Source organism: Collinsella aerofaciens (assembly GCF_039752955.1).
GTDB classification, from domain to species: Bacteria; Actinomycetota; Coriobacteriia; order Coriobacteriales; family Coriobacteriaceae; genus Collinsella; species Collinsella aerofaciens_BI.
The window spans coordinates 1-44,071 of the sequence record NZ_JBDMHB010000014.1; the positions used below are offsets into that span (position 1 = coordinate 1).

The 44,071-nt window shown below is 60.4% G+C and carries 42 protein-coding genes; 10 read left to right on the forward strand and 32 right to left on the reverse strand.

The genetic code is table 11. The features are described 5' to 3' along the window. Positions 1-301: 301 nt before the first annotated feature. From ABHR75_RS04725 to ABHR75_RS04735, 3 genes are all read right to left on the reverse strand, one after another. The gene (locus ABHR75_RS04725) at positions 302-1,702 is read right to left on the reverse strand and encodes a phosphoglucomutase/phosphomannomutase family protein (RefSeq protein WP_346963772.1); all 1,401 of its coding nucleotides are present in this window, start codon (positions 1,700-1,702) and stop codon (positions 302-304) included. Positions 1,703-1,860: 158 nt separating this feature from the next. Continuing rightward, entirely contained in the window at positions 1,861-2,754 is an 894-nt protein-coding gene (locus ABHR75_RS04730; RefSeq protein ID WP_006235725.1) for a homocysteine S-methyltransferase family protein, read from the reverse strand. A gap of 10 nt (positions 2,755-2,764) precedes the next feature. Beyond that, a complete protein-coding gene (locus ABHR75_RS04735; protein ID WP_346963773.1) occupies positions 2,765-3,187 on the reverse strand; it encodes a metal-dependent transcriptional regulator in 423 nt (140 codons plus the stop codon). 120 nt (positions 3,188-3,307) lie between these two features. On the opposite strand from ABHR75_RS04735, the gene pepT reads away from it, so the two are divergent. After that, a complete protein-coding gene (gene pepT / locus ABHR75_RS04740) occupies positions 3,308-4,555 on the forward strand; it encodes a peptidase T (protein WP_346963774.1) in 1,248 nt (415 codons plus the stop codon). Positions 4,556-4,932: 377 nt separating this feature from the next. Here pepT and ABHR75_RS04745 read toward each other — a convergent pair whose 3' ends face one another. The 17 genes from ABHR75_RS04745 to ABHR75_RS04825 all read right to left on the reverse strand — a co-directional run bounded on the left by ABHR75_RS04745 (position 4,933) and on the right by ABHR75_RS04825 (position 19,947). Then, positions 4,933-6,168, reverse strand: coding sequence for an LCP family protein (locus tag ABHR75_RS04745; protein WP_006235722.1), 1,236 nt, complete (start codon positions 6,166-6,168; stop codon positions 4,933-4,935). 12 nt (positions 6,169-6,180) lie between these two features. Then, entirely contained in the window at positions 6,181-7,464 is a 1,284-nt protein-coding gene (gene murA, locus ABHR75_RS04750; RefSeq protein WP_346963775.1) for a UDP-N-acetylglucosamine 1-carboxyvinyltransferase, read from the reverse strand. A gap of 88 nt (positions 7,465-7,552) precedes the next feature. After that, positions 7,553-7,945 carry an ATP synthase F1 subunit epsilon gene (gene atpC / locus ABHR75_RS04755; RefSeq protein ID WP_006235718.1) on the reverse strand — a complete coding sequence of 131 codons (393 nt, stop codon included), beginning with the start codon at positions 7,943-7,945 and terminating at the stop codon, positions 7,553-7,555. A gap of 3 nt (positions 7,946-7,948) precedes the next feature. Continuing rightward, positions 7,949-9,403: a F0F1 ATP synthase subunit beta gene (gene atpD, locus ABHR75_RS04760; protein ID WP_006235717.1), complete on the reverse strand. Its 1,455-nt coding sequence runs from the start codon at positions 9,401-9,403 to the stop codon at positions 7,949-7,951. Continuing rightward, positions 9,403-10,311 (reverse strand): ATP synthase F1 subunit gamma, encoded by a 909-nt coding sequence (atpG, locus tag ABHR75_RS04765; protein ID WP_055310126.1) that lies wholly within the window; start codon positions 10,309-10,311, stop codon positions 9,403-9,405. Before atpG ends, atpD begins: the two co-directional genes overlap by 1 nt. A 5-nt stretch (positions 10,312-10,316) precedes the next feature. Further along, positions 10,317-11,915 (reverse strand): F0F1 ATP synthase subunit alpha, encoded by a 1,599-nt coding sequence (gene atpA / locus ABHR75_RS04770; protein WP_006235714.1) that lies wholly within the window; start codon positions 11,913-11,915, stop codon positions 10,317-10,319. Next, positions 11,915-12,391, reverse strand: coding sequence for a F0F1 ATP synthase subunit delta (locus ABHR75_RS04775; RefSeq protein ID WP_006235713.1), 477 nt, complete (start codon positions 12,389-12,391; stop codon positions 11,915-11,917). Before ABHR75_RS04775 ends, atpA begins: the two co-directional genes overlap by 1 nt. Further along, on the reverse strand, positions 12,381-12,983 hold the full coding sequence (gene atpF / locus ABHR75_RS04780) for a F0F1 ATP synthase subunit B (protein WP_006235712.1): 603 nt from the start codon (positions 12,981-12,983) through the stop codon (positions 12,381-12,383). Before atpF ends, ABHR75_RS04775 begins: the two co-directional genes overlap by 11 nt. A 15-nt stretch (positions 12,984-12,998) precedes the next feature. Beyond that, positions 12,999-13,193, reverse strand: a complete 195-nt coding sequence (locus ABHR75_RS04785; RefSeq protein WP_022094262.1) for an ATP synthase subunit c family protein — start codon at positions 13,191-13,193, stop codon at positions 12,999-13,001. 124 nt (positions 13,194-13,317) lie between these two features. Beyond that, a complete protein-coding gene (atpB, locus tag ABHR75_RS04790) occupies positions 13,318-14,121 on the reverse strand; it encodes a F0F1 ATP synthase subunit A (RefSeq protein ID WP_022094263.1) in 804 nt (267 codons plus the stop codon). Positions 14,122-14,124: 3 nt separating this feature from the next. Then, a complete protein-coding gene (locus tag ABHR75_RS04795; RefSeq protein ID WP_035138788.1) occupies positions 14,125-14,436 on the reverse strand; it encodes a hypothetical protein in 312 nt (103 codons plus the stop codon). A gap of 282 nt (positions 14,437-14,718) precedes the next feature. Continuing rightward, on the reverse strand, positions 14,719-15,366 hold the full coding sequence (upp, locus tag ABHR75_RS04800; protein WP_346963776.1) for a uracil phosphoribosyltransferase: 648 nt from the start codon (positions 15,364-15,366) through the stop codon (positions 14,719-14,721). A 123-nt stretch (positions 15,367-15,489) separates the two neighbouring features. Further along, positions 15,490-17,031, reverse strand: a complete 1,542-nt coding sequence (gene glpK, locus ABHR75_RS04805) for a glycerol kinase GlpK (RefSeq protein WP_346963777.1) — start codon at positions 17,029-17,031, stop codon at positions 15,490-15,492. A 13-nt stretch (positions 17,032-17,044) separates the two neighbouring features. Beyond that, a complete protein-coding gene (locus ABHR75_RS04810) occupies positions 17,045-17,788 on the reverse strand; it encodes an L-threonylcarbamoyladenylate synthase (protein ID WP_346963778.1) in 744 nt (247 codons plus the stop codon). Between the two features lie 148 nt (positions 17,789-17,936). Beyond that, on the reverse strand, positions 17,937-18,239 hold the full coding sequence (locus tag ABHR75_RS04815) for a helix-turn-helix domain-containing protein (RefSeq protein WP_006235701.1): 303 nt from the start codon (positions 18,237-18,239) through the stop codon (positions 17,937-17,939). Next, positions 18,226-18,621 (reverse strand): type II toxin-antitoxin system RelE/ParE family toxin, encoded by a 396-nt coding sequence (locus tag ABHR75_RS04820; protein ID WP_022094268.1) that lies wholly within the window; start codon positions 18,619-18,621, stop codon positions 18,226-18,228. Before ABHR75_RS04820 ends, ABHR75_RS04815 begins: the two co-directional genes overlap by 14 nt. A gap of 75 nt (positions 18,622-18,696) precedes the next feature. Further along, positions 18,697-19,947 (reverse strand): N5-glutamine methyltransferase family protein, encoded by a 1,251-nt coding sequence (locus ABHR75_RS04825; protein WP_055310131.1) that lies wholly within the window; start codon positions 19,945-19,947, stop codon positions 18,697-18,699. Positions 19,948-19,983: 36 nt separating this feature from the next. Here ABHR75_RS04825 and ABHR75_RS04830 point away from each other — a divergent pair, with 36 nt between their 5' ends. Next, entirely contained in the window at positions 19,984-20,310 is a 327-nt protein-coding gene (locus ABHR75_RS04830; protein WP_346963779.1) for a hypothetical protein, read from the forward strand. Positions 20,311-20,581: 271 nt separating this feature from the next. On the opposite strand, the gene prfA is transcribed toward ABHR75_RS04830, so the two are convergent. The 7 genes from prfA to ABHR75_RS04865 form a co-directional block, all read right to left on the reverse strand. Continuing rightward, a complete protein-coding gene (gene prfA / locus ABHR75_RS04835; protein WP_055252487.1) occupies positions 20,582-21,649 on the reverse strand; it encodes a peptide chain release factor 1 in 1,068 nt (355 codons plus the stop codon). A gap of 248 nt (positions 21,650-21,897) precedes the next feature. Beyond that, entirely contained in the window at positions 21,898-23,325 is a 1,428-nt protein-coding gene (locus tag ABHR75_RS04840) for a M20/M25/M40 family metallo-hydrolase (protein ID WP_346963780.1), read from the reverse strand. Positions 23,326-23,397: 72 nt separating this feature from the next. Beyond that, positions 23,398-24,183 carry an amino acid ABC transporter ATP-binding protein gene (locus ABHR75_RS04845; protein WP_196033597.1) on the reverse strand — a complete coding sequence of 262 codons (786 nt, stop codon included), beginning with the start codon at positions 24,181-24,183 and terminating at the stop codon, positions 23,398-23,400. 22 nt (positions 24,184-24,205) lie between these two features. Continuing rightward, a complete protein-coding gene (locus tag ABHR75_RS04850) occupies positions 24,206-25,354 on the reverse strand; it encodes an amino acid ABC transporter permease (RefSeq protein WP_346963781.1) in 1,149 nt (382 codons plus the stop codon). A 9-nt stretch (positions 25,355-25,363) separates the two neighbouring features. Then, on the reverse strand, positions 25,364-26,290 hold the full coding sequence (locus ABHR75_RS04855) for a transporter substrate-binding domain-containing protein (protein WP_346963782.1): 927 nt from the start codon (positions 26,288-26,290) through the stop codon (positions 25,364-25,366). 263 nt (positions 26,291-26,553) lie between these two features. Further along, on the reverse strand, positions 26,554-27,447 hold the full coding sequence (locus ABHR75_RS04860) for an aldose 1-epimerase family protein (RefSeq protein WP_346963783.1): 894 nt from the start codon (positions 27,445-27,447) through the stop codon (positions 26,554-26,556). Between the two features lie 79 nt (positions 27,448-27,526). After that, complete coding sequence (locus ABHR75_RS04865; protein ID WP_195919330.1) at positions 27,527-28,396, reverse strand: hypothetical protein; 870 nt, start codon at positions 28,394-28,396, stop codon at positions 27,527-27,529. A 251-nt stretch (positions 28,397-28,647) separates the two neighbouring features. On the opposite strand from ABHR75_RS04865, the gene ABHR75_RS04870 reads away from it, so the two are divergent. Both ABHR75_RS04870 and ABHR75_RS04875 read left to right on the forward strand, forming a co-directional pair. Beyond that, positions 28,648-29,898 (forward strand): MFS transporter, encoded by a 1,251-nt coding sequence (locus ABHR75_RS04870; protein ID WP_346963784.1) that lies wholly within the window; start codon positions 28,648-28,650, stop codon positions 29,896-29,898. 45 nt (positions 29,899-29,943) lie between these two features. Then, on the forward strand, positions 29,944-30,390 hold the full coding sequence (locus ABHR75_RS04875; protein WP_346963785.1) for a low molecular weight protein-tyrosine-phosphatase: 447 nt from the start codon (positions 29,944-29,946) through the stop codon (positions 30,388-30,390). A gap of 186 nt (positions 30,391-30,576) precedes the next feature. Here the strand turns inward: ABHR75_RS04875 and ABHR75_RS04880 are convergent, their stop codons facing one another. The 3 genes from ABHR75_RS04880 to ABHR75_RS04890 form a co-directional block, all read right to left on the reverse strand. Next, positions 30,577-31,938 (reverse strand): ATP-binding protein, encoded by a 1,362-nt coding sequence (locus tag ABHR75_RS04880; protein ID WP_346963786.1) that lies wholly within the window; start codon positions 31,936-31,938, stop codon positions 30,577-30,579. A 184-nt stretch (positions 31,939-32,122) separates the two neighbouring features. Beyond that, on the reverse strand, positions 32,123-32,452 hold the full coding sequence (locus ABHR75_RS04885) for a TIGR04076 family protein (RefSeq protein ID WP_346963787.1): 330 nt from the start codon (positions 32,450-32,452) through the stop codon (positions 32,123-32,125). Next, entirely contained in the window at positions 32,445-33,269 is an 825-nt protein-coding gene (locus tag ABHR75_RS04890; protein WP_195445317.1) for a PfkB family carbohydrate kinase, read from the reverse strand. Before ABHR75_RS04890 ends, ABHR75_RS04885 begins: the two co-directional genes overlap by 8 nt. Positions 33,270-33,720: 451 nt before the next feature. Here ABHR75_RS04890 and ABHR75_RS04895 point away from each other — a divergent pair, with 451 nt between their 5' ends. The 3 genes from ABHR75_RS04895 to ABHR75_RS04905 are packed head-to-tail and all read left to right on the forward strand — an operon-like array spanning position 33,721 to position 37,943. Then, positions 33,721-34,224, forward strand: coding sequence for a MarR family winged helix-turn-helix transcriptional regulator (locus ABHR75_RS04895; RefSeq protein ID WP_346963788.1), 504 nt, complete (start codon positions 33,721-33,723; stop codon positions 34,222-34,224). Next, positions 34,217-36,031, forward strand: coding sequence for an ABC transporter ATP-binding protein (locus tag ABHR75_RS04900; protein WP_346963789.1), 1,815 nt, complete (start codon positions 34,217-34,219; stop codon positions 36,029-36,031). The genes ABHR75_RS04895 and ABHR75_RS04900 overlap by 8 nt, the downstream gene beginning before the upstream one ends. After that, positions 36,024-37,943, forward strand: coding sequence for an ABC transporter ATP-binding protein (locus ABHR75_RS04905; RefSeq protein ID WP_346963790.1), 1,920 nt, complete (start codon positions 36,024-36,026; stop codon positions 37,941-37,943). The genes ABHR75_RS04900 and ABHR75_RS04905 overlap by 8 nt, the downstream gene beginning before the upstream one ends. A gap of 181 nt (positions 37,944-38,124) precedes the next feature. Here ABHR75_RS04905 and ABHR75_RS04910 read toward each other — a convergent pair whose 3' ends face one another. Both ABHR75_RS04910 and ABHR75_RS04915 read right to left on the reverse strand, forming a co-directional pair. Continuing rightward, a complete protein-coding gene (locus ABHR75_RS04910; protein WP_346963791.1) occupies positions 38,125-39,216 on the reverse strand; it encodes a GGDEF domain-containing protein in 1,092 nt (363 codons plus the stop codon). 119 nt (positions 39,217-39,335) lie between these two features. After that, positions 39,336-40,214, reverse strand: coding sequence for a LysR family transcriptional regulator (locus ABHR75_RS04915; protein ID WP_346963792.1), 879 nt, complete (start codon positions 40,212-40,214; stop codon positions 39,336-39,338). Positions 40,215-40,447: 233 nt separating this feature from the next. On the opposite strand from ABHR75_RS04915, the gene ABHR75_RS04920 reads away from it, so the two are divergent. From ABHR75_RS04920 to ABHR75_RS04930, 3 genes are all read left to right on the forward strand, one after another. Next, positions 40,448-41,329: an SDR family NAD(P)-dependent oxidoreductase gene (locus ABHR75_RS04920; protein WP_346963793.1), complete on the forward strand. Its 882-nt coding sequence runs from the start codon at positions 40,448-40,450 to the stop codon at positions 41,327-41,329. 65 nt (positions 41,330-41,394) lie between these two features. After that, positions 41,395-42,651, forward strand: coding sequence for an MFS transporter (locus ABHR75_RS04925; protein ID WP_117637692.1), 1,257 nt, complete (start codon positions 41,395-41,397; stop codon positions 42,649-42,651). 68 nt (positions 42,652-42,719) lie between these two features. Continuing rightward, entirely contained in the window at positions 42,720-43,760 is a 1,041-nt protein-coding gene (locus ABHR75_RS04930; protein WP_117655361.1) for a Gfo/Idh/MocA family oxidoreductase, read from the forward strand. Positions 43,761-44,071 lie beyond the last annotated feature (311 nt).

The following is a 44,071-nucleotide window of genomic DNA, read 5'->3' on the forward strand; positions in this document are numbered from 1 at the left end:
CCTCTCGGCGGCCTTGCGAAAAACAAATCCAAGTTAGACCATTTCAAATGGTTCGATGTCTGCCCGGATGCGACACTCGGAAGTGTCCATCCTCGCAGTATCCGGTTCTCAAGGTGCACGCCTGGCGGCTCATCCGGTCCGACCGGGCCGCGCGGCAAGGAGATATATTGCCAGACCGGAGGGCCCCCGGGGGCGGGAATCTGGGCGTACACATTTCCTACACATCTTGGAATCCGACTAACGTTTGCCAGCCGTTACCTACCGCTCGCCGAGCATCTCTTTATATAAGGCAGTCTCATGGTTAAAGCGGATACGTCCCCCTAGCTAAAGCACAGCCAGCATCGAGCAACTCATCACGTTCTTCCACCGAGAACCCCTCGGCGTAGACGCGCACCACTGGTTCGGTCCCGCTAGGACGGACCAGCAGCCACGTGTCATCCTCGAATGCCAAACGCAAGCCATCCATATGACTAACGTTTTGCGGCACCTTGCCACAAATCGACTTCGGGTTTACGCCCGGCAGCAGGGTTCGTAACGTTTCGGCATCTTCGGCCTCAAGGCGCAAATCGCGTCGACCGTAACTCGTCTTACCAAAACTGTCCTCGAGTTGGTCGACCAGAACGCCCAAAGGCGCGTCCGTCTTTGCCATAAGCTCACACAGAATCAGACAGGCGAGGATTCCATCGCGCTCGGGCATATGCGCGGCGATGCCGATACCACCGGCTTCTTCGCCGCCCATGAGGACGCCGCCCTTCTTCATCTCTGCCGCTATATATTTGAAACCGACTGGCTTGACGGTCACGCGGCAGCCAAGCGCCTCGGCAATGCGACGCACGAGCGTCGAGCACGAAAGATTGACGACGACGCGCCCCTCCAAATTACGAAATTGAACCAAGTCGCCCAAAACGAGCGCCATGATCTGATGCGGATGTATATATCTGCCGCGCTCGTCAACCGCGCCGATACGATCGGCGTCGCCGTCGGTCACCAGGCCAGCGCAAGCTCCGTCCTCGATAACCGTGCGCTCGCAAGCGTCCACCCAAGGCTCAACGGGGTCGGGGCAGATATCTTCTTGGTCAGACGCCTGCCCGGCGTGAATCTCGTGCACCTCAACGCCAAGCTCGCGCAGCAAGTCGGCTAGATAGCCCTGGGCTGCGCCGCCCATGGGATCGACAACCACGCGCAGGTGCGCGTCGCGGATGGCTTCGGCATCGACAAACGATGCCACCGCCTGCATATAGTCAGGAATGATATCCGCGGTGCGATATTGCCCCTCGATCCCCATTGGCTCGGGAGCCATGGTCTCTTCGAGCTCTTCGATGACATCCTGGTTGGCGGTCGAGCCGTCACCCATGCGAATCTTGAGGCACAGATAACCCTGCGGATGATGGGACCCCGTCACCATGAGCGCGCCGCACGCCCCACCGTCATAAGCCGCCGCCCACGTAAGGGCAGGGGTCGGAACAGGTCGCGAAGCGAGCACGGCGTCCAGCCCGTGCGCTGCTAGCACGCCCGCCGCAAGCTCAGCGAACTCGCTCGCCAGGGGCCGGGTGTCGAACCCTATATATACCGTTTTGCCCGGATTGGTCTTTTGCCACAACTCGCCGACGGCATCGGCGATACGGGCAACGTTATCGGCAGTAAAGTCCTCATCGACGCGAGCGCGCCAACCGTCAGTTCCAAAATGAATTATCGCGCACACGCGCAGACACCTCACAGTGTTTGGATCATGGTACGCGTGAGGTATACCCGCAACACGCACTCAGCAACCTGCCGGCACCAGCATTCACCATTTGGGCAAATGCTGCCGAGGACATGCAAGCAATAAAAAAACCGCCCCGTATGGAGCGGTTTTGCCCTTTATATATCGAGCGCCTCGGCCATCGCTGCCGTAGTGATTGCCGTGGTTCCACAGCAACTGCCCACCATTGCGGCGCCGGCATGTCTCCATTCGATGCATGCGCGCGCGAAAGCTTCGGGATTCTCGTGCCATACGGGGCCATCCTGAGTCTGGACCGGATCGCCTACGTTGGGACGCACCGTAACGGGAGTAGTCGCCGATGCAACCATCCTGGGCACCGCCGCATTCGCGGCCGCAAGCGAACAGCAATTAACACCAACCGAGTTTGCGCCGTGTTTTTCGGCGTACAAAACGGCTGCCTCGATGTTGAGGCCATCGCCCAGCAGGTCGCCTTTATCGTCAACGACAAAACTCACCAGAACAGGCATGCCGTCGGCGGCATCTCGGGCGCCGGCAAGCATGGGCTGCAGATTACGGATAGACGTCACCGTCTCGATCAGCAGACCGTCAACACCAGCATTGAGCAAGGCGTGCGCCTGTTCGCGCGCAATGCCGCGGATTTCACGATACTCGACAGAGTCCTCGGCAAACCACTCAATACCGATCGGGCCCATCGAGCCCAGCAGTAGCTGAGGGTGCGCCTGGCGGGCATCGTCGACGGCCCCGCGATTGACCTCCGCCACGGACGGCGCAATCTGGTCGTGCTTGAGGGCATAGCTCGATGCCTGAAAGGTATTGGTAATGAGCACCTGCGCGCCGGCGGCGACATACAAGCGATGGATACGAGAAACGGTCTGCGGCTCTGCCAGATTCCAAAACGCCGGTGGAATGTCGGCGGCATCGTACTCACTCAACAAAACACTGCCCATGGGGCCCTGCGCCAACAAGGTCTCGCTCGACAAGCGGCGCGTAAGTTCCTCGGCACCAAAGCGGTTGTAATAACTCGTATCCATATATATCCCGCTATTCCTCGACGCTGATTCCCTGCTTTTCGAGATAGGCGAGCCAGCGGCTCATCGTGTCCTCGGATAGCGCATGCTCCATCATGCAGGCCTCGGAATCGGCTCGCTCAAATTCGACACCGAGCTCCTGAACCAAAAACGTGCGGATGAGGCGATGACGGTACCAGATAGCCGCGCCAACCTCGCGGCCGCGATCGGTCAGGATCACCTTGCCGTAGTGCGATTGCTCGACAAGCTCGGATGCCTTGAGAGCCGAAACCGCTTTATTGACCGATGCCTTGGAGACGCCAAGGCGCTGCGCGATGTCGACCGATCGAACGCCGTTGGTTTCCCCCTCTTCGCTTTCAATGCGAACCATGCACTCCAAGTAGTCTTCGTTCGCCACCGTCAGATGTAGTTCGCGCGAGCTATTTGTCGTATCCATGATCTTCCGTCCCTTCTGCATTCAATGGCTGATTCTACCCCATCCAAGCGTCGCGGTATGCCGTGGCATACCGTGCTAGAGTTCTTGTTGCACACGACGACCAAGATTGGAGCGGTCTTTATGGAAAACACCACCACGAACCCCGATGTCCTCGAGCGCTTTTTGCGCTACGTCCAGATCAACACGCAGTCCGAGGATGCAAACTGCGACCAGGTACCCTCGAGCGCCGTTCAGTTTGACCTTGCCAACGTGCTGGCTGAAGAGCTGCGCGAGCTTGGTGCGGAAGATGCCCACGTGACCGAGCACGCCTATGTCTGCGCGCATATCCCCGCAAGTGCGGGCGCTGAGGACAAGCCCGCCCTGGGCCTGATCGCCCATCTCGACACCACCGAAGTTGCACCGGGTGCCGGCGTGAAACCGCACATCGTACACTACGAAGGCGGCGACCTGGTCTGCGGCACGGTTGACGGTAAGCCCGTTGCCATGAGTACCGCCAAGCTTCCCGCCCTGAACGACCTCGCAGGTGAGGACCTGGTCTGCAGCGATGGCACCACGCTGCTGGGCGCGGACGACAAGGCAGGCGTCGCCGAGATCATGTCGCTTGTCGCGCGTATCGCTCAGGACCCTTCTCTGCCCCATCCCGCACTCGGCATTTGCTTCTGCCCTGACGAGGAGATCGGCCACGGAGCCGAGCTGTTGGATATCGATACCTTTGGCTGCAAGTACGCCTACACGGTCGACGGCGGCCCCATCGGCGAGCTGGAGTGGGAGTGCTTTAACGCCGCCGAGGCGACCGTCCGCTTTGAGGGCCAGTCCATCCACCCGGGCGACGCCAAGGGCCGTATGGTCAACGCAGGCAATCTGTTCTGCGACTTCAACGCGTTGCTCCCCTACGCGCAGCGCCCGGAGTATACGGAAGGCTACGAGGGCTTTTATCACCTTGAGGGTGTATCTGCGACCGTCGATCACGCCACAGCGCGCTATATCGTCCGCGACCATGACGCCGCCAAGTTCCAGCAAAAACTCGACCTTATTGATGCCGCTGCCTCGATGCTCAACCAGCGTCTGGGTGAGGAGCGCGTGACGGTCGAGATTAAGCAGCAGTATCGAAATATGGCCGAGATCGTTCGTGACTATCCCGAGCTTATTGATGTTGCCAAGGAAGCCTACCTTGCCTGCGGCGTTGAGCCCCAAGTGCTGTCAATTCGTGGCGGCACCGACGGCGCCCAGCTGTCGTTCCGCGGTCTGCCCTGCCCCAACCTTTCCACCGGCGGCTATTGCTACCACGGCGTCAACGAGTTCGTCCCGGTCAGTTCGCTCGTCAAGATGACCGACGTCCTGCAGGAGCTCGTCGCCCGCTTTGCATAAGCCTGGCTGCATAAGCCCAAAAGACGAATCGCCCCGTCCTCAACCGAGAACGGGACGATTTTTTTGCTGCAACGAGAACAGGTTGACGCACGCCAGCCTCTTAACGCAAGGAGTGTCCCAAACTGCCGGCACATAAGAAACGTCCCCAAGTGCCAAGTGCATCAAGAGTGTCCCCTTTGACCAGTCGTTTAAGAACGCCCCCAATGACTAACGTCGCAGGTTGAGGACGGGAAGCGAGCGGGTCGCATTTGAGACAAGGTGACGTGAAACGAAAGGGCGCTGACCTTCTGGTCGCGCCCTTGAAGTTGAACGTCAGATTGTCCAAATGCGGCCCGCGCAGCGTCAAGCGGTTACGCGGTTTGGTAAAACCGCGTAACTTAGTAGTTGGCTTCGTAGCCGTTGCCGTCGCCGGTGGGCTCTTCGTAGTAGTCCGAATCGCTCGAATCGCTTGAGTCATCGGAATCGTCAGAGCTGACCGATGAGGTTGCGGTACCGTTTGCGTAGTCGTCAGACGTGTTGTTGTTCAGGTCGCCGATCGTAGAGCTGGAACCGTCGGAAAGACCCATGGTGTTGGGACCCTTGGGATCCTTGCCGGCATCGACGCGCTCCATCATTTCCTTGAGCTCGTCCTCGTAGACAAAGACGTAGCTCACACCGTCGATCATGGTGCTGTCGTCGGCGTACGAGGGCAGGTTGGCCGAGTAGATACCGTCGACATCCATACCGCGCATGGCGTTGACCGTAGCCACGATATCCTGAACGCTCATATCGGTTACAAGCATATCGGACAGCGAATTAACCAGGCCAAAGATCTTCGTGGCATCGAAGTTATTGAGAATCTGGTTGGCAAGGGCGCCAAGCACCTGACGCTGGTGGCGCATGCGCGTGTAATCGCCGTCGGCATAGGTGTAGCGGCAGCGGGCATAGGTAAGGGCGGTGGCACCGTCCATATGCTGCTGGCCAGCGGTAATCTTAATATCCAGGTGCTCGGGGTCGTCAACATCATCGGTTGCGTTAATGTCGATACCGCCAACCGAATCAATCAGCGCCTGCATACCGTCGAAGCTGACCTCGGCATAGTGGGAAATCTGAACACCGCACAGCTCGTTGACCGCCTCGACCATGGCCTCGGCGCCGCCAACGGTATGGCAGGCGTTGATCTTCATGGTCTCGCCCTTGTACTCGACCTTGGTGTCGCGCGGAACGGAAATGAGCGTCGCCTGCTTTTGCGTGGGGTCGATGCGTGCCAGGATAATCGAGTCGGCACGATACGTATCCTCGCCCGGACGGCCGTCGGTGCCAAGAAGCAGCACGTAGAACGGATCCTTTGCCTCATCGGTGTCAACCAGAACCCGACGCAGATTATCGGTAATGACATTAGAATCGCCGAGCTTGCCCATAATGGTGGCAAACCACAGGCCGGCAGCGGTAGTGGCACTCAGCAGCACACCAAGCACGACAATGAGCGCGACGTGACGAATCGTGTGGCTACGACGACGTTGACGAGCGCGCTCGGAATAGCGAGCCACGTTATCGCGACTGTAGATCTTGGCCTGCGCACCAGTTGAGGGTCTTCGGGCGGTGGTATCCGCGAGGGGCTTTTTATTAAACATAGGCAACCTGTATTAGTAGATGACGGGATCGGGGACGGAAGCATGCTCGACATGCGCGCCGAGCGCCTGCAGCTTTTCGACAAACTGCTCGTAGCCGCGCTTGATGTGATGGATGGCCGAAACCTCGGTCGTCCCGTCGGCGATCAAGCCCGCTACGACGAGGGCCGCTCCGCCACGCAGATCAGGCGAGGTAACCTGTGCACCCGAGAAGCCCTTAACGCCATGAATCATGGCATGATGGCTCTCGATACGAATGTCGGCACCCATGCGCACCAGCTCAGAGGCAAACATAAAGCGATTCTCGAAGATGTTCTCGGTAATAACGGAACTGCCGTCGGCAAGGGCGGAGAGCACCATAATCTGCGCCTGCATGTCCGTCGGGAAGCCGGGGAACGGAAGCGTCTGGATGTCGACCGGCTTGATACGCTCGGCACGGTTTACATGGACGCCATCCTCGACGCGCTCGCAGTCGATACCCATGAGCTCCATCTTCTTGAGCACCATGCCCAAGTGAATGGGGCAAAAGCCCATGACATCGACACCGCGATCGTCGGCCATCAACGCACCGGCAACGATAAAGGTACCGGCCTCGATGCGGTCGCCCACTACGCGATGGGTAACAGGATGCAGCTCTTCCACGCCCTCGATGGTCACGACGGGCGTACCCGCGCCGACAATCTTGGCGCCCATCTCGTTGAGCATGTTGGCGAGATCGACGATCTCGGGCTCGCGGGCGGCATTGTCGATAACCGTGGTGCCCTGCGCGCGCACGGATGCCATGATGAGGTTCTCGGTCGCACCGACGCTGGCGAACTCGAGCGTGACGGTGGTACCGCGCAGACCTTGGGGCGCATTAGCGTTGATGTAGCCGTGGGCGGTATCGAACTCAACGCCCAGGGCCTCAAGACCAAGAATGTGCATATCGATCTTGCGAGCACCCAGGTTGCAGCCGCCCGGCATGGCGATCTTGGCGCGATGGAAGCGACCCAGCAGGGGTCCCATCACGGCTGTGGAAGCACGCATCTTGGCAACGAGCTCGTAGGGGGCCTCCCAAGAATCGACCTGAGAGGTATCAATCTCGAGCGTGTGCTCGTCAAGGACATCGATTGTGGCGCCCATACCCTTGAGCACCTTGCCCATCACGTGGACATCGGAAATATCGGGCACGTTCTGCAGCGTCGTCTTGCCCGGCGCCAGAAGCGTTGCCGCCATGAGTTTGAGCGCGGAGTTCTTGGCGCCCGAAACGGGCACGGAGCCTCCGATGGCGTGGCCACCCTCAACGCGGATAATATCCAAGGTCTACCCTTTCAAAAAGCATGCCCGGGATGGCTGGGCCATCCCGGGCATGATGTGTTCGCAAATGGTCGAACGCTAAATCGTTTGACTATTGGGCAAGCTTGAGCTTACACCATGCGATTTCATTATAGAGGTAGGCGCGGCGTGCATCATCCTCCGACAAATTACCCAGCTTCTCTTCAAAACCTTGAATATCAGCTTTAAGCTTGTCGGCATCGACGGTCGCCAAATCGCAAGCGCGCTCGGCGAGAACGGTCACGACATCGTCCGCAACCTGGGCATAGCCGCCGGCCACGGCAAACGTGTGGTCGACAGTGCCCATGGCCTTATCGGAAACGCGAACGTAACCGCGGTCGATCGTGCAGATCTCGCTGGAGTGAGCAGGCAGAACGCCAAACTCGCCATCCGTGGACGGAATCGACACAAACGCAGCGTCGCCCTCATAGGCGCAGCTCACGGGGCACACGATGCGGATACGCATAACCTACTTCTCCCCCATCTTGCGGGCGCGCTCGCGCACGTCCTCAATCGTGGAAGCATAGCGGAAAGCCTGCTCGGGCAGGTCATCGGCCTTGCCGTCGACAATCTCGGCGAAAGAGCGGACGGTATCCTCGACGCGGACGTAGACACCGGGGTTGCCGGTGAACTTCTCGGCGACGTGGAAGGACTGCGAGAGGAACTGCTGAATCTTACGGGCACGGTTGACCGTAAGGCGCTGCTCCTCGGACAGCTCGTCCATACCCAGAATGGCGATGATGTCCTGAAGGTCGGAGTACTCCTGCAGGAGCTCCTGGACCTTGACGGCGACACGGTAGTGCTCCTCGCCGACGATCGAGGGATCGAGAGCGTCGGAGGAAGATGCGAGCGGGTCGATAGCCGGGAACAGGCCGAGCGACGAAATGCTACGCGAAAGAACCGTGGTGGCGTCGAGGTGCGTAAACGTTGTGGCAGGCGCCGGGTCGGTCAGGTCGTCTGCGGGGACGTAGACAGCCTGGACGGAGGTAATGGAGCCCGTCTTGGTCGAGGTAATGCGCTCCTGGAGGTCGCCCATCTCGGTTGCCAGCGTGGGCTGGTAACCAACGGCGGACGGCATACGGCCCAGCAGTGCGGAAACCTCGGAACCTGCCTGGGAGAAGCGGAAGATGTTGTCGATGAACAGCAGAACGTCCTGGCCACGATCACGGAAATACTCAGCGGTAGTAAGGCCGGCCAGACCGATGCGCAGACGCGCTCCGGGCGGCTCGTTCATCTGACCATAGACCAAGCAGGTCTTGTCGATAACGCCAGACTCGCTCATCTCGAGGAACAGGTCGGTGCCCTCGCGGGTACGCTCGCCGACGCCGGTGAACACCGAGGTGCCGCCGTGCTCCTGGGCGAGGTTGTTGATGAGCTCCTGAATCAGAACGGTCTTGCCGACGCCGGCGCCGCCGAACAGGCCCGTCTTGCCGCCACGGATGTAGGGCTCGAGCAGGTCGACAGCCTTGATGCCGGTCTCGAAGATCTCGGTCTTGGTGGTGAGCTCGTCGAAACGGGGCGCTGCATGGTGGATGGGGTAGAACTCCTCCACCTCGGGCATGGGCTTGCCGTCGACGGGCTTGCCCATGACGTTCCAAATGCGGCCGAGCGTCTTGGGACCAACGGGCATCTTCATGGGCTCACCGGTATCGGTGGCGATGAGGCCGCGCTGCAGGCCGTCGGTCGAGGACATGGCGACCGTGCGGACGACGCCGCCCGGAAGCTGGCTCTCGACCTCGAGGATCGTGCTCAGATGACCGATCGGGGTCTCGGCCTCGACCGTGAGCGCGTTGTAGATCGGGGGCACCGCGCCGTCAAACTTGACGTCGACGACAGGGCCGATGATTCGCACGATGCGACCATCACCGGCAGTCGTCTTCTTGGTGGCTTCCTCGACCGCAAGCTTTACGGTGTTATTAGCCATTACTGTTCCTCCAATGCTGAGGCTCCGCCGACGATCTCGTTAATCTCGGTCGTGATCGAAGCCTGGCGCACGCGACTATACGTGCGGGTAAGGGTCGAGATGATCGCGGTGGCGTTTTCCGTCGCGGAGTGCATGGCCTTGCGGCGTGCACCCTGCTCGGCAGCCGCCGAATCGATCAGGGCCTGGTAGATGACCGTCAGGATATAAGACGGCACAAGCTTGCCGAGAACATGCTCGGGAGAGGGCACGAACTCGAACGTGGACGAGATGCGCTTAGGGGCGTCGGTCTCGTTCTTACGCGGACCGTGGGCCATAGCGATCATCTCGGGGTCGAGCGGCAACAGATGCTCGACGCGAAGCTCCTGATCCACGCGGTTCTTGGCGTGGTGGTAGACAAGCTCGACACGGTCAAGCTCACCGGCACGATACGCATCGCAGATATGAGAGGAGATCATGCGGGCCTGATTGAAATCGGGCTCAGAGGAGTTGCCCTCAAAGTGCATGACGACGTTTTCGCGGTCACGGAAATACGTGGCCGGTTTGCGCCCACACGCGATGATCTCGCACTCGATGCCGTCGTTCGCCCAAGAAGCGGCGAGCTTTTCGGCCGTGCGCTCCACCGTCGTATTGAAACCGCCGGCAAGGCCGCGGTCCGAGGCAATAACGACAATCAGGCCATGCTTGACGCTCTCATGCTTCTGCAGCATGGGATCGGTGCCCGAACAGGAGGCGTCGCCGGCGACCGTCAACATGACGTCGGTCAGCGCCTCCTTATAGGGCTCGGCCTGCTTGGAGCGATCGAGAGCACGACGGATCTTGGCCGTAGAGACCATCTCCATCGTGCGCGTGATCTGCTTGGTCGTGGTAACCGAGGAGATTCGCTTCTTAATGTCGCGAAGGTTGGCCATGGGGCTTAGTTCTCCTCTGATCCAGAAACATCCGAATGGTGCTTGGCCATGAACTGCTGCTTGAAGTCGCCGATGACGCGCAAGAGCTCAGCCTTGGTGTCATCATCGATCTTCTTGGCGCGAACCTTGTCGAGCAGCGAGCCAAAGCCATTGTCCATGTACTCGATGAGCTCGGCACGGAAAGGCAGCACGTCGGCAATCTCCAGGTCATCCAGGAAGCCCTCGTTGCCAGCGAACAGCGTAACGATCTGCTCGCCAACCTCAAACGGCTTGTAGCGCGGCTGCTTCAGGAGCTCGGTCATGCGGGCACCATGGGTCAGCTGCTTCTGAGTAGCCTCGTCAAGGTCGGAGCCAAACTGCGTAAAGCCAGCGAGCTCCTGATAGGAAGCGAGGTCCAGACGGAGGTTGCCGGCGACCTGCTTCATGGCCTTGGTCTGCGCATCGCCACCGACGCGGGACACGGAGATACCCACGTCGACTGCCGGGCGCTGACCCTGGAAGAAGAGCTCGGACTGCAGGTAGATCTGACCATCGGTAATGGAAATGACGTTGGTCGGAATGTAGGCCGAGACGTCGCCGTCCTGGGTCTCGATGATCGGCAGTGCCGTCATGGAGCCGTAACCGTTCTTCTTGGACATCTTGACGGCACGCTCGAGCAGACGAGAGTGCAGGTAGAAGATGTCGCCAGGATAGGCCTCGCGTCCGGGCGGACGATGCAGCGTCAGCGACATCTGACGGTAGGCCACAGCCTGCTTGGACAGGTCATCGTAGATGACGAGCACGTGGCCGCCGGGGTTGGTCTCGCTGGCGGGCTTGCCGTCCTCGCCGTTGTACATAAAGAACTCGCCAATAGCGGCACCGGCCATAGGCGCGATGTACTGCATAGGGGCGGAATCGGCAGCGGTGGCCGAAACGATGATGGTGTAGTCGAGCGCACCGTGCTGAGCGAGGGTCTCGCGGATGTTGGCAACCGTGGAGGCCTTCTGGCCGATGGCGACATAGATGCAGACCATGCCCTTGCCGCGCTGGTTGAGGATAGCGTCGATGGCGATGGCGGTCTTACCGGTCTTACGGTCACCGATGATGAGCTCACGCTGACCGCGGCCAATAGGCACCATGGAGTCGATAGCGAGCAGACCGGTCTGAACCGGCTCGCACACCGGGGTACGATCGATGACGCCGGGAGCCTTGAACTCGATGGGGCGACGGTGCGTAGCGACGATGTCGCCCAGGCCGTCGATGGGCTGGCCGAGCGGATTGACGACGCGGCCGAGCATGGCACGGCTCACGGGGATATCCATAACGCGGCCAGTGGTGCGGCACTCGTCGCCTTCCTTGATGGAGTCGACGGCACCGAACAGAACGGCGCCGACCTCGTCACGGTCAAGGTTCTGGGCAAGGCCGAAGACGGTCTCACCGGTATCGGAGCTCTTGAACTCCAGAAGCTCGCCTGCCATGGCGCTCTTGAGGCCGGAGACGCGCGCGATGCCGTCGCCTACCTCGTCGACCGTTGAAACCTCATGCGTATCGACCGTCGCGGAGAGGCTCGTGAGCTGCTCCTGCAGTTTCTTGGCGATATCCTGGGCATTGAGGGTTTCGGACATTAGGCTTCACCTCCGTACGAATTAGCAGAGTTTGCGAGGGTCTCCTGCGCGATGCGCAGCTGCGTCTTGACGGAAATGTCACGACGCTCGCCGCGGGCCTCGAGCACCAGGCCGCCCACGATAGACGGGTCGACCTGCTCGATAAGGAATACCTTGCGGCCGAAGTCCTGCTCGCATTTCTTAGTGATGGTTTGACGCAGCTCGTCGTCGAGCGGGATCGCCGTGGTGACGGTCACGCCCACTACATCCTCGTCTTCCTCGGCAACATACTTAAAGGCAGCTGCCACCTTGGGAAGAAGGTCGAGCTGGTCGCGCTTGGACATGGTGTCGAGCACGGCGATGATCTCGGGGCTGGCAGAAGCCAAGCGCTCGATCATCTCGAGGTCCTCGAACACATGGTTCTCGGCCTTGGCGGCTTCCAAAAGGGAACGCGCGTAGGTCTCGAGCACCTTGTCCTGATAGCGGCTAGTCGGCATTCAGGCTACCTGCTTCCTGGATGTAGCGCTCGATGAGCTTCTTCTGCTCAGCATCGTCCTCGAGTGCCTCGCCCACGATCTTGGTGGCGACGGCAACGGACAGGTCGGCGATGGAGCTCGCGGCACCGGCGTAGATGGACTTGCGCTCGTCCTCGACGGTCGTATGGGCCTTGGCGATGATCTCCTCGGCCTCCTTGTGAGCAGCCTCGATGATACGGGCACGCTCGGACTCGGCGTCCTTACGGGCCTCGAGAACGATGTCGGCAGCCTGACGACGGGCGTCGGTGACGATCGAGTCGGACTCAGCGCGCTTGGCGATAGCCTCCTGCTTGGTCTTCTCGGCCTCGTCGAGGCTCTCCTCGATCTTCTTGCCGCGCTCCTCCATGGTTTTCATGATGCCCGGCAGGGCGACCTTGGCCAGCACGATCCAGATAATCAGGAAGGCGATAAGCGCCGGGATGAACTCCGCCATCTTAGGGATGAGGATGTCCGCACCGGCGGCGCCGTCCTCGGCGAACGCGGAAACCGGCATGAGCAGCGCGGCCGCGGACGCGGAGAGTGCGATCGCGCTCTTCTGGGATGAAAGATTCATACTTGACGCTCCGTGCTATTTAACGATCAGCGCGACAACGAAGCCGATCAGAGCCAGAGCCTCGCCGAAAGCGGAGCCCATGATGAAGACGGTGAACACGCGGCCCTGGACCTCAGGCTGACGGGCCATAGCACCCGTAGCACCCAGAGCAGACAGGCCGATAGCAAGACCAGCGCCGATAACACCGAGACCGTAACCGATAACTCCCACGATTCCTCCTTTGTCGTGCGTGTCTTATTTCACGCAGGATAACCTTTTTATAACTGCCGGGCTCCATGGGTACGGGCACCGGCGGTTTAACGAATTGCCTTACCTTTAAGGCGCGAACGGAAGACTACTCCTCCTCCGCGACCTCCTCTGCCTCGGAGACATACACGGCGGTAAGGACCGTGAAGACGTAAGCCTGGATGGCGCCGACCACAAGCTCGATCGCATAGATCAGGATGAGAATGGCAAGCCAGGCCAGCGAAGGCAGGGCGCCGACGGCGTGGGCCGCGGAAACCTGCTGAAGCAGCGGCTGCATGAACATGCTCGCCATGATGGCGAACGAGCCCATGACCACGTGTCCTGCGAACATGTTGCAGAACAGACGGACGGCGAGCGTGATGAGGCGCAGGAAGGTCGAGAAAAGCTCGACGACCCACACGAGCACGTTCATCGGGAAGCTCACGCCCTGCGGAGCGAGGCTCTTAATGTAGCCGATCACGCCGTGAGCCTTGCATCCGTAGTAGATGAAGTACACGAAGGCGAAGATGGCGAGCGCGGCGGTGGAGCCGATTGCGCCGGTGCCGGGCTTCATTCCCGGAATCAGGCCGATCATGTTGTTGATCAGGATGAACAGGAAAAGCGAGCACAGGAACGGGAAGTGCTTCTTCCAGTTCTCACCCACGACACCCTTGCCGATATCGTTCTCGACGTACTCGATGATGTACTCGAAACCGTTGACGAAGAAGCCCTTGGGAACCAAAGTCTGCTTCTTCTTGAACACGGCCAGGACGATCAGGAGCACGATCGTGGAGACGATCAGCCAAAACGAGTACTGCGTGATGCCGCAGCTCAGATCGCCCACGACAGGGGTGGAGCTGAACTCGCTGACCAGATGATTAATCTCATCAGGCAGCTTTTCAAAAATTTCCACGACTTACCTTTCGACCTCATGAGGATCTCGCAGCGCCTTGGCGACGCGAACCGCGCAGGCGGCCATAAAGGCCACGAAGCCGATCGCCTCGCCCAGGAGGAACATGCGAAATGCCTCTCCGAACAACACAAACACAACCAAGGTAAAGACAAGCAACGCGATTGCCGAGACCGCGAGACTCACCATACCCTTGAGCATGTCCGCATTCTGCTTATCGTCAAGAACCGGCTTGAGCGTAAAGACAAAGGGAAGGAAGGCAATCGCGCCCGCGATGGCACCTGCAACGATAGCGAGCAGATCGGCTATCTGAAACACTGGCGTCCTCACTTTCCTTTTTTATCGCCTCACAGGACAGTTCCCGCCAAACATTGGTGACTATTGTACGAGCCAATCGCTAAAGTACAACCGAAAAAGCATCGGTTAATACGCACCTGTTCGTTTTCTTAAGACCTTCTTTATGCCGCAGGTACGGTAATACGTTTTTCTCGAACCCTGCAGGGCAAAACGTCCGTTAACAGGAGTGCGCGCGGTCGCCTTTTGTTCGACCGCGCGCACCGTTTCTTCGTATTTGCAGCCGCGGCCGTCTTAGCCCAGCGACTAGAGCGTGCCGTAGATGCGGTCGCCGGCGTCGCCGAGACCGGGAACGATGTAGGCAGCCTCGTTGAGATGGTCGTCGATGGCGCAGGTATAGATATGCACATCGGGATCCTTCTCAGTCAGCGACTTGAGGCCCTCGGGGGCCGCGACGATGCACAGCATGCGGATGTCCTTGACACCGCGCCCGCGCAGGTAGCTGATGGCCATCTCGGCCGAACCGCCCGTGGCGAGCATGGGGTCGACGACCAGGCAGATGCGCTGGTCGATATCCTTGGGCATCTTGCAGTAATACTCGTGCGGCTCGTGGGTGACCTCGTCGCGCTCCATGCCGATGTGGCCCACGCGAGCGGAGGGCACCAGGTCGAGGATACCGTCGACCATGCCAAGGCCCGCACGCAGGATGGGCACGATGGCGAGTTTCTTGCCGGCAAGCTGTTTGAACGTGGCGGTAGTGATGGGGGTCTCGACCTCGACGTCTTCCATAGGCAGGTCGCGCATGGCCTCGTAGCCGTCAAAAAGCGCGAGTTCGCGCACGAGCTGACGGAACTGGTTGGTGCCGGTGTCTTTGTCGCGCAGGATCGACAGCTTGTGCTGGACGAGCGGATGATCGACAAGCGTCACACGGGACGCATCGTAGGTGACGGTCATGGGTTGATTGCCCCTTTCGTTGCAGCCGCAAAACGGCCTTGCTGACAAGGCGCGCAGCAATGTTGCCGCCGCACGCCATGCATAAGTTTAGCGGTTTGTTGTATCGAGCAGCCCATCGCAGCCCTACTGTGCGGTACTGAGCGAGCGCTTGACTGCATCACGCCAGCCCGCAAGGTTTTGCTCGCGACGCTCGGCGGACATATGGGGAAGGAAGGTCCTAACGATCTGGGCATTTTGCTCCAGCTCTTCAAGGTCTTCCCAATAGCCGACGGCAAGACCCGCCAAGTACGCGGCACCGATTGCCGTGGTCTCCACCGTCTCGCATTGCAGCACGGGGATATCCAGCAGGTCGGCCTGGAATTGCATGATGAACTCGTTGCGCGAGGCACCGCCATCGACAGACAGGCGCTCAATCGAAAGCCCCACGTCCTGCTCCATGGCGCGCAGCACGTCGTAGCTCTGATATGCCATGGATTCGCAGGCGGCACGTACGATGGTCGCACGGCTCGAGGCGCCGGTCAGACCGCACACGATACCGCGGGCATGCGGGTCCCACCAGGGAGCACCCAAACCTGCAAAGGCGGGGACGAAGTAGCAGCCCTCGTTGTCGTTGATCGAAGCGGCGAGTTGCGCGGACTCGCTCACACTCGAGATGATGCCCATGTTGTTGCGCAGCCAGTTCATGGTTGAGCCGGCGGCAAAGATAGAACCCTCGAGCGCATAGCTGATCTTGCCGTCCGCGGCGATACCGATCGTGGAGACCAGACCGTTCTTGGATTCGACGACCTCGTCGCCGGTGTTCATGAGCATAAAGCAACCCGTGCCATAGGTGTTTTTGGTCTGGCCGGGATGGAAGCAGCAGTGGCCGAACAGCGACGCCTGCTGATCGCCCGCCACGCCCATGATGGGCGGCATGTTGGTCATGATGTCGCTCGCGACGCGGCCGTAGTCGCCCGAGCTCCAACGAACCTCGGGCATCATGGAACGTGGAACGTCAAAGAGCGCCAGCAGGTCGTCGTCCCAATCGAGCGTATGGATATTAAAGAGCGCCGTGCGGCTGGCATTGGTGTAGTCGGTGGCAAAGACCTGACTGCCGGTGAGGTTGTAGATGAGCCAGGTGTCGATGGTGCCGAACATGAGGTCGCCCGCTGCCGCGCTCTCACGCGCACCGTCGACGTTGTCGAGGATCCACTGCACCTTGGAAGCCGAGAAATACGGATCGAGCGTGAGTCCCGTGCGGGAGCGCACCAGCTCCTCGCAACCCTGTTCAACCAACGCGTCGATCGCCGGCGCGGTACGGCGGCACTGCCATACGATGGCGTTATAGATCGGCTGACCGCTCACGCGGTCCCAGACCACCGTGGTCTCGCGCTGGTTGGAGATGCCGATGGCGGCAATGCGGTCGGAGTGGATACCGCTCTTAAACTGGACTTCCATCATGACCGCGATCTGGCTGGCAAGGACCGTCATGGGGTCTTGCTCCACCCAGCCGGGACGCGGAAAGCTGGTTTTGACGCTGCGACGTGCCTGCGCGACGATGCATCCGTACTCGTCGACGATGGTCGCAAGTACCGAAGTGGTGCCGCAGTCGAGCGCCATGATGTAGGAACCGCCAAAGTTAAACGAGGCATCTTCCATGCCCAGGCTGCCCAGATTCAACGACATCGCTTACACCTTTCTATTGCATCGGGTCGGACAGGACCCGTTCGATCTCTGATGCGGGAAGTGCGCCTTGGCGCAGGATCTGGAGCCCGCCGTGCTGGAACGATACGATGGTCGAGGCGTCGCGACACGGGGTCTCACCGGCGTCGACGGCAACATCGACCCCCTCCAGGATGCGACCCTCGACGGCGGCAAAGCTTGCCGGCGAAGGCGCGCCGTGCGTGTTGGCGCTCGTGCAGGCAAGGGGACTGCCGCAGGCGCGGATGAGCGCTTGGACCACGGGAGAGGCCGAAGCGCGCAGGGCCACGGTGTCGTCGGCAGCGCGCATAAAGGTCGGCACGCAGGGGGCCGCCTTGACCACGATAGTCAGGGCGCCCGGCCAGCATCGTCGGGCAAGCACGCGGGCCTCTTCCGGGATATCCACGCCATAGCGGTCGAGTGCTTCGACGCCATCGACCAGCCAAGCGACGGTTTGCGTGAGCTCACGTTGCTTGAGAGTGAAGATACGGCGATAGCCGGTGCCGAGCGCAGGAACTGCGGCGCCATTGACGGCAGCCTGCGGATCGCGCGGCCACGATGGGAATTCGCTTGTATCTTGGGGCACGGCGCCCGAGAAGGCGTTGACTGCCACGGCGACACCGTAGACGGTCTCGGTCGGAATCAAGGCCAGGCCGCCGCGGCCGAGCACCTCGGCCGTGCGCTCGACGGCAAGCCGATGCGGCTCGCGCGTTCCCTCGTATACCCGATAGACCGTCTGCATGTGTATGCCAGCCCCTTACGCTCCGGTGCAAGTTTGTTTACTGTGGGGCATTCTCGCACGAAACATTCAACCTATTTGCCCAGAGCGCATGTTGGTTTGGTGAGCGGCTCTAGTAGTCGGTGAAAGTGAGGGGGTTAATTGAAGATTTTTAGCGCGCAAGCGTAACGGTACGATCGGGAAACTCGATGCTTGCAACCAGTTTTCCGCCGAGGCTCTCTGCGTACCTGCTCAGCGTGTCGAGCCTCATCGAACCCAACTCCCCACGCTCGAGCTCGGATACACGTTTTTGAGAAACGCCCATCGACTGGGCGACCGACGCCTGTGTTAGATCTTTTAACCTGCGAATCTGAGCAAGCTTATAGGCTTCGATACGATCGCGAGTCCTCTCCTGCTCGGCGGTAATGGAGTCGCGTGTTATCCCGCGAGATTCCATATACTCATGCAGTTCCATCTCGATCGAGCCTCCTTACGTGGCGACGGTATATTTGCTCGGCCCTTGGAATGTTGATCGCATACCAACCGTTCCATTTTGCCCTTGACGATCCCGCTCGCGACTTATCACCCGCCAATAGCAATACCGCCTGGCGCTTGGGGTCAAAGGCGAAGAGGATGCGAATCACCTGCCCACCACACGACGTCACTCTCAGCTCCTTTAAATGATGAAGCTTCGAGCCCTTTACGCGGTCAACCAGCGGACGACCAAGGCTGGGACCTTCCTTCTCGAGCACCAAAAGGTCTGCATAAATCTGCTTCAGCGTAGCTTCATCCTGCTCATCAAGCCAAGGTTCAATGTAATCAAGCACGATACGGTACCGATGCAGCTGATTTGACATACCTTTCTCCTTCTATAGTAGAAGTTTTACGGTATATTGCAAGGACAAACTTGCGCAAATGTCTATTTATTCAGCTTAAATACGCTGTTTGGGCTCGGTGACGATGGCTCGAACGATGCGGGGACGATCGGTGAGGTCGTGGACGATACGCACGTCCGAAAGGCCTGCCTGGCGACAGAGCTCGGCCGCGGCATCGAGGGCGCCCTCGTAGAGCTCGCAGGCAAACAGGCCGCCGGCGCGCAGCATGTAAGGCGCCGCATTGAGCAGGCGGCGGAAGATGTCCAGGCCGTCGGCACCGCCCTCGAGCGCCAAGTCGGGCTCAAAGTCCTTGACCTCGTGCGGCAGCGAGCGCATGACGCCGGTCGGGATGTAGGGCGGGTTGGAAACGAGCACGTCGAAGGTGCCCCACTCTTCGCGGGGAATGGAGCTCACCAGGTTGGTGAGACTAAAGGCAACCTCATCTGCCGTGAGGCCGAGCGCGTCGCGGTTTTTGGTGGCCAGATCGATGGCGCGCGGCTCGATATCGGTGGCGGTGCAGGTAACGTGGCCGCGGCGCTCCCAGGCAAGGGAGAGCGAGATGCAACCCGTGCCGCAGCCGACCTCGAGAACGCGGGCGATACGGGGCTCGGCTGGGGCAGGCGCAGCGGCATCCTGAGCCGAAGCCGTCTCCTGGCCGGCACCCTCGATGGCGATGCCGTATTCGTCGAGCTCGGGCTCGGCGGCTTCCGCGGCTTCGGCTTCTGCTGCCTGCGCGGCGGCTTCCTCGGCCTCGCGGTCGGCCAGCTCCTCGGCATAGGCGCGGCTGCCCAATACGTCGCCGCCTAGCGCCGCCTCATCGGCAGCCGTCAGGTTAGCGGCACGGCGCTCGGCGGCCGCGCGTTCGTCTGCCAGCGCGGCCTCGGCCTTGCGTGCCTCCTCGACCTCATCGTTCCAAGGCAGCTCCACGCGCTGACGGGCAGCAGCCTCGGGGCTCAGCACCTCGGCATCCAGATAATTGAGGACTTCCTCGACGAGCATCTCGGTCTCGGGGCGCGGAATGAGCACGCCGGGGGCGCACGCGACGTCGATCATGCGAAACTGCGTGCTGCCGGTGATGTACTGCAGCGGTTCACCTTTAGCGCGACGAACAACGGCCGCATGCATGGTCTCGAGCTGAGCCGCGTTAAGCGTCTCGTCCATGCGCATATATAAGTCGATGCGTGCCAAACCCGTGGCAGCGCAGAGCAGCCACTCGGCAGAAAGACGGGGGTGCTCCTCGCCGCGCTCGGCCAGGTACTCCTTGGTCCACTCGAGACAACGCTTGATGGTCCAAATCTCGTTTGCCATGGGGCCCTCCCCTCTTAAGCGCCGGACGGCGCGCGAATGTCGGAGCAGATTGTACGCGAGGGTGGCACGCGGCAAGGGACGATTGGAAGCGATTATCGAGAATCAGCCCAGAATTTTGCACCGAGCTCGCTCAAAGTGTTCATTCGCCGACGTCCAGATTTGCATTCGTCAAGCTTTTGGCAAAGTTGCCCCAAAACTGACCAATATCTAACCAAGAACTTGCCAAATCACTTGACGCGCGACGCGGTAAAAATCACCCCGCGACTTCTTGAACGATTTTTCGAGCAATATTTTCAATTGCAGATGAAGGCTGCTGATTACTTTAAGCAGTTAGACAGCTTATTATCTAACAAAGCAGATTAAATAAACTCGAAAAGTAATTTACCCAACCTAGTCATTTAAGAACGTCCCCAATGACTACCTCTAAGGCGCCGCAGGTTGAGCATACCGCATCCGGAGCAAGGCAACGCCGCATGTAGAGGACGGACAGCGAGCGACGTCCAGAGCGAACAAGTTGGCATGAAAAAGGCAAGGTATAGACCTTCTGGTCATGCCTTGCCTTTTGAATGACAAATTGTCGCTCTGGGCGGCGCGCAGCGTCGAGCAGTTACGGCGTTTGGTAAAACGCCGTAACTTAAACGGCCTGCGCTAGCTTCTCGGCTCGCTCGGCGGCGGCAAGTGCCTCGATGACAGTGCCGAGCTGATCGCCCAGAAGGACACCGTTGTAGGTGGAGTTGAAACCGATGCGGTGATCGGTCACACGGTCCTGGGGCTGGTTGTAGGTACGAATCTTCTCGGAACGGTTGCCGTGGCCGATCTGGCTTTGGCGCTCGGCACCGAGTTCTGCCTGCTGCTTCTCGAGCTCCATCTCGTACAGACGGGCACGCAGCATCTGCATGCAGACCTCGCGGTTCTGGATCTGGGAACGCTGCTCCTGTGACTGCACCACGGTGTTGGTGGGCAGGTGGGTGATGCGCACGGCGGAGTAGGTAGTGTTAACGCACTGACCGCCAGGGCCGGAGGCGCAGTAGGTGTCGATGCGCAGGTCGGACTGGTTGATCTGGACGTCGATCTCCTCGGCCTCGGGAAGTACGGCGACGGTAGCCGTGGAGGTCTGAATGCGGCCCTGGGACTCAGTCTTGGGAACGCGCTGGACGCGGTGCACGCCGGACTCGAACTTCATGACGGAGTAGACGCGGTCGCCCTCGACCTTGAACTCGATGGACTTAAAGCCACCGGCCTCGCTGGGGCTGGAATCGAGCACGGTAGTCTTCCAGCCGCGCGACTCGCAAAAGCGCTGGTACATCTTGTACAGATCGCCGGCGAAGATGGCCGCCTCGTCGCCACCGGCGGCGGAGCGGATCTCGACGATGGTGTTCTTGTCGTCGTTGGGGTCGCTCGGGATGAGCATGTACTTGATGTCTTCCTCGAGCTGGGGAAGCTTGGCCTCGTTTTCGGAGATGTCCATCTGGAGCATCTCCTTCTCATCGGCATCGGTGGTATCGTGCAGCATTTCCTTGGCAGCCTCGATGTCATCGAGCGCGCCGATGTACTCGCGCGAGGCGGCAATGAGGTCGGACTGGTGCGCGTACTCCTTGTTGAGACGCGTGAACTCCTTGATATCGGAGGCGACGGCCGGGTCGGAAAGCTTCTTCTCGAGCTCCTCGTAGGCCTTGATGATCTTTTCGAGCTTGTCGCGCATGACGGACTCCTTTATATGCGTGAAGGCGAAAATCGGCAGAATTGATGGGGCGCGGGGCGCCGCTGCGGGGGTAAGTCCAGCTAGAGCATGTCGATCTTCAGATACATGCGCATCCCTTCGCGTATGGGGTACATAATTGCGGTCTAACCCATACATGATAGCGTGCGCAGGCAAACCTGCATATAACCCGCACGGAATGATTGGTGCAAACAAACCTGACCCCATTGCACCAAGGGCTTGCTTTTTGGCTAGAGCGTATGGAGCAGGGCGATGAGGAAGCGGACACCCTGGAGGTAGGCGCGGCGGGTAATGCGCTCGTTGGTGCCGTGGACGCCTCGGTCGCACTCGTCATCGTCTACCACAAAGGCAGAGAAGCGAATGCACTCGGGGCAAATGCGCTGGTAGTTGGCAGCATCAGTCGCGCCAATCACGGTCGAGGAAACGATGTCGACAGGAGCTCCGCCCACCGCACTCGGTCCGTTTTCCTCTGTCCCCCTTGAATCACGGAAATAGCGGGCGGCGATGGAGCGAACCACCTCGAGGCCGGAACCACCGATGCGCGGGGACGGCGAAGGCTCGGAGCTGCCGGGGCCAAGTTCGACCTCCACACGTCCGGCAAGGCCCGCCGCGGCAACCGCCTCGCGGCAGCGCGCCACAACGTCGGCCACGCTCGTGCCCTCGAGCATACGGAAATTGATATTGGCCCACATATCCTGCGGCATTACGTTGGCGCCGGTGCTGCCACCCTCGATCTGCGTGGGCGCGCAGGTGGTGGTCACGAGCGGATAGAGCTTCTTGCTGGCGAGGCACTCGCGCACGATGGTGTCCTTGTTGGAGGCAATCTCGTCGGCCGTGTAAAGCCCCAGCTCGACGAGCTGTGCGGCAAGCAGGTCCGTGACGCGCGTCGGCCATTCGATATCGCAGATTGCGGTGATGGCACGGCTCAGCACCTCGAGCGATGTGCCGCCGTAGGGGTTGGACGAATGCCCGCCCTCACTCTTCGTCTTGAGCACAATATCGGCGTAGCCCTTCTCGGCAAGGTCGGCGTGCATGAGCCAGTCCTCGCCCGCGCTGTACTCGGCAGCCGAAACGATGCGGTAGTCACCCTCATCGATCAGGTACTCAAGCTCAATGCCGCGCTCCTCGAGCACGCGGCCGATGGCACCCGCACCGAACTGCGTGGTTTCCTCGTCCTGGCCAAAAGCCAGCAGCAGGGTGCACTCGTGCTCCCAGCCGTGGGCCAGCGCATACTCAACCGCCTCGAGAATGCCTGCGACTTGGTCTTTCATGTCGATGGCGCCGCGGCCCCAAATGTAGGCATCGTCCACATGTCCGCTAAAGGGGGCGTGAGTCCAATCGTCCTCGGTGCCCGGCACCACAGGAACCACGTCCATGTGACCCATGAGCATGACGGGTTTGAGGGCAGGGTCGAAACCGCCAAGCGTCACCAATAGCGAATGATCGATAAGCTCGACCTCGCCCGCCGCAAACACGCGCGGCCAAGCCTGCTGCATATACGCGCGCAGGTCGTCGAACGGCTGCCAGTCCACCGCCTCGGCATCCATGCTCGAAATGGTCGGAAACGACAGCACGCGGCCCAAGCGCTCGCATGCGCCGGCCTCGTCTATACCGGCAAAATCATCCTCATGCGCAAAGAAGCGCCAAACCTCGGCCATGACATCCTTTCGATTGTGATGACGAGGGCCGCCCCACCGGAGCGGCCCTGCCACGTAAGCGTTTGCGGTCGGCTATTTATCCTCGAGATAACGCGAGAGGAACTCGCGGGTACGCTGGTGCTTGGGGTTGCCAAAGAGCTCCGCCGGCGCGGCATCCTCGAGCACCACGCCCTTGTCCATAAAGACCACGCGGTCGGACACCGTGCGGGCAAAGGCCATCTCGTGCGTGACGACGACCATGGTCATGCCGTCGGCAGCGAGTTTGCGCATGACCTCGAGCACCTCGCCCACGATCTCGGGGTCGAGCGCGGAGGTCGGCTCGTCGAACAGCATGATCTGCGGATTCATGCACAGGGCGCGGGCGATGGCCACACGCTGCTTTTGACCACCGGACAGGCGACCCACGGCGGCGTGCGCGAACTTTTCGAGCCCCACGCTCGTCAGATGCTCCATCGCGACCTTCTCGGCCTCGGCCTTGCTCATCTTTTTGAGCGTGACGGGCGCGAGCGTGCAGTTGTCGAGCACATCCATGTTGTTGAACAGGTTAAAGCCCTGGAACACCATGCCGATGTCCTCGCGCAGCTTGTTGATGTTGCAGCGCTCGGCCGTGAGGTCCTGGCCGTGGAACCAGATGTGGCCCGCGTCCGGGGTCTCGAGCAGGTTGAGGCAGCGCAGGAAGGTCGACTTGCCCGAGCCCGAGGCGCCGATAATGGTGACGACCTCGCCGGGGTTAACGGACAGGTCGATACCCTTGAGCACCTCGAGCGAGCCGAAGCTCTTGCGCAGGCCCTCGACGCGGATGAGCGGCTCATTGGTCTGTGCGGCGGCCGCAACGCCGGTAATGGCGGTATCTGCCATGATGATTCTCCTCGTCTTGAGCCTAGTTGGAGCTGGGCAGCGTGACCGGAGCCTCGGCGCCGAGCTTTTTGCCAAAGGCCTCGATCAGGCGGCTCGCCACGAGCGTCAGGATCAGGTAGACCACGAGCGCCACGCAGTAGACTTCCATCTGGCGATAGTACACGCCGGCGACGGTGGTGGTGGCGTACATGAGGTCGAACACACCGATAACCGAGAGCACCGACGAGTCCTTGATGTTGATGATGAGCTCGTTGGTGAGCGCCGGGATCGCGTTTTTAATGCCCTGGGGGAACACGACTTTGCGCATGGCTTGCCACTGCGACAGGCCCAGCGAGCGTGCTGCCTCGGCCTGGCCGGGATCGATGGACTCGATGCCGCCGCGCAGGACCTCCATCATGTAGGCGGTGGAGTTGAGCGAGATGGTAACGAGGCCGGCGGTGAAGGTGCTCCAAATCTGGTTGGCCTGAGCGGTCTCGAAGCCCATGCCGCGCAAAACGGTGAAGCCCGCGTAATAGATGAGCAGGCCCTGGACCATCATGGGCGTGCCGCGCACGATAGTGGAGTAGACGGTCGCAAAGCCGCGGCCGATACTCTTAACGAAGCGCACCAGGTCGTTGTCCACGCGATCGAAGGTCTGAATGCGCAGGAACACAAAAAGCAGCGCCAGGAAAAAGGCAATGACGGTGCCGAAGGTGGCAAGCGCGATGGTGATCTCGATACCGCGGATAAAGAAGTCCCCGCTCTTGTAGGTCATGTAGACCAGGCTCGACAAAAAGTCGCTGGGGTTGGAATCCGAGACAATACTCACCTGCACCAGGTCGATAAACGACATGACGCAGCGGTCGATAAAGAAAACTGCCGCGATGGCGACCACGACGTAGCTGCCCAGGCGTGCGCCACGACGGCAGCGCTCGGATGCGAACGGCGACTTTTCGCGATAGTCGTTCCAGTGCATGAGCTTGGTGACCAGCGCCGCCGCCGACACGACGAGCCAGGCCCAAAGGATTGCCCAGAGGCAGTCTTGGAACACGCCCGTAGGCGCCAAGAAACTCATCGGCGTGGGGTTGCGCTGGCTAAACGCCAGGCCGAGCGCCGCGATGACGCTCGTGCCCAGGTATACATAACGGTGGTCGGCCTTGATAAAGGAGGCCAGGCGATTGATGGTTTTCATGCTGCCTCCCTATGCCGGCTGACGGTCGAGGCACGCGTCCCACATTTGGTCGCGCTCCTCTTGGCTAATGCCCTTGAGTGTCTTGTCGATGAGCTTAAGCAGCTTGTCCGAGCCCTTGCGGCAGCCGACGTTTGCCGTGACTTCCTGCTTAAAGCCCTCGCCCTCGGCAAATCGAATCGGCACGATACCCGGGTTTTGGGCCATATAGCCCTTCTCGTTCTCGGTATTGTAGGTCACGGCGTCGCAGGTGCCCTGCAGCAGGTTCGAAAACACCGTGGGGACCGAATCGACCGGGTTCTTGTGGGCAACGCCCGGGATCTCGTCGATGACGGTATCGAGCATGGTGTCCTTTTGGCCGAGGACCGTTGCGCCGCTAAAGTCGCTGAGCTTGGTCGCATTTTGGTAGGGCGAGCCCTCTTTTACGAACAGGCCAAAGTAGCCAATGAAGTACGGGTCGGAAAAGCCGACGGACTCCTCGCGCTCGGGCGTGGCGCTCATGCCGGCAATGATGAGGTCGATCTGGCCGTTGTTGAGCGAATCGATAAGACCCGAGAAGCCCTGCTTGACGGCGACGGGCTCGCCACCGAGGGCCTTGCAGACGATCTTGGCGATCTGCACGTCGTAACCATCGGCATAGGCGCCCTGCACGTTGTCGATGGGGATAGTGTACTTGCTGGCTTCGGAGACCTGCCAGTTGTACGGGGCGTAGGCCGCCTCCATGCCGATGCGGATCTTGTCCTTGCCGATCACGGAATCGGACAGGTCGTCGCGACCGCCGCCCGTCGTGGGCTGGGCCACTTCCAGCGTGGAGGGGCGCTGGCAACCGGCAAGTGCGCCGGCGACGACGGAAGCGCTCGCAGCAAACGCACTGCCTAAGAAGATACGACGGCTGCACACCGGCTGTGGATGCGCGTCGCGTTGATGGGGAGAATGCATAATCTGCCTTCCCTGTTGAATCGTATGCTGACGACTTAACAGGATATACGCCAGCAACTAGCAGCGCAGCACAAGCTCGAAAAATTAATAGACACGCGGTAGTCATTGGGGACGCCGATGTTTTGGCAATGCCGGCGAGCGACGTCCAGAGCGAACAAGTGGCATGAAAAAGGCAAGGCATGACCAGAAGGTCTATGCCTTGCCTTTTGAATGACAACTTGTCGCTCTGGACGACGCGCAGCATCGACCGAGCGGCGGAACCTCTAGAGCAAGGTAACGCTAAAACTGCGCTTGTCCGTCTCGCCCGGGGCCAGGGTGATGGTGTTGACCTTGTGCTCAAAGACATCGTCCTCGGTGTCCATGGTGGTATGACCGGTCCAGGGCTCGAGCGCCACAAACGGAGCGTCGTTGGCGGCAGACCACACGCCAATGTACTTAAAGCCCTCAAAGTCGATCTTGACGCCGTGGCCCGACTTGCGGCCGCGCAGCGTGAGCGTGGAGCCCGGAGTATCGGTGAACATGATGGCATCGTTATCGAAACTGCGGTGCGTGATGGGCAGCACGTCCGAGTTGTCGGGAGCCTTATAGCTGCCCTCAAACGTCATAAGACCGTCGGGCTTGATGATGGGAGCCTCGTTCGTCCAAGCCTCGGTAAACGCCAGCTCGTAATCCTCGAACGCCTCGTCCTCGGCACCGGGGGCGGGCACGTTAAATGCGGGGTGGCCGCCCACCGAGAACGGCAGGTCCACATCGCCGGTATTGGTGACGGCAAAGGTCTGCGTGAGGGTGGCGTCGCCGGTCAGGGCATAGGTCATGTTGAGCTTAAAGTGGAACGGAAAGGCCTTGAGCGACTCGGGCGTATCGGTGATCTCGTAAGTTACCGAGGAGCCGTCCTCCGAAACCTCGACCAGCTCGTGCTCGACGATGCGCGCGAGTCCGTGGCGCGGCATCTCGCAGGTGCCGGCCGCAGACGCTGCCGTGTTGTTGCGCAGCGAACCCACAATGGGGAACAGGATGGGCGCATGCTTGCCCCAAAAGGCGGGGTCGCCCTGCCACAGATACTCGTTGCCGTTGAGGGCAAGGCTCGTGAGCTGAGCGCCCATGGAATCGATGGCCGCGGTGAGGCTGCCGCGCTTGATGGTAGTGACGGTAGACATGCTACTTCCTCCAAAAGTAAACAATAGTGTCGAGGGCTATTGTCCCACTCTTGGCGGCGGGGTTGAGCGACAGGCGCAGTTATTGAGCAATAGCGTAAAGGTCAAACCCGCCCTGCGGAGTGCTATCGACCGTATCGGGCGCCTGCGAGTTAAAGCTCACGGGAACCATGCGCTTTGAGGCGCGGAAGCGCGTGCCGTCGGTGGCGACGGGCGGTTCGTCGACGGTGAGCTCGTAGTCGCCGGGCTTGAGCTCGATGCCGTCACCAGCGGAATTGACGTATTGATACTCGTCAATCGTCTGCCCTTTGAGCGTACGCCCCACGATGTGGATGAGCATTTGGCTGTCGCCACGCGCGGTGTCCCACATCGCGCCGTCCTTGACCTCGACCGACACATGTACCGAGCGCGTGCGGCTGAGCGATTGCTCGACAGACATCTCGACCTTGGCGGCGTCTTGACGCTGCTGCTCGACATGGCTCCAAACGCTACCGATTGCCGAGCAGGCGATAACGCCGGCCATGAAGGCGATGAGGATGGGGCCGAGCGGAGAACGGCGGCCCGCGTCTTCCTCACGAGCCAGGTCGGGGCGATGTGTGGGCGCAGGCGCCTGGGCGCCTTGCGCGGGCACGTCGAGAATGCTGAAGGATGCCGTGCTGTCGGGATCGATGGTGTGACGCGGCTGCGGGATCTTTGCCGGCGAGATGGACATGTCCGCCGGCTCACCGAGTGTGGCCGTGGCATCGGCCTTAGCCTCATCGGCCTCGGCTTGGGCCCAAGCCTGCTCAAAGGTCAGGGGCTCGGCGGCATCGGAGGCGGCATCAGGCTCGACAGCGGCATCGTTGCCGGTCTCGTCCTCGTCGCTCGACACGTCACGCGACGCGGGCTCGTCCCACTCCTCGTCCGGAGCCTCGCCCTCGCTATACCACCATTCAAAGTTATCGATATCCATACGGGGCGCCCCTTAGGCCTCGCAAATAAACACTCGCTAGTCTTATACCCCCAGACGGCACCGAAGCTCACCCGCGCCGGACACGAAAACCGTCACAACATTCGACGTTTTTCCTCGTTTTCGAGATTTTCATCGAATGTTGTGACGGTTTAGGCGGCAGCCACGCCGCGAATGTGACAAAGAGACTGTCCCTTTGTCACATTCTGTTAGAGTTGCAGGGATTGAATCCCGCTTATTCACGCGACATTGGAGTGACAACCTTGACCGCCGCAACCACGCCAAAAAGTAAGTCAACCGCCGCCGCGCTCTCCCCCGCGCGCACCAAGCTCTGCCTGGCGCTGCTCGTGTTGTTAGGCTTTTCGCTCGGCTGTTCGGAGTTCGTGGTCATCGGCATCGAAAGTGACTTGGCGACGGGACTCGGCGTATCGCTTGCCACCGCAGGCCAACTTATTAGCGTGTTCGCACTGATCTACGCTATCGCGACGCCGGTGCTCGCGCTCAGCACGGGGCGCTTCCGTCGTTACCAACTGCTCGTGTGTTATAGCATCGTCTTTGTGCTCGGCAATCTGGTCATGGCGCTGGCACCCAACTTTCAAGTGCTGTTCGCCTCGCGCATCATCTTGGGCTCCGTCTCGGGCGCACTGCTCGCCGTGGGCGTGACGTATATCCCCGAGCTGCTGTCCCCGCAGCAGACCTCACTCGCCATCTCGGTGGTGTACGGCGCGTTTTCCGTGGCAATGGTCTTTGTCACTTCGATCGGCAAGTTTGTGGCCGACACGCTCGACTGGCACGTGGCCATGTACAGCACGCTGACCTTTGCCGTTCTGATCTGCGGAGCGCTCGTGATGTTTATGCCGCGCGCTGGGCAAACCGACGAGCCCGCCACCTTTCGCGAGCAGGTGGGTCTGCTACGCGAGCCGAGCATCGTCACCGGCATGCTCATCTTTTTGTTTGGCGTGGGGTCGGTCTACGTTTTCTATGGCTACGTGACGCCTTATCTTGAGCAGGTGCTGGGCATGGGCACGGTCGAAGCCAGTACCACGCTCATGGCCTACGGCGTGTTCTGCCTGATCTCGAACATCCTGGGCGGATGGATCGATGCGCGCTTTGGTATGAAGGCGCTGCTTGTGACGTTCGTGCTGCAGGCTGCGGCGTTACTCGGGCTGTTTGCTGTGGGCGGCACCATGCCGCTCGCGCTGGCCTTTGTCCTTAGCTTGGCGCTGCTCATGTACTTGTTCTCGGTGTCGTGCATCACGCACTTCATGGACGTGGCACGCAGCCGCCATCCCAAGTCGATGGTACTCGCAAGTTCGGTTGAGCCCATGGCGTTTAACGTCGGCATCTCGTTTGGCACCGCAGTGGGCGGCGCCGTGGTAAGCAGCATTGGCATTGCGCACGTAGGCGCAGTGGGTGCCGCGTTCTCGCTTGTGGCCTGGGTGCTTACGCTGGTGACGATTAAATTGGCTCACTGGGAGCGCAGGCGGGCAAGGGCGCAGGCGTAGATGCGATACTCGAGCTCGATGATGGCGATCGAAAGGAAACCGCATATGCAACGTGTACTGTTTATCTGCCATGGGAATATCTGCCGCTCGACGATGGCTGAGTCCGTGTTTACCGAGCTGGTGCGCCGCGCTGGACGCGAGGCGGAGTTTGTCATTGATTCCGCTGCAACGTCGACCGAGGAGATCGGCAACCCGCCACTCCACGGTACCGTTGCCAAGCTGCGCGAGGTCGGAATTCCCGTCGTCGCACATCGTGCACGTCAGGTGCGTCGCGCGGAGTATGGCGACTGGGACCACATTGTCTATATGGACGACGAGAACGCCCGCGGCCTGTACCGAATTTTTGGGAAGGACCCCGATGGCAAGGTCTCGCGCCTGCTCGATTGGACCGATCGCCCCGGCGACGTGGCCGACCCCTGGTACACCGGCAATTTCGACGCCACCTACCGCGATGTACTCGCCGGTTGCACCGCTATGCTCGAGCAGCTGTAGACGCTCGGGCGGCGCGGGCGCTCGGGCCACGCCATCGGCATAAAACGAGCGTGGATTTTCTCCCACTTTGAGCGTTCGAGTGCGCTCTAAACGGGAGAAAATCCACGCTCGTTATCTCGGTGGGAGAAAATCCACGCTCATGAATGTGGCAAAGGGACTGTCCCTTTGTCACATCCGAGACTGGCCCTAGACCGGCTTGACCTCCAGCTTTATCCCCTCGGCGCAGGAGTCGCCCAGAACATCCGAAAGGGCCCAGGTCGCATATAGCGGCAAATAGAGAACCGCTCCGTTGCGCTCAACGTTGCCTCTCGAGAAAACAATCCCGAGCCTTACGCCATATTCAGCCGTATCAAGCACATGACCGAGCGCAGCGTGCGCGTGGAAATAGGAGCCCGATTTAACCTCGATCGGAACAGCCGTCCCATCCGGCCCATCGACCACAAAGTCCACTTCACCGCGCTTTTTTGTCTGATAGTAGTAAAGCTGGCGATTTTGGGTAGCCAGCTGCTGGGCCACCACGTTTTCGTAAATGCCGCCCAGATTGGGCTCCTTGCTATCAAGATACGCCGCTTGGGCGACTCCAATGGGGTAGCGCGCCATCAACATGCCCGTATCCGATTGATATAGCTTGAACTGCGATGGCCGCGCCGTCTTGAGCAGGGGCGATTTTGGCTCGGTTACGATATCGGCTTTGAGAGCAACGCCGGCATCGACAAGCCATACAAAATCTCGCTGATACTTCTCGTAGTGAGCCTTGGGGTCAATGGAATTGAGCACGAAGCGCTTGTTTTCGCCCTCGAGCATAATAGGGAGCTGATCGTAGATGCTCTGCACCTGAAGGGCTCGCCCGCTTGCATACTTGGAGATATCCCGCCGGTACTGCTCGTTGAGCTCTGACTGTAGCTGACGAACAGAGGCAAGGTCGCCCTGCGTGTCAAGGAAACGCTGCACGACCTCCGGCATTCCGCCGACAACGGTATAGGTCCTGAAGTTTGCCATCATCGCGTCATGAATGTAATCAGGAATGGGCCTCTCGCTGATACACGCGTCACGTATCGTTTGGCGAGCCCCCTCGCTCACCCCGGTTGCCCAGCAAAACTCCTCAAAATCGAGCGGGAACATCCTAAGCTCGTGGACATACCCCACGGGATAGGACCTGACGCCCTTGAACTGGGTCCCGAGCATTGACCCCGAAAACGCCCAGCGGCATCTCCCGTCCTCAACAAGGAACTTTGCCATCGTCATGATGTCGGGGGCCTCTTGGACCTCATCGATAAACACGAGCGTTTTGCCTGGTGCAATCGACTTTCCCGAAAGAAGCGTCACCCTGCTGATGAAATCATCGGCATCCCGCGCCTCGAGAAGAGCATCTTTTGCCTGGCGATTTTCCATGAGGTTAAGCTCGATGTAGGTTGCATGGTTGGCTTTGCCAAATGCGCGAATCGAATAGCTTTTGCCGATCTGGCGAGAACCCGTAATGAATAAGGCCTTTTGCTCGGCAGACTTCAGCCAACGCTCCAGCTCTGCCGCTATTTTCCTGCGCAGCATAGGCTCTCCCCTCAGTGTCATCAAATGAAATGCAAAGTTTTATACGCTTAATTATCGATGAAACGCAGAATTTTTAGAACCTAAAATCGGATGAAATGCAGAGATTTGAGATTACAAGCATAATAGAAGGAACACCACCGGCGAATGTGACAAAGGGACTGTCCCTCTGTCACATTGCGCTCGATTACTCGTCGACGATCTCGGCGAGCCAGACGTTGAGGGTGTCGACCTCGGGGCAGCAGAACTTTGCCGTACCAGGCTCGTTACCGGGCACGGCACCGCCGTAGCGCAGAATGTCGATATAGGGAAAGCCCACGTGACATGCCATGGCGCACATCTTGCCGCGATCTCGGTCGAAGTCAAAAACGTCGCCCGGCTTGTGACCATGGTGGCAGCGGCACGCACCCAGCTGGTCCACGCAACTCACGCGAATACGTGGGCGCTTGCCACGCGGGGCACCGAGCGGCTTGTTCTCGCCCGCTGCCTCGGTGCCGCTCTCGTCGGCGCTACTCATGGTCAATCACATCCAGGCAGGCCTCGATGGGCAGGCCGGCGGACTTGTCTTCCTGGTCGGCATTGCGCTCGATAAGCTCGGCTACCACGCGCATGGCATCGCTCGTCGCGCGCTGCAGGCTCCAACCAGCCATAACGCGGCCGACGAGCACCGCCGAGAACGTGTCGCCCGTGCCCGGAAAGTAGACCGGGATCAGGTCGAAGGGAATCGTGAAGTACTCCCCCGCCACATGGTCGTAACCGATAACGACATTCGCACCGTCGACCACAGCGCTCGTAATGACCACCGACTTGGCGCCCAGGGCACGCACAGCATCCACAAGAGCGCGGCCCTCATCGGGCGTGATTTGCTCGGCAATGGGCGCATCGGTAAGCAGGCACGCCTCGGTGTAGTTTGGCACCGCATAGTCGGCGCACTCGAGCAGGCTGCGCATGAGACCGATCGTGGACTCGGGCACGCCGGCGTAGAGCTTGCCGTTGTCGCCCATGATGGGGTCGACGAACACCTTGGTACCCTTTTGCGCGCGACGGTGGCAGAAGTCCGAAATGATGCGCGTCTCTTCCTCGGTCACGATAAAGCCGGTCGAAATGGCGTCAAACTCAAAGCCGAGCTCCTCCCAGATAGCAAGACTCTGACGCACGTACTCTGTGGTGTCGTGGATGTAGAACTTGGGATAGTTGAGCGTATCGGACACCAGCGCCGTCGGCAGGTTGTGGATGCGGTAGCCCATATGCGACAGCACCGGCAGCATGGCGGAAAGCGCGACCTTGCCGTAGCCGCACATATCGTTGATCAGCAGCAGCTGAGTGTTCTTCATGAGAGTCCCCCTTGGGTCGGGCGCGGCACGATGGCGCCATAGTGCAACTAAGTGTAGCGCAGGGGAAGTTGTGAACGGGCGCTGGCGCCGCGGAGGCCACATTGTTGCGGAAAGGTTACGGGAAGGAGGAAGTTAGTCATTGGGGACGTTCTTGTTTGACTAGTCATTTAAGAACGTCCCCAATGACTATCGCAGGTTGAGGACGGACAGCGAAAGCGTTCCTAAGCGAGCAAGGTGGCGTGAAAGAGGAGGGCATAGGCCTTGTGGCCATGCCCGACGATTGAACGTCAGATTGCCGCTTAGGAACGCTTGCAGCGTCGAGCCGTTACGCGGTTTGGTAAAACCGCGTAACCACTAGTTTGGTACCTTGACATTTATTTCTCACGCTCCTAGATTAGTTAGGCACAAAACAATTCATCTACCTAACTAAAGAAAGGAGCGAAGATTAGATATGTGTGTTGAACCACACGCCCATCCGCATGAACCCGGCGACGACCCCTCGCAGCCGGCAGACGAGCCCGAGACTCAGTCCAAGGAGGACCGTCTCGCCAAGAGAATCCTCCATGGGCTGGGGTTTTGCGGCCATTACATGCATTTTCACGGCGGCGGCATATCTGGCAAGGCGCCCATCGTCTGCCTGCTCGCCAAGCAGCCGACCGGCGAGCTGTCCCAACAAGAGCTCGGCATGCACTTCGACCTCAAGCCGGGGTCCCTTTCCGAGATTCTGTCCAAGCTCGAACTGGGCGGTCTTATCGAGCGCAACCGCAATCCCAAAGACCGTCGGCAGCTCACCATCCGCCTGACCGATGCGGGATGGGAAAAGGCCCGCGTTGAGCAGGCAGCCCGCATTCGCTTTAGAGAGCAGGCCTTTAGTGCCCTCACCCACGACGAGCGCGAGCAGCTCGCCGAAATGCTCGAGAAAATCCGTGTAACCTGGGAGGAACTGGATGATTAAAACCCTCATGGGCAGCATCCGTGACTATATGAAAGTCACTGTTGCCACGCCATTGCTCGTGCTTGGCGAGGTGCTCTGCGAGATGCTGATTCCATTTATCACCGCCAACCTGATCGATGCCATCAAAGACGGCGCCACCGTAGCCGAGATGCTTCCCACCGCGGGCTTTTTGGTGCTCATCGCGCTGACGTCGCTTGCTTTTGGCGCCGCTGCCGGCGTCACCTGCAGCCATGCGAGCTGCGGCTTCGCCAAGAACCTGCGTCACGACCTGTTCTACAAGATCCAGACGTTCAGCTTTGCCAACATCGATGAATTCTCGAGTTCCTCGCTCGTCACGCGTCTGACCACTGACATCAACAACGTGCAGCAGGCCTTTATGATGATCATCCGCATCGCCGTGCGCGCGCCGCTGGTATTGATCTTCGCCTTTACCATGGCGTTTATCATGGGCGGCAGCGTCGCCATGGTCTACCTGATCATCATTCCGCTGCTGGGCTTTGGGCTGTTCTTTATCATCTTTAAGGTGCGCCCCATCTTCTCACGCGTGTTCCACAAGTACGACGCCCTTAACGAGTCCGTCGAGGAAAACGTCACCGGCATGCGCGTGGTCAAGAGCTATGTGCGCGAAGACTTTGAGAAGGAGAAGTTCGCGACCGCCGCACGCGACGTCCAAATGGACTTCACCCGTGCCGAGAAGCTGTTGGCCTTTAACAACCCCATGATGAACATCTGCGTCAACGGCGCGTTCGTTGTCATCATCTACCTGGGCTCCAAGCTCATCATCACGAGCCAGGGAACGCTGTTCGACGTGGGCCAGCTCTCCTCGATCTTTACCTATGGCTTCCAGATCCTTATGAGCCTGATGCAGCTGTCGATGATCTTTGTCATGGTGACCATGGCCGACGAATCGGCGCACCGCATCACCGAGGTGCTAGCCGCCGAGCCCACGATCGCCGATCCCGCCGAGCCCGTGCTCGAGGTCGCCGATGGCTCCATCGACTTTGACCACGTGAGCTTTAAGTATTCCGCGCATGCGAAGCGCCAGGCGCTCGACGATATCGACCTGCACATTAAGAGCGGTGAGACCATCGGCATCATCGGCGGCACCGGCTCGGCCAAGTCCACGCTTGTAAACCTCATCGCCCGCCTGTACGACGCCACCGAAGGCACCGTGCGCGTGGGCGGCGTGGATGTGCGCGACTACGACTTGGACGCCCTGCGCCACCAAGTGGCCATGGTGCTGCAGAAAAACGTGCTGTTTAGCGGCACGATTGCCGAGAACCTGCGTTGGGGCGACCCGAACGCCACCGACGAAGAGGTCCGCGAGGCGGCACATCTGGCCTGCGCCGACGAGTTTGTCGATGGCTTCCCCAAGGGCTATGACACCTGGATCGAGCAGGGCGGCTCCAATGTCTCGGGCGGTCAGAAGCAGCGCCTGTGCATTGCGCGTGCCCTGCTGCGTCGCCCCAAGATCTTGATCCTGGACGACTCCACCAGCGCCGTCGACACCAAGACCGACGCCAAGATCCGCGCAGGGCTGGCAAGCTATCTGCCCAACACGACCAAGCTCATCATCGCCCAGCGCATTAGCTCCGTGCAGGATGCAGACCGCATCATCGTCATGGAGGGCGGCCGTATCGCTCAGATCGGCAGCCATGACGAGCTACTCAAGACGAGCGAGATCTACCGCGAGACCTTCACCTCGCAGAACAAGATGTCTGCCGAGGGCGAAGAGGCCGTCGAAGCCGACACCGAGGCATCCGCAACACAAGCTCAGACCCAGGAAGGAGGCGAGGCACATGAGTAAGGCAACGACCGCCGAGCGCGCGCTCAACCGCAAGGGTGGCACCATGTCGCGCCTCATCAAGACGCTCTTTGGCTTCTACCCCGTGCTTTTGCCCCTCGTCGTCGTCGGCGTGGTGCTCTGCGCCATCATCAACTCCATCGGCGCGACCTTCCTTCAGAGCGCCCTGCAGATTATTAGCGAATCGTGGCAGTCGGGCGATTGGGAAGCTGCACAGCCCAAGATCGCACAGCTCGTGACCACCCTCGCCTGCATCTACGGCGTCGGCATCCTGTCCTCGCTCTTCTGGAACCGCGCCATGGCCATCGTTACGCAGGGCTCGCTCGAGAAGCTGCGCGAGAAGATGTTCAACCGCATGCAGGACCTGCCGATCCGCTACTTCGACACGCATCAGCGCGGCGACATCATGAGCCACTACACCAACGACATCGACACGCTGCGCCAGATGATTAGCCAGTCGCTGCCCAACCTGCTCATGACGGTCATCGTCATCGTCACGGTGTTCTTTATCATGCTGTACTACAGCGTGTGGATGTGCCTGGTCATTATTGCCGGCGTCGCCTTTATGACCTTTATGACCAAGCTGCTCGGCTCCAACTCCGCGCGCTTCTTTATTGCGCAGCAGACCGAGCTCGGCGTTGTCGAGGGCCATATCGAGGAAGTCATGAACGGCCAGAAGGTCGTCAAGGCATTCTGCCACGAGTCTGCCGCCGAGGCCGATTTTGACGAGCGCAACGAAAAGCTCTTCGAGGTCTCGCAGAAGGCCAACATGTACGCCAACATCCTCATGCCTATCCTTATGAACCTGGGCAACCTGCTCTACGTGCTGGTCGCACTGGCCGGCGGCATTTTCCTGGCGCTGGGCGTGCCCAACCTGAGCATCTCGGGCATGGCGCTGTCCATCGCCGTCGTAGTGCCGTTCCTCAACATGACCAAGCAGTTCTGCGGACAGATCGGCCAGATCTCGCAGCAGATCAACGCCGTGGTCATGGGCCTCGCCGGCGCCGACCGTATCTTTGAGCTCATCGACGAGGAGCCCGAGGCCGACGAAGGCTATGTGACGCTTGTCAACGCTCAGGTAAACCCCGATACCTGGCAGCTCGAGGAGGCCGACCACCACACCGGCATGTGGGCGTGGAAACATCCGCACCGCGCAACCGGCGAGATCGAATACGTGCCGCTGCGCGGCGACCTGGTCATGGACAACGTCGACTTTGGCTACACGCCCGACCACGAGGTGTTGCACGGCGTGTCCGTGTTTGCCAAGCCGGGCCAGAAGGTCGCGTTTGTCGGCGCCACCGGTGCCGGTAAGACGACCATCACCAACCTCATCAACCGCTTCTACGACATCGCCGACGGCAAGATCCGCTACGACGGCATCAACGTCAACAAGATCCGCAAGGCCGACCTGCGCCGCTCGCTGGGCGTCGTGCTACAGGACGTGAACCTGTTCACCGGCACTGTGATGGATAACATCCGCTACGGCAACCTGGACGCTACCGACGAGGAGTGCATCGCGGCGGCCAAGCTCGCGGGCGCGGACGACTTTATCACCCGCCTGCCCGACGGCTACGACACCATGCTCACCGGCAACGGCGCACAGCTGTCGCAGGGCCAGCGCCAGCTGATCTCGATCGCACGCGCCGCCGTCGCCGATCCGCCGGCGATGATTCTGGACGAGGCCACGTCGAGCATTGACACCCGCACCGAGGCCATCGTGCAGGCGGGCATGGACAAGCTCATGGAGGGCCGCACGACGTTTGTCATCGCGCACCGCCTGTCCACCGTGCGCAACTCCGACGCAATCATCTGTCTGGACCACGGCCGCATCATCGAGCGCGGCAACCACGACGAGCTGATTGCCAAGCGCGGGTATTACTATCAGCTCTATACCGGAGCGTTTGAGCTGGAGTAGTTCGGCTCGCCGAGATGGCCGATTTGCCGCTCATTCGTCGGGCATGACCCTAAGGTCAATGCCCTCCTCTTTCGGGGCAAATCGACTCATCTCAACGACCCAAACACAATGCGCCGCAACGAATAAAGCCTCTGCAGCACACACGGGCTGCGGAGGCTTTTCTATGCCCTTTGTTACAAGCTTACCGTTCCTCGCGTTGCAGCCCGGCTGCCTCAGCTGTCTTTACGCGGTTCTTGTCGATGTACATGTTTTTGTCGGCCTGGGAAAAGAGCTCGCGCATCGTAGGCGGTTCATCAAAATCACTGGAAAGCGCGTAGCCCACCGCATAGCTGATAGGCATGTCGGGGTGAGCCTCGGAATACTCGTTCACGTTCGCACGAACCCGAGCGAGACAGAACTCCACGGCAGCTCGATCGGCATCCCGCAGCACCGCGATAAACTCATCGCCGCCGTCGCGGCCCACAAAGCAGGTCTCGGACGACACGCACCCCAGCTGCTGAGCAAAAGAACGGATGTATTCGTCGCCCTTCTCGTGACCAAAGCTGTTATTGACCATATGCAGATTGTTAAGGTCGAAAACGCACACCGCAACGGACGCCTCCGCGGAGACAGGCTGCTCCTGTCCTAAGATCTCCTCGCACTTGTTCTTGTTGGGCAGTCCCGTGGCTTCGTCGAGATAGACTTTGCTCTGCAGTTCGCGATTGAGCGCGGCAGTGCGCACCGCGCGAACAAGTTCAACCGCAAAGGTCGCCACCAAGCCCACGATGTCGATGATCACCAAGCCCTCGAGATAGTTGAGCGCCGACGCCTTCTCCTGAGAGTAGTCCTCTGCAAGTCGCGTAGCATCGTCGCAAATGCCAAAGAACTCCTCGCTCATGGCGATGATATCGGTGTTCTCGTAGCCGACTTCGCGCACACGGGCAATCTCGGCGCAAAGCTCATCAAAATAATTTGCAAGCTCGGTCATCTTTGCCTGATACCCATCGTCGTCGAGACGGACGAGGTTGAGGTCGCCACTTCCGTAACGCAAGCCGTTGATGTATGAATCCACGGCTTTGAGCAGATCGTCTTGAGGCTGGCCCGCGTCCTCGAGCTTAACGATTCGCTGCGTGGTACCGCGCACCAGACCGGCGTAGTTGACCACGCGCGCCGTGCCCTGGATATCGGAGACGAGCAGCATAACATTAATGAAGAAGAAGATGAGAACTGCCGTGAGCACCATCATGAGCAGGCGCACCGCCCGGCTGGCTTTCTTGGCGACAGAAGTATTCACAAGTTCACTCCCCAAATGACAAAAGCACAGGTAGTACGCAGTGTGCTGAAATTCACGTGAGGTCAACTCTACCAGATGATTTTTCTAGGACGGGAATTAAAGAATCATCGACACGATAGCTATTTGAGAAGTTGTGCCATGGCGTTGACGAATTTTTGTACTTGGAGGGTGGGCTCGAGCGGGTAGTGCAGAAAGACCGGCACCTCGCGTCCGCACAGGAACGGCACGCCCACAAAGGCTGGGTGCACCCCCGACCATGCGCCGCAGGTGAGCACCGCGTCGCCCTTTTCCTCCGCCTCGTTAAAGAGCGCAAAGTCAAAGCTATCCACGTCGATCACGTCCACGCCGCCGTCGGCCAACAGGTCGATGCGCAAGCTGTCCATGGCGTCGTTGCCGTGGCGCAGTACGCGCAGGCGCATGCCCTCCAAGTCGGCAACCGTGATGCGCGTCTTGCGCGCCAGCGGGCTCGTGCGCGGCAGGTCGATATAAAACGGCACGTTGACAATGCGGAGCTTTTGGCAGGTGTCGCCCCAGCGCGGAGTCGAAAAACTCGACTGCACCACATCGACCTCGCGGCCCAAGCTGCGCATGACAGATTCGCGCTCGTCATAGAGGTCGCTTACCGGCACGATCTCAAATCGCAACGATGGCTCCAGCTCGTGCACACCCGTCCACATCGACAGCGTCTGGCGCCCCGGGCACATCATCGACACGCCCAGGCGCACGGCACCGCCATCGCCCGCCGCGCGTCGGGCGCGGCGCAACGCATCCTCGGACTGGCGCATGATCGAGCGCGCATCGTCCACCAGCAGAGCGCCCGCCGGCGTCACCTTAACGCCCGAATGCGAGCGCTCGAACAACGTGATGCCAAACTCGGCCTCAAATCCCGACACCTGCTTGACGAGCGCCGGAGTCGACACGCGCAATTTTGCCGCCGCACGCGAGAAGCTTCCCAGCTCCGCGGCGGCCGATATGGCCTCGAGTCGTCGATCGTACACGTCAATCTCCTGTTTTCGCGCCCGTGGCCACATGGTGCCGCAGGGGGTTGTTTTCGCAGGTCACGCGCTCAATTGAGAATAAACTGCATCGCACAGTGTAAACCTACGGTTAACGCCATTCTAACAAATATGCAATTCACCTGCGCAAATGCAAAGCATACGATAACCAGCGAAAACCACGTGGGTCGATTAATGGGAGCGACCCACCGGGAGGCACAAGAAGGGAAGTTCCTATGAGCAACTGGCTTAAGCTCGAGGGCGATGTCTGCGCCGTGACCGGCGCACTCGGCGGTATGGGCGTCGAGATTTGCCGCGAGTTCGCCCGCAACGGCGCCAACGTCGTCCTGCTCGATCTGGACGAGGAGAAGGTCAAGGCCGCGGCCGCCGACCTCGCCGCCGAGTTTGGCATCCACGCCGAGGGCTACAAGATGAACGCCACCGACGAGGCCGAGGTTCAGGCCGCCGTCGATGCCACCATCGCCGACTTCGGTCGCGTCGACGTTCTCGTCAACACCGCCGGCATCCTGCGCTTCGCAGCCATGGAAGACCTGCCGCTGAGCGACTGGGAGCAGGTGCTCAACGTCAACCTCACCGGCTGCTTCATCACCTCGCAGCGCTTTGGTCGCGAGATGATCAAGGCCGGCCAGGGCCGCCTGGTGCACATCTCGACCGTCGCCAGCCACTCCCCCGAGACGTTCTCGGGCGTGTACAGCTCCACCAAGGCCGGCGTCAACATGATGTCCAAGATGCTCGCCGCCGAGTGGGGCCCCTACGGCGTCCGTTCCAACTGCGTCGAGCCCTGCTTCGTTAAGACCCCGATGTCGGCCAACTTCTACGCCGACCCCGAGGTCGAAAAGAGCCGCAGCCGCCTGATTGCCACGCGCCGCATCGGCGAGGTCAGCGATATCGCCAACGCCGTCATGTTCCTGGCGTCCACGCGCTCGGACTTTACCACCGGCGACGCCATCAAGGTCGACGGCGGCTTCTCCAACATGATGGGCGACCTCACCGCCAAGCCCGGCGGCCGTCGCGCCTATGCCGACAACTACCTCAAGAACAAGGGTGTCGAGCTTTGGTCCGATGAGTCCGGCGTCGCCAAGCCGACTGACCAGTAAACCAACCTAACAGGGAGACCCGCGGATACGACCGCTCCTCCCCCGTACCGATTAGAAAGAGTCCAATGGCTTCCACCAACTCCAACAAGGGTCGCGCCGTCGTGCTTTCCGCCGCATGCGTCACCATGTTCTTCATCAGCTCCATCGCGCTGTATTCCGTCGTGAGCAAGAACCTGCTCGCCGTCTACCCCGAGTGGTCCAGCGCTCTTACCTGGGCCTTCCCCGTCTTCCAGACCATCATGGCCGTGACGGGCATCTTCGCCGGCCGCATCTCCGATAAAATCGGCCCCCGCAACGTCGTGATCGCCGCCGCCGTGTGCTACGGCCTGGGCTGGTTCATGTCCGGCACCGTCACCGAGCCGTGGCAGTTCTACCTGTGGTTCTCGCTCGTCGCCGCCGTCGGCAACGGTCTGGGCTACAACCCGGCGCTCACCACCGGCCAAAAGTGGTTCATCGACAAGAAGGGGCTCGCCTCCGGCATCACCCTCGCTGCTTCGACCGCCGGCCCCGCCGTGCTGTCCCCGGTGCTCGCCTCGCTGCTCATCCCGAGCCTGGGCATCTTCGGTGCCCTTAAGGCACTCGGCGTCATCTTCTTTGTGACGATCGCCGCCTCCGCCCTGTTCCTGAAGGCCCCCGAGGCCGGTTGGCTACCCGAGGGCTTCGAGGCCCCCAAGGGCGGCGCGCACGCCGGTACCTTCGGCGACCTCACCCCGGGCGAGATGGTCAAGACCCCGCGCTTCTGGGTCCTCATCGTCACCTTTGCCTTTGCCGCCACCGCGGGCACCCTGCTCGTGGGCAAGGTTGCCTCCATCGCCGCCGTCCAGCTCTTCGCCGATCCCACGAGCGCCGCTGCCGTCGCCCTCGGCGGTGTGGTGGTCTCCGTCAACACCTGCGCCAACCTGGTCGGCCGCCTGTCCTTTGGCCAGATCATCGACAAGCTCGGCGCCTACAAGTCGCTGCTCATCAGCCTTGTCGTCACCATCGTCGCGCTTGTCATCATGTCGATGAGCTTTACGCAGAGCATGTTCTTTGTGGCGCTCGCCCTGCTCGGCTTTAGCTTTGGCGCCCTGCTCGTCATCTACCCGCCGCTCACCGGTGGCGCCTTTGGTACCAGCAACATCGGCGTCAACTACGGCATCATGTTTTTGGGTTATGCCGCTTCCACCTGGATCAGCCAGCCCATCACCGCCGTGCTGTATCACGCCGAGGCCGGCAGCGCCGCCTACCAGCAGTCCTTCTACGGCGCCATTGTAATCGCCGCCATCGCCGTCGTGCTCACCGTCTACATGATGGTCTCCGACAGCAAGAAGAAGTCCGCCTAGTTTTACCGATGCGACAAAGGGACAGCCCCTTTGTCACATTCCATCGCCACCACTATTAAGGAGTCGAAATGTCTGAGCTCAACCCCGTCCGCATTGCCGTTATCGGCGCCGGCGCCATGGGCCGCAACCACATCCGCTTTGTCACCGAGGAGCCCGAGGCCGAGCTCGTCGCCATCGCTGACGCCTTTGAGGGCGCCCGCGCCACGGCCGAGGCCGCCGGCGTGCCGTTTTACACCGATCCCGCCCAGATGATGGACGAGGTCAAGCCCGAGGCCGTCATTATCGCCACCCCCAACGACCTGCACCTGGGCGTTGCCCGCGAGGCCGTAAAGCGCAACATCGTGCCGCTGGTCGAAAAGCCGATCTCCAACGATCTCGAGGATGCCCAGGCCTTCGCCGCCGAGGCCGAGACCGCCGGCGTGCCCGTGCTCGTGGGCCAGCACCGTCGCCACAACCCCTTCGTCAACAAGGCCAAGGAGATCATCGAGTCTGGCGAGCTGGGCAAGCTCACCGTGTCGAGCTTCCACTACATGATCTATAAGAATGACGAGTATTTCGATGTCGAGTGGCGCCGCAAGAAGGGTGCCGGCCCGATCCTGGTCAACCTGGTGCACGACGTCGACCTGCTCCGCTACCTGCTGGGCGAGCCCGTTGCCGTCCAGGGCATGCAGTCCAGCGCTGCCCGCGGTTTTGAGACCGAGGACTCCGCTGTGGTCAACGTGCGTTTTGCCGATGGCGCGCTCGCGAGCATGACCATCTCTGACGCCACCGCCAGCCCCTGGAACTGGGAGGCAACCGCTCGTGAGGATCCGCAGTATCGCCCCTTCGACGCCGACGCCTACTTTATCGGCGGTACCTTGGGCGCCTTGTCGCTGCCCCGCCTGCACCAGTTCTCCTACGACGGCGCCTCCAACTGGCACAAGCCGCTGCAGATGGAGATTCCGGCTGTCGACCCGGCGTTGCCGCACAAGATGCAGCTCAAGCACTTTGTGAAGGTTGTCCGCCGCGAGGTCGAGCCCGTCGTGACCCCCGCCGACAACGTCAAGACGCTCACGCTGCTTAACGCCATCAAGGAGGCCGCCGAGACCGGCCAGCTCGTCGAGCTGTAATGCCTTAAGAGCGGGTCGCGGCAAACTCCCCGCCGAGCGCCTTGGCCCGCCGCTAACAAGCCCCTCTTCTTTGCCCCGCGAGCATCCTCCTGCCCGCGGGGCATTTTGCTACCTTGCCGACGATTATTCTGGAGCGAGGCTATTTTGCGCCTCAGCTTGGTTCGTTCGTCACGAAATGGGCCTATCTACTACGTTTAACCGATCACCCTCAAGCATGCCGAATTTCGCGAAATAAAAACCGACGCTCCTATAAGTTGTCAAGAGGCAGTTTGCGGGAGCGCTCCCTTCAATTCGCACAGGAGCTCGTAATA

What these genes read in the sequence shown, in the direction of transcription:
- ABHR75_RS04730 (WP_006235725.1), bottom strand. Translation starts at nt 2,754, where the DNA reads ATGGATACGAGTTATTACAACCGCTTTGGTGCCGAGGAACTTACGCGC.
- ABHR75_RS04735 (WP_346963773.1), bottom strand. Translation starts at nt 3,187, where the DNA reads ATGGATACGACAAATAGCTCGCGCGAACTACATCTGACGGTGGCGAAC.
- pepT (WP_346963774.1), top strand. Translation starts at nt 3,308, where the DNA reads ATGGAAAACACCACCACGAACCCCGATGTCCTCGAGCGCTTTTTGCGC.
- ABHR75_RS04745 (WP_006235722.1), bottom strand. Translation starts at nt 6,168, where the DNA reads ATGTTTAATAAAAAGCCCCTCGCGGATACCACCGCCCGAAGACCCTCA.
- atpC (WP_006235718.1), bottom strand. Translation starts at nt 7,945, where the DNA reads ATGCGTATCCGCATCGTGTGCCCCGTGAGCTGCGCCTATGAGGGCGAC.
- atpD (WP_006235717.1), bottom strand. Translation starts at nt 9,403, where the DNA reads ATGGCTAATAACACCGTAAAGCTTGCGGTCGAGGAAGCCACCAAGAAG.
- atpG (WP_055310126.1), bottom strand. Translation starts at nt 10,311, where the DNA reads ATGGCCAACCTTCGCGACATTAAGAAGCGAATCTCCTCGGTTACCACG.
- atpA (WP_006235714.1), bottom strand. Translation starts at nt 11,915, where the DNA reads ATGTCCGAAACCCTCAATGCCCAGGATATCGCCAAGAAACTGCAGGAG.
- ABHR75_RS04775 (WP_006235713.1), bottom strand. Translation starts at nt 12,391, where the DNA reads ATGCCGACTAGCCGCTATCAGGACAAGGTGCTCGAGACCTACGCGCGT.
- atpF (WP_006235712.1), bottom strand. Translation starts at nt 12,983, where the DNA reads ATGAATCTTTCATCCCAGAAGAGCGCGATCGCACTCTCCGCGTCCGCG.
- upp (WP_346963776.1), bottom strand. Translation starts at nt 15,366, where the DNA reads ATGACCGTCACCTACGATGCGTCCCGTGTGACGCTTGTCGATCATCCG.
- glpK (WP_346963777.1), bottom strand. Translation starts at nt 17,031, where the DNA reads ATGTCGTTGAATCTGGGCAGCCTGGGCATGGAAGATGCCTCGTTTAAC.
- ABHR75_RS04810 (WP_346963778.1), bottom strand. Translation starts at nt 17,788, where the DNA reads ATGCAGACGGTCTATCGGGTATACGAGGGAACGCGCGAGCCGCATCGG.
- ABHR75_RS04815 (WP_006235701.1), bottom strand. Translation starts at nt 18,239, where the DNA reads ATGGAACTGCATGAGTATATGGAATCTCGCGGGATAACACGCGACTCC.
- ABHR75_RS04820 (WP_022094268.1), bottom strand. Translation starts at nt 18,621, where the DNA reads ATGTCAAATCAGCTGCATCGGTACCGTATCGTGCTTGATTACATTGAA.
- ABHR75_RS04825 (WP_055310131.1), bottom strand. Translation starts at nt 19,947, where the DNA reads ATGGCAAACGAGATTTGGACCATCAAGCGTTGTCTCGAGTGGACCAAG.
- ABHR75_RS04830 (WP_346963779.1), top strand. Translation starts at nt 19,984, where the DNA reads ATGTCGGAGCAGATTGTACGCGAGGGTGGCACGCGGCAAGGGACGATT.
- prfA (WP_055252487.1), bottom strand. Translation starts at nt 21,649, where the DNA reads ATGCGCGACAAGCTCGAAAAGATCATCAAGGCCTACGAGGAGCTCGAG.
- ABHR75_RS04840 (WP_346963780.1), bottom strand. Translation starts at nt 23,325, where the DNA reads ATGGCCGAGGTTTGGCGCTTCTTTGCGCATGAGGATGATTTTGCCGGT.
- ABHR75_RS04845 (WP_196033597.1), bottom strand. Translation starts at nt 24,183, where the DNA reads ATGGCAGATACCGCCATTACCGGCGTTGCGGCCGCCGCACAGACCAAT.
- ABHR75_RS04850 (WP_346963781.1), bottom strand. Translation starts at nt 25,354, where the DNA reads ATGAAAACCATCAATCGCCTGGCCTCCTTTATCAAGGCCGACCACCGT.
- ABHR75_RS04855 (WP_346963782.1), bottom strand. Translation starts at nt 26,290, where the DNA reads ATGCATTCTCCCCATCAACGCGACGCGCATCCACAGCCGGTGTGCAGC.
- ABHR75_RS04860 (WP_346963783.1), bottom strand. Translation starts at nt 27,447, where the DNA reads ATGTCTACCGTCACTACCATCAAGCGCGGCAGCCTCACCGCGGCCATC.
- ABHR75_RS04865 (WP_195919330.1), bottom strand. Translation starts at nt 28,396, where the DNA reads ATGGATATCGATAACTTTGAATGGTGGTATAGCGAGGGCGAGGCTCCG.
- ABHR75_RS04875 (WP_346963785.1), top strand. Translation starts at nt 29,944, where the DNA reads ATGCAACGTGTACTGTTTATCTGCCATGGGAATATCTGCCGCTCGACG.
- ABHR75_RS04880 (WP_346963786.1), bottom strand. Translation starts at nt 31,938, where the DNA reads ATGCTGCGCAGGAAAATAGCGGCAGAGCTGGAGCGTTGGCTGAAGTCT.
- ABHR75_RS04885 (WP_346963787.1), bottom strand. Translation starts at nt 32,452, where the DNA reads ATGAGTAGCGCCGACGAGAGCGGCACCGAGGCAGCGGGCGAGAACAAG.
- ABHR75_RS04890 (WP_195445317.1), bottom strand. Translation starts at nt 33,269, where the DNA reads ATGAAGAACACTCAGCTGCTGCTGATCAACGATATGTGCGGCTACGGC.
- ABHR75_RS04895 (WP_346963788.1), top strand. Translation starts at nt 33,721, where the DNA reads ATGTGTGTTGAACCACACGCCCATCCGCATGAACCCGGCGACGACCCC.
- ABHR75_RS04900 (WP_346963789.1), top strand. Translation starts at nt 34,217, where the DNA reads ATGATTAAAACCCTCATGGGCAGCATCCGTGACTATATGAAAGTCACT.
- ABHR75_RS04905 (WP_346963790.1), top strand. Translation starts at nt 36,024, where the DNA reads ATGAGTAAGGCAACGACCGCCGAGCGCGCGCTCAACCGCAAGGGTGGC.
- ABHR75_RS04920 (WP_346963793.1), top strand. Translation starts at nt 40,448, where the DNA reads ATGAGCAACTGGCTTAAGCTCGAGGGCGATGTCTGCGCCGTGACCGGC.
- ABHR75_RS04925 (WP_117637692.1), top strand. Translation starts at nt 41,395, where the DNA reads ATGGCTTCCACCAACTCCAACAAGGGTCGCGCCGTCGTGCTTTCCGCC.
- ABHR75_RS04930 (WP_117655361.1), top strand. Translation starts at nt 42,720, where the DNA reads ATGTCTGAGCTCAACCCCGTCCGCATTGCCGTTATCGGCGCCGGCGCC.